This window comes from Exiguobacterium sp. KKT215, from assembly GCF_055635335.1.
Window position 1 is genome coordinate 42,501 of the sequence record NZ_CM145756.1, and the last position, 45,000, is coordinate 87,500.

Below are 45,000 nucleotides of genomic sequence, written 5' to 3' on the forward strand. Positions count from 1 at the left end.
AGAATGAACCGGCGAGTTACGATGGCGGGCGAGGTTAAGCCGATGAGGCGGAGCCGCAGCGAAAGCGAGTCTGAATAGGGCGCATCAGTCCGTCGTCGTAGACCCGAAACCAGGTGATCTACCCATGTCCAGGATGAAGGTCAGGTAACACTGACTGGAGGTCCGAACCCACGCACGTTGAAAAGTGCGGGGATGAGGTGTGGGTAGCGGTGAAATGCCAATCGAACCTGGAGATAGCTGGTTCTCCCCGAAATAGCTTTAGGGCTAGCCTCGAGGTGTAGAGTTCCGGAGGTAGAGCACTGATTGGACTAGGGGCCCCCACAGGGTTACCGAATTCAGTCAAACTCCGAATGCCGGCAACTTGTACTCGGGAGTCAGACTGCGAGTGATAAGATCCGTAGTCGAAAGGGAAACAGCCCAGACCATCAGCTAAGGTCCCAAAGTGTATGTTAAGTGGAAAAGGATGTGGCGTTGCACAGACAACTAGGATGTTGGCTTAGAAGCAGCCACCATTCAAAGAGTGCGTAATAGCTCACTAGTCGAGTGACGCCGCGCCGAAAATGTAACGGGGCTAAACATACCACCGAAGCTATGGATCCCGTAAGGGATGGTAGGGGAGCGTTCCAAGCAGCAGTGAAGCGGTATCGTGAGGAGCCGTGGAGCGCTTGGAAGTGAGAATGCCGGTGTGAGTAGCGAAAAGAGGGGTGAGAATCCCCTCCGTCGAAAGCCCAAGGTTTCCTGAGGAAGGCTCGTCCGCTCAGGGTTAGTCTGGACCTAAGCCGAGGCCGAAAGGCGTAGGCGATGGACAACAGGTTGATATTCCTGTACCGCCGTACCACCGTTTGAACGATGGGGGGACGCAGAAGGATAAGGTAACCGTGCGACTGGAAGTGCACGGACAAGCAGCGAGGCCGTCGGGTTGGCAAATCCGCCCGGCACACAAGGTTGAGCTGTGACGTGGAGCCCGTAGGGCGAAGTACCGGATTTCACGCTGCCAAGAAAAGCCTCTAGTAAGGAGGTCGGCGCCAGTACCGTAAACCGACACAGGTAGGCGAGATGAGAATTCTAAGACGCGCGGGATAACTCTCGTTAAGGAACTCGGCAAAATGGTCCCGTAACTTCGGGAGAAGGGACGCTTATGGCAACATAAGCCGCAGTGAATAGGCCCAAACGACTGTTTAGCAAAAACACAGGTCTCTGCTAAATCGCAAGATGAAGTATAGGGGCTGACGCCTGCCCGGTGCTGGAAGGTTAAGGGGATGTGTCATCGCAAGAGAAGCACTGAACCGAAGCCCCAGTAAACGGCGGCCGTAACTATAACGGTCCTAAGGTAGCGAAATTCCTTGTCGGGTAAGTTCCGACCCGCACGAAAGGCGTAACGATTTGGGCACTGTCTCAACGAGAGACCCGGTGAAATCATAGTACCTGTGAAGATGCAGGTTACCCGCGACAGGACGGAAAGACCCCATGGAGCTTTACTACAGCCTGATATTGAGGCTTTGTACGCGATGTACAGGATAGGTGGGAGTTTGTGAAGCCGGAGCGCCAGCTTCGGTGGAGACACCCTTGGGATACCACCCTTTGCGTATAGAGTCTCTAACTCGCAGCCGTGATCCGGCTGGAGGACCGTGTCAGGTGGGTAGTTTGACTGGGGCGGTCGCCTCCTAAACAGTAACGGAGGCGCCCAAAGGTTCCCTCAGAATGGTTGGAAATCATTCGAAGAGTGCAAAGGCAGAAGGGAGCTTGACTGCGAGACCTACAAGTCGAGCAGGGACGAAAGTCGGGCTTAGTGATCCGGTGGTTCCGCATGGAAGGGCCATCGCTCAACGGATAAAAGCTACCCTGGGGATAACAGGCTGATCTCCCCCAAGAGTCCACATCGACGGGGAGGTTTGGCACCTCGATGTCGGCTCATCGCATCCTGGGGCTGGAGTAGGTCCCAAGGGTTGGGCTGTTCGCCCATTAAAGCGGTACGCGAGCTGGGTTCAGAACGTCGTGAGACAGTTCGGTCCCTATCCGTCGTGGGCGCAGGAAATTTGAGGAGAGCTGTCCTTAGTACGAGAGGACCGGGATGGACGCACCGCTGGTGTACCAGTTGTTCCGCCAGGAGCATCGCTGGGTAGCTACGTGCGGACGGGATAAGTGCTGAAAGCATCTAAGCATGAAGCCCCCTCCGAGATGAGATTTCCCTTTGAGCAATCAAGAAAGACCCCTCAGAGACGATGAGGTAGATAGGTCATGGGTGGAAGCACGGCGACGTGTGGAGCTGAATGATACTAATCGGTCGAGGCTTTGATCTAGTCTAATGGTTTGTGTGAATTGATGAGTCTTCAGTTTTCAGGGAACAACCCTGAAATGGATTGACACGCTCTTGGGGCGATGTTAATATTCTTTTGTCTGGTGGCGATAGCGAAGCGGCCACACCCGTTCCCATGCCGAACACGGAAGTTAAGCGCTTCAGCGCCGAAAGTAGTTGGGGGTCTCCCCCTGTGAGGATAGGACGTTGCCAGGCCAACGCGAAAGACGATCAAGCATCCGCTTGATCGTCTCTTTTTGTATATAAGTCGCATCTATTTCGGATAGGAAGGTTGCCTATATGACTCGAAAACCTAAACATAATCCTTTCACATTTATGGAAACATTGGAGCAACATGTACGCGAAGATCGTGTCTCGTTTCATGTACCTGGTCATCATAATGGATCAGTAAGAGATGAGAAACTTCCGACTGTATTCCAAAAAATAATGCCGTACGATTTAACAGAACTCGGACACTTGGATGATTTACATCATGCTGAAGGTATTATTCTAGAAGGAGAGAGGGCACTAGGATCTCTTTATCAAAGTAAAAGTAAATGGTTAGTGAATGGGTCAACGGCGGGAAACTGGAGTCTGTTGGCAGCAACTGTGAAACGGGGAGAACGAGTATATGTACAACGTAATTCCCACAAATCCGTGTGGAACGCCATTGAGTGGCTCGGTTTAGAACCCATTTTACTCACTCCTGAATTAGATAGAGGGAGCAGTTTACCGACTGTCGTCACATTAGAAACAATTCAAGATGCTGTCACGCAGTACCCAGGTGGGAAGGCCCTCCTACTGACGTCTCCTACTTATTACGGAGATATGGCAAACATCCCGGAGATCAGTGCTTATTTGCGTCCGTTGCATATTCCACTCTTAGTTGATGAAGCACATGGCGCTCATTTGATTCATCCTACATTTCCAAAGCGATCCGCTATTTTCGAAGGAGCTAGCGCCGTTGTCCAGTCTGCTCATAAAACCCTTCCAGCACTCACGATGGGTGCTTGGGTCCACTATAAGGAAGAGATTAATGAGAAACGTTTATTTCATGCACTCTCTTCTTTTCAAACGTCTAGTCCGTCTTATTTGATTATGGCTTCACTCGATTACGCTAGAGAGTATCTCGAAAATTTGAGTGAACGAGATTGGACACATATTCAAAAAAGTCATTTCGCATTCATCATGGAAATGAGACGAGCTGGCTTTTCAATCAAAGTGGGCGATGATTTTACCAAAATGACCGTACTGACATATCCGAAAAATGGTCTCATCTTTAGTCAACATTTGGCGTCAATCGGTATTGATGCGGAACTAGCTGCAGAAGATCATGTGTTATTCTGCCTGCCGTTAAGGGAATTAAAAAGCCAAGAGATTCAACATTGGGTAAAACTGATTAAAAATGCATCACAACATGTCCCGCTCATTGTCGAAGATGAAACAATTTATCCTTACCCGATGACAGAACGTGTTTCGGTGTTGCATGCTATTTCAGATGATGCAGATATCATTCGCAAATCGTTTGAACAAGCAATCGGAGCCGTCGCTGCAGAAACCGTTATCCCTTATCCACCAGGAATTCCGTGGATACTAAGAGGAGAAGTCATCACACACGAGAAAATTAGGGTATTGAATGAATGGATTTCACTAGGACGGAACCTTCAAGCAAGTAGGCATGTTATGATGAAACAAATTGATGTTATCGTAGAGGAGTTTTAATCGTGAAAGGTATGTTTATTACTGTAGAAGGTCCCGACGGTTCGGGGAAAACCACGCAGTTGCAATTGTTAGTTCGTTCATTGACTGAAAAAGGATACGAAGTAGTCGTCACTCGAGAACCAGGAGGGACCAAAGTCGGAAACAGTATTCGAGAGGTCTTATTATCACCAGAACATGATGAAATGACCCCACGCGTCGAGATGATGCTGTATGCCGCGTCCCGTGCCCAAAACATCGATCAAGTGATTCGACCTGCTCTTAAACGAGGGGCGATTGTTGTGTGTGATCGATTTGTCGATGCCTCGATTGCCTATCAAGGATATGGACTCCAATATGATTTGAATCAAATTCTATCACTGAACGAGTGGGCAACGGCCGGGATTAAACCCGATTTGACTTTCCTCTTTGATTTGACCCCTGATCAAGCGAGTCGTCGCATGAAAGATCGAGGTCAATTAGACCGTATCGAGAGCCGAGATGAGTCTTTCCATCAACGCGTATACGATGGGTTCAAAAAAATATTAGAACAACATCCGGATCGGATGGTTCGTATCGATGCGAACGCTACAATTGAAATGATTCAAGATGAAGTGTTAGACATTACGTTAGAACGATTAAATGAAAGAGGAGTGACGCAATGATGAAGATGGTAATCGCGATTGTACATGATAAGGACAGTGCTCGGTTGTCAGATGCTTTAATCGAAGAGGACTTCCGCGCAACAAAATTAGCCACAACGGGAGGCTTTTTGAAAGAAGGTAACACAACGTTCATGATTGGTGTACCAAAAGAACGGTTAGATGATTTGCTCGCGCTAATCAAATCGAATTGCTCGAGCCGAGATCAAATGATCACGCCGATTTCACCGATGGGCGGTCACGCTGATTCATATATTCCGTATCCGGTAGAAGTACAAGTTGGCGGAGCGACGGTGTTCGTCTTGCCGATTGAAGGATTCCATCAGTTTTAATGGGAACGGTCACGAATATGAGCTTTCAAGATTTAGCGAAATCTCAAACGGTTATCGCCAAAGTGATTGAAAATTCGATTGTCGCTCAAAAGGTGGGTCACGCCTATATTTTCTCGGGAGATTATGAACCTTATTTAATTGAGACAGCGCAACTGTTTGCAAGATCCCTTTTTTGCGAGTCGCCTGACGGGGTAGAGCCGTGTGGCAGTTGTCGAAACTGTAGACGGATGGATTCGGGCAACCTCGTCGACTATATGGAAGTGGAACCTGATGGGGCCAGTATCAAAAAAGAACAAGTTCAACAATTGTTGAGCGACTTGTCGCTACGTGGAGCAGAAGGGGACCGTCAAATATATGTCATTCATCAAGCGCATAAAATGACACCTCAGGCGGCCAACAGTCTCTTAAAATTTTTCGAAGAACCGGGCATTGGGAAACTGGCCATCTTGGTCACGACCCAGCCGCAACTCTTATTACCAACCATTCGCTCGCGGGCTCAGCATTTAGTGTTTCGACCGATTGATCGAGAACGGCTTGTGGAAACGTTGGTCGCAGACGTGCAATGTACGAGCGATTTAGCACGTCTTGCTTTAGAGACATATCCGAAATTCGAAGACGCCCGTGAGGCGCTTCACAACGACTGGTTTGTACAGGCGTATGGGCTAGTGGTACAATTAGTTGAAGTGTTGACAAAACGCCCGCAAGAATTGCTTTTATTCGCCCAAGAAAAATGGCTCGGTCATTTTAAAGGGCGGAATGAATTGCGAGTCGGTCTCGAGCTGTTCGGAAATTGGTTGGAGCAAGCGCTCCACTTCAAAGTGCGAACAGACTATGTTCCGGAGTTGTTTACGAAAGAACAAGCGCTATATACCGCGCTTGTAAAAGATCGTCCGGTTCATAAAATCGTCCATGCTATTGAATCTGTCCATGAGGCGATTCGACGGCTTGAGGCAAACGTCAATCCTCAATTAACGTTCGAACGGTTAACGTTCGATTTGCAGAAAGGATAGGAGAGCGTGCTTGAAGTAGTCGGAGTCCGTTTTAAAGAAGCGGGAAAAATCTATTACTTTTCACCAGGCGAAGCAACGCTTGAACGTGGAGACCATGTCATCGTAGAGACGGTACGAGGCATCGAATACGGTGAAGTCGTCCAAGTTGGTAAGCAACTGGGTGAAGACGAAGTAGTATTGCCGTTAAAGACAATCCTTCGTGTCGCCGATCAAAAAGATGCCGAAATCGTTCAAGACAATCGATTGGCAGCATTTGACGCTCACGCCGTCTGTGAAGAAAAAATTCGTGAACATCGACTTGAAATGAAGTTAGTAGATGTTGAGTATACATTTGATCGTAATAAAGTCATCTTTTATTTCACGGCAGAGGGGCGCGTTGATTTTCGGGAACTCGTCAAAGATTTAGCAAGTGTGTTTCGCACCCGGATCGAACTCCGTCAAATTGGAGTTCGGGACGAAGCGAAACTGCTGAGCGGAATCGGGCCTTGTGGTCGTGTGTTGTGTTGCTCCTCGTTTTTAGGGGAATTTGAGCCGGTATCGATTAAGATGGCCAAGGATCAGAACTTATCCTTGAATCCGAATAAAATCTCCGGTGTGTGTGGTCGTCTCATGTGCTGTCTGAAATACGAGAATGATACGTATGAAGAATTGAAGCGGGATTTACCCGACGTCGGAAAACGAATCAAAATTCCAGAAGGTGACGGACGTGTCATCGGTCTCAATATCTTGGATCAATTGATTCAAGTCGAGTTGAATGATCGGACCCGTGTTGTGACGTATACAATCGACGAGCTCGTCGAGGTCGGTGCAGTCAAACGAAAACCGTCGAAACAGTGATGGGGTGCTGAGCAGTGGAAAGAATGGATAAAAAGGAAGTCATGATGCGGGTCGATGCGATCGAGCAACAAATGCAATTGTTGACGGAGCATTTAGGGGTGCTCAAAGAGCAACTCGCCTATTTGCTCGAAGAAAACCAACACATGTATCTCGAAAACCATCATTTGCGTGAAAAAGTGGAGCAACTTGCAGAAGTCGAGACGCCTGACGGGGATCCCCAAATTGCGTTGTCCGGAAAAGGACAGAACAATCTGGCGGCGTTATACCAAGAAGGATTTCACATTTGTAATTTGCACTATGGACAAGTCAGAAAAGACGGAGACTGTCTCTTCTGCATGTCGATGCTAAATAAACATTAATAAGGGGCGATAGACGGGGGTATTCCCGTCCGTCGCCTTTGTACGTTATGTAGGAGGGAAATGGCGTGACTGTTAAACAAGGTGAACGTCTTGATGATTTGTTAGGGCGTCCCGGCAAGATCATTCAAAGTGATGACGTTTTTTCATTTTCATTGGATGCCGTATTACTCGCCGAATTTGTATGGGTGCCGATTCAAAAAGGGAAGCTCGTCGATTTGTGCGCCGGCACGGGGGCGATTCCGCTCTTTTTATCATATCGAACGAAAGGGACGGTCACGGGTGTTGAAATCCAGCCTCGCCTCGTCGACATGGCCAATCGTAGCATTGCCATCAATGAGTTGGACGAGAGGCTCCACATCGTTGAAGGGGACGTGAAAACCGCTGCAAGTCGATTAGGACATGCCCGTTACGATGTTGTCACGTGCAATCCCCCTTATTTTTTGGCGAACGAGACATCGTTACGCAATCAAAATGAACATCATACGATTGCACGCCATGAAGTCCTTTGCACACTAGAAGACTGTATTCGTTCAGCCAGTCAACTCGTCAAACCGGGTGGCAAAGTAGCCTTCGTCCATCGTCCGGAACGATTACTCGACATTCTGACGCTCATGCGGGCGTATCGGATTGAACCAAAGCGAATGCAACTCGTTTATCCGAAGCAAGGTCGAGACGCGAACACATTGTTAATAGAGGGGTCGAAAGATGGAAAAGCAGGGCTCACAATCTTACCTCCGTTTATCGTTTATGAGGAAGATGACACGTATACGAGCGACATGCGGGCAATCCTCGATGCGTAAGCACTTTGCCTATATTCTCGAGTGCAACGATGGCACGTACTATACCGGATATACGACGGATGTGGATAAGCGGATGGAAGTGCATAACAGCGGCAAAGGTGCGAAATATACACGAGCTCGTCTCCCGGTGACGTTGCGATATGTCAGGTCGTTTGCGACCAAACGCGAAGCCATGCAGTACGAATGGTCCATCAAACAACTCACGCGGGCTCAAAAACAGCAATTGATGGAGGGAACGAGTAATGAACTCACAGAAAAGTTACCAGACTGATGGGCCCACGCTCTATGTTGTGCCGACGCCGATTGGAAATTTAGAAGACATGACGTATCGGGCGGTTCGAATTTTAGGAGAAGTCGATTTGATTGCGGCTGAAGACACGCGCCAAACGATGAAACTCTGTCGCCATTTCGGCATTGAGACGAAACTGGTCAGCTACCATGAGCATAATAAGCACGTGAGTGGCCCTCGCTTAATCGAAGATATCGAGGCGGGCAAGTCGGTCGCCGTGGTCTCAGACGCTGGCATGCCGGGTATCTCAGACCCTGGGAGTGACCTCGTGAGGTTAGCCATTCAAGCGAGGCTCCCCGTCGTCGTACTCCCTGGAGCGAACGCAGCATTGACGGCTCTTGTCGCCTCTGGTCTTGCGACCGAGCGGTTTTTGTATTATGGATTCTTGCCCCGTAAAAAGAAAGAGCGCCTCGATGTGTTGTCATCCTTACAATATGAACCGGGCACTATCATTTTTTATGAAGCGCCACATCGGTTAAAAGAGATGCTGACCGGGATTCAAGACGTGTTCGGCAACCGGCAACTCGTTCTCGGACGAGAGTTGACGAAAACGTTTGAAGAGTTTTTACGAGGGACGGTAGAAGAAGCGTTGGTCTGGTGCGAAGGCGAAGTACGCGGCGAATTCGTCGTCATGGTGGAAGGATCGACGGAAGCGGCACCGACACACGATTGGTGGGAGGCACTATCGCCCCTCGAGCACGTCGACCGTTACATTGAAGATGGCTTAAAACCGAACGCTGCCATTAAACAAGCCGCTAAAGAGCGGGGTCTGTCACGGAGTGAAGTGTATGACGCGTATCATCAAGTCGACAAAAAAGAGTAAGCAAGGAATCCCTTGCTTACTCTTCGCTGTAGTAGTTTTCGAGCATGTTTTTCAACTCGACGAGAACGCGTTGTGCGCCTTCTGGTGAAAGGATCAATTTACCGTCAGCCAACTTGAAGTTGTCATCCGATACTTCGCCCGTCACTTGGCAAGTCATGTTCGGTTTGTATTTTTTCAACACGATTTGATCGTTGTCGACGTAGATTTCAAGTGCATCTTTCTCAGCGATCCCGAGTGTGCGGCGCAATTCGATTGGAATGACGACACGACCGAGTTCATCAACTTTCCGTACGATACCTGTAGATTTCATTTTGTGTTTCCTCCTCCAATGGTGTCGAAATCTCTTGGTGACATGAGTCGTCAAAATTCGACAATGTTACTACAGCAAAAAGCATACTAAACTTTCCAATTGTAGTCAACTGCTTACTATTGGAAATCTACATTTTCGAAAAATGACGATGTGGGAGCGATATATACCTAAAATTCCCCGAAAGTTAGGACCTGAAACAAAGAAAGGGTTTTTTTGGAACATATTTTATGAGATAACAACAAAAAAATTCCAAACAATTGGTTTGGAAATTCTTTTGTCGAACCGTGTATAATGGAAATTGCAAATGTCGAAAGGATGGAGAACATACAATGGCGAAGCCTACTTTTTATATTACGACTCCGATTTACTATCCGAGTGCCAAACTACACATCGGTCACGCTTATACGACGGTGGCCGGCGATGCGATCGCGCGCTATAAGCGTTTGAAAGGTTTTGACGTTCGTTATTTGACTGGGACGGATGAACACGGTCAAAAAATTCAAGAAAAAGCGAAAGAAGCCGGTGTGACACCGCAAGCGTTCGTGGATGAAGTTGTCAAAGACATCAAAGTGTTATGGGACCGTCTCGAAATCTCATATGATGACTACATCCGTACAACAGACGCACGCCACAAAGCTGTCGTCGAGCATGTGTTCGAGACGCTTCTTAAAAATGATGATATTTATCTCGGAGAGTATGAAGGTTGGTACTCGATTCCTGATGAGACGTATTATACGGAGTCTCAGCTCATCGACGGGAAGAGCCCGGACAGCGGCCACCCAGTCGAACTCGTACGCGAAGAGTGTTACTTCTTCCGTCTCAGCAAGTATGCGGATCGTTTGATCGAGTACTTCGAGTCGCACCCTGACTTCATCTTGCCAGAATCGCGCAAAACGGAGATGATCAACAACTTCTTGAAGCCGGGTCTTCAAGACTTGGCTGTCTCACGGACGACGTTTGACTGGGGTGTACAAGTCCCATCGAACCCGAAGCATGTCGTATACGTATGGGTCGATGCCCTTACGAACTATATCTCTGCCCTCGGCTACGGGTCGGACAACGACGAGTTGTTCAACCGCTATTGGCCAGCCGATGTCCATTTGGTCGGAAAAGAGATCGTCCGGTTCCATACAATCATTTGGCCAGCGTTGCTCATGGCGCTTGATCTCCCGTTACCGAAACAAGTTTTCGCACATGGTTGGTTGCTCATGAAAGACGGTAAAATGTCGAAATCAAAAGGCAACGTCGTCGACCCAATTCCACTCATCGACCGTTACGGACTCGACTCGCTCCGCTACTATCTTCTTCGTGAAGTTCCATTCGGGGCAGACGGTACGTTCACACCGGAAGCGTTCGTCGATCGCTTGAACTTTGACCTGGCGAACGACCTCGGGAACCTGCTCAACCGGACCGTGGCCATGATTAAGAAGTATTTTGATGGGAACATTCCGGCGTACGCGGGCAATGTGACGGAATTCGATGCCTCATTGCTTCAAGTCGTCAACGAGACGACAGCGAAGACGGAAGCGGCTATGGAACACATGGAGTTTTCGGTGGCGCTCACAAGCATCTGGCAACTCGTTAGCCGTGCCAATAAATACATTGATGAGACACAACCGTGGGTCCTTGCGAAGGATGAAACGAAACGAGACGAACTGGCGTCGGTGATGACTCACCTCGCCGGCGTGCTCCGTCACGTCGCGGTCATGATTCAACCGTTCATGACACGGGCGCCGAAAGAGATGTTCCGTCAGCTCGGTCTCGAAGGAAAAGATATGTCATGGGAAGCGCTCGATACGTTCGCAGCCTTCGATGGAGCCGTCGTCACAGACGGGACACCGATTTTCCCGCGTCGTGACGTCAAAGAAGAAGTCGATGCGATTCAAGAAATGATGCGTCAAGCGTCGCAAGCTCGTGTCGAAGAAGCCGAAGCGGAAGCGGGCGACGTCGAAGATGAGGACGTGCGTCCGGAAATCACGATTGACGTCTTTGACCAAGTCGAGTTCCGCGTCGGCCAAATCGTCGAAGCCGATAAAATCAAGAAGGCGAAGAAGTTGTTGAAACTTCAAGTCGATCTTGGCGGGGAGACGCGTCAAATCGTCTCGGGTATCGCGGAATGGTATACGCCGGAAGACTTGGTTGGCAAGAAAGTCATCGTTGTCGCCAACTTGAAGCCGGTCAAACTGCGTGGCGAATTGTCACAAGGGATGATTTTAGCGGCTGATAAAGACGGCAAGCTTGAACTTGCGACCGTATCTGAGAATATGCCGAACGGGGCCATCGTCAAATAATCGTTTGGGGGAGACTTCGGTCTCCCTCTTTGTCTATACAAGGAGGAACCATCATGTTGATTGATACACACACACATATCAATGCCGAACAGTTCAATGAAGACGTCGAAGCGACGATTGAACGGGCTCGTGCTGCGGGCGTTTCCCCGATGCTCGTCGTCGGGTTCGACAATCCGACCATCACGCGTGCCATCGAGCTCGCGGAAACGTATGAAGACATTTACGCGATCGTCGGCTGGCACCCAGTCGACGCCGTCGATTGCACGGAGGCCGATTTGGCAAGAATCGAGACACTGATGGATCATCCGAAAGTAATGGCGCTCGGGGAGATCGGGCTCGACTATCATTGGGACAAATCACCTAAAGATGTCCAACAGCACGTGTTCCGGCAACAAATCGCCATCGCGAAACGGACGAATATGCCGATCGTGATTCACAATCGGGAAGCGACCGCCGACGTGCTCGATATTTTAGAGGAAGAACACGCCGAAGAGGTCGGGGGTGTGTTCCATAGTTACAGCATGTCCGTCGAACTGTTGGAGCGCTGTCTGCGTTTGAACTTCTATATTTCTCTTGGGGGACCGGTGACGTTCAAGAATGCGAAAGTACCAAAAGCGGTGGCACAACAAGTCCCGCTCGATCGACTCCTCGTAGAGACAGACTGTCCGTATTTAACGCCGACGCCGTTCCGTGGCAAGCGGAACGAACCGGCTTACGTCACGTATGTCGCCGAAGAGATTGCATCGCTACGTGACATGTCTTACGACGCACTTGCTGAGGCGACGACCGCTAATGCGAAGCGCCTGTTCCGTCTCCCATGATGTTCAGACGGATCATGTTAAGCGTCGGCGTCGTGGCCACCGCTGTGTTCGCCTATATGGCGATGCAACCAGAACCTATCACCATCATCGATGACGGAGTGACGATGGTGCATGAGAGTCGGGGCGAATCGGTGTTAGATGTGCTTGAAGAGACGGGGATTGTCGTTGACGAGTCAGACGTCGTGACGCCGGCTTTGAGTGCGGATATCCCGCTCGACCGAGTTATTCAGATTGAGCGGGCCCGTACCGTCTCGCTACAAATTGGTTACGGACAAATCGAAACGATTGAGACGCGTGAACGGACTGTCGAAGACGTGTTGCTTCGTTATGGAGTGAGTGTCCGTGACGGGGACGATGTGTACCCGGGCGTCCGTACCCCTATTACATCGGGTATGACCATCCGGTATCAGCCTGTCGTCGCACTCGATGTCATTGTCGGCGATGAGGCGAAGACGGTTCATACGATGGCTCAAACTGTCGAGCAGGCGCTACAGGAGGCGAATGTGACGGTTTCTGACAAGGATACTGTCGAACCGGCTCTGGCGACACCAGTGCGAGACGGGATGACAATCACGGTCAATGTGAGTCGAGACGTCGTGCAGTATGAAAATCGACTCATCCCATTTGAAATCGTCAGAGAAGAGGACGACACGCTTGCGCTCGGAGAAACCGAGGTTGTTCAAGTCGGTGTCCCTGGACTCGAACGGACGCGGTATGCACTGACAGTGGAAAATGGTACAATTACAAATCGGACCGAAACAAGCGTGGAAACGCTGCGAACCGTACGCCCTCAAATCATAAAACTTGGAACGAAGGTCGTAGTTGAACCAGAAACGAACCAAGAGACCGAGCAAGAACAAGAGGAGACGGCAACGACCGAACCGTCGAGCCCGTTTCGAGAGGAAGCAGAGATTAAAATCGAAGAGACGCCTCGAGCCGAGGATGTCTTAGATTTCACCTCTGCGAAACAGCTTCTCGTCGAGGCGACGGCGTATACGAACAATGCAGAAGATACAATCACGTTTGACGGCAGGGTACTGACGCGCAGCGGTTATGATGTGACGGACACGATTCTGTATGAAGGCATGCGAATCATCGCGGTCGATCCAGCCATCATCCCACTCGGCACACGCGTTTACGTCGAAGGGTTTGGCATGGCGATTGCCTTGGACACAGGCAGTGCCATCAAAGGCAATAAAATCGATGTGATGATGGACTCAAAAGAAGAGGCGGTGACGTTTGGGCGTCAGCCACTCACGATTTGGGTCATCCCGAAGCAAGAAGAGAAAGAAGGAACCGATGATGCGTGAAAAGATACAAGAAGTGATCGTCGTCGAAGGTCGAGACGACACGACGCGGCTACAGGAAGTATATGACGTCGATACGATTGAAACGAACGGATCGGCCGTTTCGAAGCAAACCATCGAGCGAATCAAACGTGCCCAGGAGAAACGAGGCGTAATAATTTTGACGGACCCGGATTATCCGGGTGATCGCATCCGTGCCATCGTCGAGGAGCAAGTCAAAGGGTGCAAGCATGCCTATCTCCCTCGAGCCGAAGCGAAAGACAAGCGCGGTAAAATCGGGGTCGAGCATGCTTCTCCAGCGACGATTCGCCGTGTGCTCGAAGCGTTGTATGAACAGCGGGTTGAGACGGACATGCCGCTCGTCACCCGTCAGATGGTGCTCGAGGCCGATTTGATTGGCGGACCAGACGCGGCGCGGCGGCGCAAACGACTCGGGGTGTTACTTCGCATTGGTGAACCGAACGCGAAACAGTTTGTGAAACGTGTGGAAGCGTTACGGGTCACGATTGAAGAATGGGAACGAGCACTGGCTCAGTTAGAGGAGGAAAATCATTGAAAGACATCGCCACAATTCAACGCACGAAATCAATTCTAGAACGTCACGGCTTCTCGTTTAAAAAGTCGCTTGGACAGAACTTTTTAATCGATTTAAATATTTTGAATAAAATCGTAGACGCCGCGGAGCTAAGTGAAGCGAGCGGGGTGCTCGAAATCGGTCCCGGTATCGGGTCATTGACGGAACAGTCTGCCAAGCGGGCTAAAAAGGTCGTCGCCCTCGAAATCGACCAACGTCTGCTTCCGATTTTGGAAGACACGATGTCTCCTTATCCACACGTGCATGTCATCCACGGCGATGCGCTCGAGCTCGATATTCAAGCCATCGTCGAGCGTGAGTTTTTCAGTCAAGGTATCGAAGACATCTCGGTCGTGGCGAACTTGCCGTATTACGTGACGACGCCAATCATCATGCGTTTACTGGAAAGCCAAATCAAGTTCCGCTCACTCGTCATGATGATTCAAAAAGAAGTTGCCGAGCGGATCGGAGCGAAGCCTGGGACGAAAGCATACGGCTCTCTTTCGATTGCAATTCAGTATTACGCAGAGGCGAACGTGAGCTTTATCGTCCCGAAAAGTGTGTTCATGCCGGCGCCGAACGTCGATTCAGCGGTCATCACGTTGAAGATGCGCCCCAAACCGGCGGTCGACGTGAAGGATGAAGCCTTCTTCTTTGAGATTGCCCGTGCCAGTTTCGCGCAACGTCGGAAAACGATTTTGAATAACTTGACGAATCACCTGGGCAAAGATAAAAAAATGGAAATCGAACGTCTCTTAGGTGAGGCTGAAATCGATCCAAAACGGCGAGGCGAAACGCTTTCGCTTGAAGAGTTTGCCCGGTTAGCGGACACAATTTTACCACTTAAAAACAGTTGACGACCGGATAGCGAATCGATATAATATTAATCTTTATTTTCATTTCTGAATGTGTTATACTTGTAACAGTGAGGTGAAGCGTATGCCAAAGACGTTGCAAGAAATCAGACAGAAACTCGAATCGCATGTTGGAGAACGATTGACGTTGAAAGCAAACGGCGGTCGTAAGAAAGTCGTTACTCGGTTTGGAACGCTCGTTGAGACGTATCCCGCGGTGTTCGTCGTCAAATTGGATGAAGACCATCATAACGTGGAACGTGTCTCATATAGCTACGCTGATGTCCTAACGGATACAGTTAAAATTGAATTCAGCAATTGAACGATAAATGAGAGGCGGATGCATTGGCAGCTGCTTCTTTTTTTGTGCGCTCGTTTACGGTACAATGGCGAACAGGAGATACATGGGAAGGGTGAACGATATGCGCACGATCAGTGTGAAAGCGCCGGCAAAAATCAATTTGACGCTTGACGTCCTTGGGAAGCGGGCAGATGGCTATCATGAAGTAGAAATGGTAATGACGACAGTAGATTTATCGGATCGACTGGAATTGACCGTCCTTGATACAGACGAGATTCGGATTCAATCTGAACATGCCTATGTGCCGAATGACCACCGGAACTTGGCGTATCGTGCAGCCGAGTTGTTGCGGAAGCGATTTGGCATCAAGCAAGGTGTCGAAATCGTATTGGATAAGCAGATTCCGGTCGCGGCAGGGCTTGCTGGCGGATCGAGTGACGCTGCCGCGACGCTTCGAGGTATGAACGACCTGTTCGATCTCGGCCTGTCGTTAGAAGAGTTGGCCGAACTTGGGGCCGCCGTCGGATCGGACGTATCGTTTTGTGTCATGGGGGGAACAGCCATCGCGCGCGGACGCGGTGAACAGTTAGAGACAATCCCGTCACCGCCACCGTGTTACGTCGTCTTGGCGAAACCGAAAATCGGGGTATCGACGGCCGACGTCTATCGCGCGGTAGAGATGGAGAAGATTGTGCATCCAAACACCGAGGCTATGGTCACGGCGATTCGTGATCGTGATTTTGACGGCATCTGTTCAAACTTAGGCAATGCCCTCGAGGCGGTCACGCTCGAACTTCATCCGGAAGTTCGCCAAATCAAAGAAACGATGCTCCACTGCGGAGCGGATGGGGTGCTCATGAGTGGAAGTGGTCCGACCGTATTCGCACTAATTGAGCATGAACAAAAAGCACATCGTGTCTATAACGGGCTGAAAGGATTTTGTCCTGAAGTGTTCGTCGTTCGGATTCTCGGCAAAAAACATTGAACAAAGACGAATGAGAATGATATATTCTGTTTAGAACATTCGTCTATTATTGAAGAAGTGAAGGGGAATCCGTATGAAAATTCGTAGAAGTGGTCGTCTCGTTGATATGACCCGTTATTTGCTGGACCATCCGCACCAGCTCGTCTCGTTATCGATGTTTTCGAGCCGTTATAAAGCAGCCAAGTCATCCATCAGTGAAGATTTGGTCATTGTCAGTGAAATGTTGGCCCACGATGGCACGGGTAAACTGGTCACGGTGCCAGGAGCGGCCGGTGGCGTCATGTTCATCCCAGGGTGGAGCAAAGACAAGTCGCTCTCGATGATCGACGGGCTATGTGAACAGTTGTCGAAGCCAGAACGGTTGCTCCCAGGAGGTTATCTCTATTTGACAGACGTCCTCGGTAACCCGCGTCAAGTGAAGCCGATGGGCCAAGTCTTCGCCTCGGTGTTCGCTGATCGGAAAGTCGATGTCGTCATGACGATTGCGACGAAAGGGATTCCGCTCGCCTACGCTGTAGCCGAGCAACTCGGGGTACCGTTTGTCATCGTTCGGTCCGATAGTCGTGTCACCGAAGGTTCGACCGTGAGTATCAACTACGTCTCCGGTTCGTCGAAGGCGATTCGCACGATGGCGCTCGCGCGTCGCAGTTTGCCACGTGGCGCGAACGTGCTGTTGATTGACGATTTCATGAAAGCTGGCGGAACGATTCGCGGAATGATGAGTCTCTTGAACGAGTTCGAAGCGAACCTTGCCGGTGTCGGCGTACTTATGGAAGCAGAAGGCGCCGAGAAGAAAATGGTGAGCGAATACGTCAGTTTAATGAAATTGACGAACGTCGACTCGGATGAAGGTCTCGTCACGATTTCGCGTGGAAACGTCGAACAGTTCTTAAAGTGATTGGCAAAAAATTGATTTCGTTTTATGATGAAAGGGTATAAGATTCGTACGAAGTCAATCGGTTCGCTTGGAATCATCTCAGCCTTTTAGAAAGTACACCACGGTCCAGACAACGATGAAAAGGGGATGCGAAACATGCAGATCACAGACGTAAAAATTCGCAAAGTCGCGACGGAAGGTAGAATGAAGGCACTGGCCTCCATTACACTCGACCACGAATTTGTGGTACACGACCTTCGAATCATTGAAGGGAGTACCGGTCTGTTCGTAGCGATGCCGAGCAAGCGGACGCCAGAAGGAATTTTCCGTGACATTGCTCACCCGATTAATGGAGATATGCGTCAGAAAGTCGAGGCTGCCGTTTTAGAGGCGTACGGTCAAGAGGACGTCGCCATCGCCGAGACGCAAGCCCAATATAATGCCATGAACGAGTAATATTTGACAGCGGATGGGGATCCTTCCGCTGCCTTTTTACGTTTCATTGGTTACGAATAGGTACAACGGTTGAAACCGCGTCATGGTTTCGATATAGTAGATACGGTGTAAATAAGGTTTGAATGTATAAAAAACCGAACATTTGAGTACATTACAGTCGATATGAGATAGGAGCGAATCAAGAATGGATCGTTTTGCAGTCATTTTGGCAGCAGGTAAAGGGACGCGCATGAAGTCGAAGCTTTATAAAGTACTTCATCCGGTCCTTGGAAAACCGATGGTCGAACACGTCGTCGATCAACTCGACAAAATCGGGGTCAGTCGTCAAATCGTCATCGTCGGCCATGGGGCTGAAGCGGTACAAGAGACGTTGGGCTCACGCGTGGAGTATGCGGTCCAAGAACAACAGCTCGGTACGGGCCATGCGGTACAGATGGCAGAAGCTGAACTCGCAGGCAAACCTGGCGCGACGCTCGTCGTTTGCGGCGATACACCGCTATTGACAGCGGAAACGCTCGAGGCGTTGTTGGCCCATCACGAGGCGCAACAGGCAAAAGTGACCGTGTTGACTGCGATTGCTGATGATGCGACTGGATATGGCCGCGTCATCCGCGGGGAAGACGGAAATGTCACACAAGTCGTCGAGCATAAAGATGCGTCTGACACTGAACTAGAGATTCGTGAAATCAACACCGGAACGTACGTGTTCGATAACGAGCTCTTGTTTGATGCATTGAAGCAAGTCGGGAACAACAACGCTCAAGGCGAGTACTACTTGCCGGACGTCATCTCGATTGCGAAAGAAGCAGGCGAAGTCGTGGCAGCACACACGGCGCCGACATTCGATGAAACGATCGGCGTCAACGATCGTGTCGCTCTCTCACAAGCTGAAGCGGTCATGCGCAAGCGGACGAACGAACGCCTCATGCGTGAAGGTGTCACATTCATGGATGCAGCTTCGACATACATCTCACCAGATGCCGTCATCGGTTCGGATACGATCATCTATCCAGGGACGGTTATTCTCGGGAAAACGATTATCGGTTCAGAGTGCGTGATTGGTCCAAATTCAGATATCCGCAATAGCGTCATCGAAGACGGTGCGACGGTTCGTCAATCGGTCGTAAGTGACAGCCGTGTCGGAACTGAAGCACAGGTCGGGCCGTTCGCCCACCTTCGTCAACAAGCAGTCCTCGGCGCGAATACGCGCGTCGGTAACTTCGTGGAAATCAAAAAATCAACGTTCGGAGACGGTGCGAAAGCATCACATCTCAGCTATATCGGAGATGCTTCGATCGGGGAACGCGTCAACCTCGGCTGTGGCTCGATCACGGTCAACTATGACGGCAAGAACAAGTTCGAAACGGTCGTCGAAGCCGATGCATTCGTCGGCTGCAATGTGAACTTGATCGCTCCGGTGAAAGTCGGAAAAGGCTCAATCGTAGCAGCCGGTTCGACGATCACGGATGACGTTCCTGAAGAGGCGCTTGCGATTGCACGCGAACGCCAAACGAATAAAGAAGGTTACACGAAACGATAAGTTGCTGCCTATTATTATGGAAAACGATGGAGGAGAATCCTAAACATGTCTACTGTATATGAACGTGAAATTCGCCTATTTAGCTTAAACTCAAACCGCCCACTCGCCGAAGAGATTGCCAAGGAAATTGGCATCCCGCTCAGCGATTGCCAAGTGAAGCGGTTTAGCGACGGAGAACTTTACATCAACATCGAGGAGAGCGTGCGAGGCGATGATGTGTACATCATTCAATCGACGAGCTCACCGGTGAACGAGACGCTCATGGAGTTACTCGTCATGATCGATGCGTTGAAACGGGCATCGGTTCGGACGATTAACGTGGTTATGCCGTACTATGGCTACGCCCGCCAAGACCGCAAGGCGCGCTCGCGTGAGCCGATTACAGCGAAACTTGTCGCTGATTTATTGACGGTTGCAGGTGCCACACGTTTAATCACGATGGACTTGCATGCTGCTCAAATCCAAGGTTTCTTCAATATCCCAGTAGACCAATTATTAGGTGTTCCACTCATCTCGACGTATTTTGAGACAGAAGAATTCAAAGCGAAAGACATTGTTGTCGTCTCACCGGACCACGGTGGCGTCACACGTGCCCGTAAGCTTGCAGAGCGCTTGAAGGCTCCAATCGCCATCATCGACAAGCGTCGCCCTGAAGCGAACGTGGCCGAAGTCATGAACATCGTTGGCAGCGTCGAAGGCAAGACGGCCATCTTGATTGATGACATCATTGATACAGCTGGAACGATCACGCTTGCGGCTGACGCGATTGTTCAGGCGGGAGCAAAAGAAGTATACGCTTCATGTACGCACCCGGTGTTATCTGGACCGGCGATGGAACGGATCGACAACTCGTCAATCAAAGAACTTGTTGTCTTGAACACGATCGACTTAGAAGGTCGCGAATGTTCAAGCAAAATCAAGCAGATGTCGGTTGCCCGTTTGCTTGGAGAAGCGATCATGCGTGTCCACGAGCACAAATCGGTGAGCACACTGTTCGATTAAAAAAACGAGGCCCGAAGGCGTTCGCCTTTGGGCTTTTTTGTTCAGGAGGAATAAGATGAAATGTATCGTCGGCCTCGGGAATCCAGGCAAAAAGTATGAGATGACCCGTCACAACGTCGGATTTTTGGCGATTGATCGCCTTGCCGACAAGCATGGGATCAAACTCGATGAAGCCAAGTTTAAAGCATTGATTGGAACGGGAAGAATCAAGGGAGAACGTGTCGTCCTCGTCAAACCGCTCACGTATATGAATTTATCAGGCGAGTCGGTCCGTCCGATTTTAGATTATTATAAGATTGAGATTGACGACTTGCTCGTCATTTATGATGACTTGGACATGGTGCCAGGAAAGCTGCGGTTCCGTCCGAAAGGCAGTGCCGGCGGACATAACGGCATCAAGTCGTTGATTCAGCATTTAGGCACACAAGACTTTAAACGTCTGAAACTGGGGATTGGCCGTCCGCCGCATCCGATTAAAGTGGTCGATTGGGTGCTTATGAACTACCGTAAAGAAGACATGCCAGAATTAAATGATACGCTCGATCAAGCTGTGTCCGCCGCAACCGATTTTGTGGATACTGAATGGATTGCGCTCATGAATCGATATAACTAAAGGGTCAACGTACCCTTTTTTGTCGTATGAGGTGGAGGAAAACAAATGAATGCTCTAGAGAAATTCATGGTGACGTTACCTGAGACGAACGTGATTCGGGAGCGGTTGCCAAAAGTCGATCGACAACTCGTCACCGGATTGACGACAAGTGCCAAGGCGCTTGTATTGGCGGGTTTGGCGAAAAATTCGCCAAGACGTCTCGTCGTCGTCACGCATAACATGTATCAAGCACAAAAAATGTACGATCAACTCGAGTCGCTCATCGGTCCGAGCAAAACGTTGCTTTATCCGATTGATGAGACGCTCGCTGGCGAACTATCCCTCACATCGAGCCCAGAATTGCTTGCCGCTCGGATTGAGGCTCGGACACGTCTCCTTGACGAAACGGGAGGCGTCCTTGTCGTGCCGCTCGGTGGCTTACGCCGTTATATCCCGAACCCGTCAGACTGGCAAACGAGTCATCATCACATCAAACCTGGACAAGAGCTCGATTTAAAGCCGTTCGCCGAGACGCTCATCACGCTCGGTTATGAACGGACGGCCACCGTGACCGCACCGGGTGAATTCTCCGTCCGCGGTAGTATTTTAGACGTCTATCCGCTCACGGCAGCGCGCCCGTATCGCATCGATTTGTTCGACACCGAAGTCGATTCCATCTTTACGTTTGATGCCGAGACGCAGCGTTCGCTAGGTGTCGTCGGCGAAGCGGTCATTCCACCCGCCACTGAGTTCATCGCCTCACGCGACCAGTTGCAGCAGGCCGGACAAGCACTCGAACGTCAATATGAGCGGACGCTTTCGCTCATTGAGACCGAGACGATTCGGCAAGCGCTTGAGGACGGAATCGCCCGGGACATCGAACAGTTCGGTCGAGGCGAGGTTCCTGAAAAAGTTGGGAAGTACACACCGCTCCTGTATAGCTCGACGCTCCTCGATTATGTTGGGGCGGAAGCGGTGTTGATGTTAGATGAAGTGGCACGGATTGAAGATGCTGCCGACGTGCAAGACCGCGAAGAAGCGGAATGGTTCTCGTCGCTCATCGAACGAGGGGAGTCGGTCAGCAACTACACGCTCGCCGTCCCGATGCATAAAGTATTCCGTACGTTGAAGCAAGTCGCGTTCTCCTTGTTGCCGTCACGACGGTCCGGAATTCCGGAGACGAACACGGTCCACCTCAGCTGTCGCCCGCTCCCGGCGTTTCATGGCCAGATGCACTTATTGAAACAAGAAGTCGAACGGTGGCAACAAGGTGACCATCGCATCGTCTTCTTGGCAGGCGATCAAACACGGGCCGATAAAGTAGTGGAGTTGCTTGACGATTATGGAATCTCATCCACGTTCACAAATGTGGACGGTGAGCTGTTGCCGCGTCACGTCCATGTTATGATCGGCCAAATCGAAGGCGGCTTTGAACTCTCGACGAGCCGTCTCGTCGTCGTTTCCGAAGAGGAACTGTTCAAGCGCGTCACGAAGCGGAAACGTCAGACGAAGAATTTGACGAACGCCGAACGGATTAAAAGTTACCAAGAATTGAAGCCGAACGACCATGTCGTCCACATCCATCACGGAATCGGGAAGTACCTAGGCATCAAGACGATTGAAGTCGGCTGCATTCATCAAGACTACTTACATCTCGTCTATGCCGGCGACGATGCGCTGTACGTCCCCGTCGATCAAATCGATCTCGTTCAAAAGTATGTCGGGGCCGAAGGTAAAGAGCCGAAGATTTACAAACTCGGCGGAACCGAGTGGAAGAAGGTCAAATCGAAAGTCGCCAAATCGGTGGAAGACATCGCCGATGAACTGATCAAGCTGTACGCGGCGCGTGAAGCGTCCGTCGGCTATGCGTTCCCAGGTGATGACGAAGAGATGAGCCAGTTCGAAAGCTCGTTCCCGTACGCAGAGACAGAAGACCAAGTCCGCTCCATCGCTGAAATCAAAGCGGATATGGAACGGTCACGGCCGATGGATCGTCTCCTTTGTGGCGATGTCGGTTACGGCAAGACAGAAGTGGCGATTCGAGCCGCGTTCAAAGCCGTGCTCGCTGGGAAGCAAGTCGCGTTCCTCGTGCCGACGACCGTGCTGGCGCAACAGCATTACGAGACGATGCTTGAACGGTTCAGTGAATTTCCAATTAACGTCTCCGTCATGAGCCGCTTCCGCTCGAAAAGTGAGATGGCGGCGACGAAGAAAGGCTTAAAAGAAGGGACGATTGACGTCGTCGTCGGGACACACCGCGTCTTGTCGAAAGATGTGACGTTCGCCGACCTCGGTCTCGTCATCATTGATGAAGAGCAGCGGTTCGGGGTCAAGCACAAGGAACGGCTCAAGCAGTTGAAGACGAATATCGACGTCTTGACGCTGACGGCGACACCGATTCCGCGGACACTCCATATGTCGATGATCGGCATCCGAGACTTGTCGGTACTCGAGACGCCGCCAGAGAACCGCTACCCGGTGCAGACGTACGTCATGGAATACGATGGTATTGTCTTGCGGGAAGCACTTGAGCGCGAACTCGCGCGAGGCGGACAGGCATTCTTCCTCTACAACCGCGTCGAAGGCATCGAGCGGAAGGCAGAAGAGATTCGCGCTTTGTTACCGGAGGCACGCATTGCGACGGCACACGGTCGGATGACCGAGACAGAACTCGAGAGCCAGCTCATCAGTTTCCTAGAAGGGGAAGCGGATGTGCTCGTCTCGACGACGATCATCGAGACCGGCATCGATATCCCGAACGTGAACACACTCATCGTTCACGATGCGGACAAGATGGGGCTGTCACAGCTGTATCAGTTGCGCGGACGTGTCGGTCGTTCCAACCGGATCGCCTACGCCTACTTCACGTATCGGAAAGACAAGCGTTTGACCGAGGTCGCGGAGAGCCGGCTACAGGCCATTAAAGAGTTCACGGAGCTCGGGAGCGGGTTCAAGATTGCGATGCGCGACTTATCGATTCGCGGCGCCGGAAATCTGCTCGGGGCCCAACAGTCCGGGTTCATTGATTCGGTCGGATTCGACTTATACTCACAAATGTTGTCTGAAGCCATCGAGGAACGGAAAGACCGGATGCGCGGACAGGCGAAACAAGTCGTCTTCAAACCGGAAATCGCGTTCCAAGCGGATGCGTACATTCCGGACGACTATTTATCGGACAGCGAATTGAAAATCGAGATGTACAAACGCTTTAAGTATGTCGATACACCAGAAGCGTTGTTCGCCCTCCAGGACGAGTTGATTGAACGGTTCGGCGAATTCCCGGAACCGGTCGCGCTCCTCATCCAACTGACGCGTCTGCGCATCTATGGCGAGATGGCGAAAGTGGCGCGCATCAAACAGTCTCCGGGCCGCATCGAGATGGTATTGTCGCTCGAATCGACGACGGCGCTCGACGTGCCGTCATTCATGGAATGGACGATGCCGCTCGGTCGGAAACTCGGTGTCGGACAAGATAACGGTGCCCTCAAATTGTCGCTCAGTGGCCGCATGCCGGTCGTCGAACTGTTGAACGATGCCGATACGGTGCTTGAGGAGCTCGTGAAGAGGTTGGCGCATGCGGTCGCCAAGTAAGTTTGCGACCGGCGTCGTCTTATTTGCGCTCGCGGGCTATCTTTCAAAGTTCATCAGTTTCGCTTACCGAGTGCCTTACCAAAATATCGCCGGAGACTTCGGGTTGTATGCCTATCAGACGGTGTATCCATTTGCCGCGATCGTCGCTTCGCTCGGCATGTATGCGATGCCGGTCGTGATTGCCAAAATCGGTGTCGGGGCACATGGACCGAGGCGAAAGCTCGAAGTGTTATGGGGCAGTTTTTACGCCTTGCTCGGTTTAGCCGTCATCCTTGTCGTCACGATGTGGATGCTAGCACCTGTCATCGCCCGTCTCCTCGGGGACATGGAACTCGCACCGACGCTGCGGATCATCAGCCTGAGTTATTTACTCATGCCAGCTTTGGCGGTGCTCCGCGGTTCGTTTCAGTCCGTCGATGACTTGCGGCCGAGTGCGATTTCTCAAGTGCTCGAGAACCTCGTTCGCGTCACGGTATTGCTCATCGCCTTGTTGATTGGTGTGCGCTTCGGCCAAGACGCCTATACACTCAGTCGATACGCGTATGGGGCGACGCTCGTCGGAGGTGTCATCGCCATCGTCATCTTGTCATTATGGGCGAAGCAGTTACGGCTCGTACCGGTACAACCCACGACGTTGCGGTCTGTCCTTCGAATCTTACTGACGACGGGGTTTGCCGTCGGTTTCGCCTCGCTCGGGATTTTATGGATGCAACTCGTCGACTCGTTCACGATTGTCAATCTGATGGGCGGGGATTATGCGGCGAAAGTCGGCAAAGGGGTATTTGACCGAGGTTATCCGCTCGTTCAATTCGCGATTCTTTTCACGACGGCGCTCGGAATGGCAAACGTCCCGAACTTGGTGCGGCATTATCGTGCCGGTCGTATCGAAGCGACCTCTTCCGGACTCAGTTCGATGATTCGCGTGACGACAACGGTCGCCGCTGCGGCCACAATCGGCTTGATGGGTGTCATGTTCCCGTTGAATGTCGCGCTATTTGAGAACGCGGCCGGGACGACAGCGCTCGTCTTGCTCTCGACGAGTACGTTCGCCGCGTCGCTTGCCGTGGCGAGCATGACATGTCTACAGGCGATTGATCGGGAACGCACAGCTGCTGTCGGTATGATTCTCGCCATCGGCGTGAAGCTCGGCAGCAACTTGTGGCTCGTCCCTTCCTATGGCATCGCCGGGGCTGCCCTTGGGACCTCGATTGCCTTTTTAGCGATGGCCGCGTTCAATTTCAATCGGCTCGATCAAATCATCCCGCTCGGCATGCTCCGGTTTCGACATTATGGACGTCTCGTCAAAACGGTGGCGCCGATGGGCGTCATCTTGCTCGGCTTGAACGTCGTGGCGCTGGATGGCCTGACGCATCGTCTCGATGCCCTCATCTGGCTCGTCTTCATGCTCGTGCTCGGGGCCGGCATTTATGTCTGGCGGTTATGGAAAGAACAAATTTTGACGATAGAAGAATGGGAAATGATTCCGTTCGGAGGTCGTCTCATCAATCTGCTAGAAAAAAAGGAGAACTGATATGAGTTACGGAATTACGGTCGTCGGCCTCGGGTCTGGCGAACTTGATCAACTACCGCTCGGTGTCTATCGTCATTTGAAGCAGCAACCGCTCGTTTGGTTGCGCACGAAAGAACACCCTGTCGTCAGCGAACTTGAGGCGGAAGGCGTGACGTTCGAATCGTTTGATGCGATTTACGAAGCGAGTGACACGTTCGAGGACGTCTACCGACAAATCGTTGAGACGTTGCTTGAAAAGAGTGAAGAGCTAGCCATCACCTATGCGGTACCGGGACATCCGTTCGTGGCGGAGCGGACGGTCGAACTGCTCGTCGAACAAGGCGCGGACGTCACGTTCCTCGGCGGTCAGAGCTTTTTGGACGCCATGTTCCAAGCCCTCCGCATCGATCCAATCAACGGCTTCCAATTACTCGATGCGACGGCGCTCGATGTCGAACGGATTCAAGTGACCCAACACATATTGATTGGTCAAGTGTATGACGGGTTCGTGGCCGGAGACGTGAAAGTCCAATTGATGGAACGATATCCGGATGAACATATCGTCAAACTCGTGACAGCCGCTGGGACAAAACATGAGCGGGTCAGTGAAATCCCACTCTATGAGATGGACCGCGTGGCAGAAGTCGACAACTTGACGACGCTCTATGTGCCGCCGTTGACGGACGAGACGCATTTGGCGCGCGAATTTTCGACGTTGAAGCACATCATTGCGACGCTCCGCGGTCCGGACGGCTGCCCGTGGGACCGGAAACAGACGCATGAGTCGCTCCGCAAATATTTGCTCGAAGAAGCGTACGAATTGATTGAAGCAATCGATACAGAAGACGATGATGCGATTGTCGAAGAGCTCGGTGATGTGTTGCTTCAAGTCATGCTCCACGCCCAAATCGGAGCGGACGAAGGCTATTTTGATATTCGAGACGTCATTGGCACCGTCAGTGAGAAGATGGTCCGCCGTCATCCTCATGTGTTTGGGGATGTGACGGTCGATGATGCCGATGAAGTGGTGACGAATTGGAATGCGATTAAACAAGTGGAAAAAGGGGAAAAGAGAAAATCGCAGCTAGATGGAGTTCTCATGACGCAACCTGGTTTGATGCGGGCCGAGCAATTGCAGAAGAAAGCTGCGCAAGTCGGTTTCGAATGGGACGATGTTCAAGGTGCGTTCGAGAAATTGGAAGAAGAACTCCACGAGTGGAGAAGTCAGCCTGAAGATGAACGAGAACTTGGGGATGTCCTCTTCTCAATCGTCAACGTGGCGCGCTATTTCAAGTTGAACGCCGAGCAGGCGCTCGAACGAACCAATCAAAAATTTAAGAGACGATTCGAATACATTGAAGCGAACGGCTCCCTCGAAGAGATGACGCTCGAAGAGATGGATCGGCTCTGGGATGAAGCGAAGGAGAAGGGATTATGAGACTAGACAAGTTTTTGAAAGTATCCCGCTTGATTAAGCGGCGTACGTTGGCGAAAGAAGTCGCCGACCAAGGCCGGATTCAATTGAACGGACAAGTAGCGAAAGCGAGCACCGATGTCAAAGTCGGTGACGAGTTACAAATTCGATTCGGGAACAAGCTCGTCACAGTCGTCATTGACTCGATTGCCGAGCATGCCCGCAAAGAGGATGCGAAAGAAATGTACCGCTTGCTCAAAGAAGAAAAGGTGAACAGTGGTACGGAAGCGTAAAAAAAAGGTATACTGAACGTAACAGGACAGGAGGAAGGTGATTCGATGAATGGACGTAACCCGATGGAACGCAAACAGCGGATTCGGGCTCTTGATGAACGGAGAGAACAGCTGGAAAAAGAACAGAACCGGCGACGTATCCATCTTCGACGCCGCCTGGCTGCGGCCTCACTTCTCTTTTTGTTAATGGTTGTCTTCATCGGTCAGAGTTACTTCTCGAAAGTCGGATATGTGTCCGAGCAAGAACGGAAACAAAATGAAGCGCAAGTCGAACTTCGGGAAACGAAGGACGAACAATCAGAACTGAAAGAGCAGGTCGAGCGTTTACAAGACGAAGAATACATCGCCAATCTAGCGCGCAACGAGCTGTTGTTCTCGAAAGATGGCGAGATTATTTTTTACTTCTCACCAGAGGAATAAGTGGGTTCGTTGACCGTTGACGAATCGACTCGTATAATTGTAGGGAATCAATCAAAAAAAGGAGTACATTATTTTATGTCAATTGAAGTAGGAAGCAAGGTACAAGGTAAGGTTACAGGGATTACGCATTTCGGAGCGTTCGTAGAACTTCCAAATGGCAAAACGGGTTTGGTGCACATCAGTGAAGTGGCAGATTCTTACGTCAAAGACATCAATGAAGTGCTAACGGTCGGTCAAGAAGTGACGGTCAAAATCTTGAACGTCGAAACAGATGGCAAAATCGGGTTGTCTATCAAAAAGGCCGTCGATCGCCCTGTCAGTGAACGTCCAGAGCGTCCAGCCGGCGAGCGTTTCTCTCGTGGCCCACGCCCAGGCGGCCCGGGTCAAGGCGGCCCACGCCCAGGTGGTCCAGGACAAGGTGGCCCACGCGGTGGCGGCGGTCCACGCGGTGGCGGTCCACGTGGTGGTGGCGGCGGACGTCGTGAAGTACGCCGTGAGCCAGAAACGTTCGATACGTTGATGAGCAAGTTCTTGAAAGACAGCGACGAGCGCTTGACGACGTTAAAACGTCAAACCGACTCAAAACGCGGTGGACGTGGAGCCAAGCGCGGGTAACCCTTCGTAAACCATCAGCTTCTACTCGTAACGATAGACGGTCTTCCTCAAGAAGACGACGAACCACAGACTTTTATAGTCTGTGGTTTTTTTTTGATTCTTTTTTGTTATGAAAAATAACTAAAAAGGGTTGCATTTTTTCGAGGAAGCGAGCACAATAGGGAACATGAAAAAATAGTTATGTTTTATAAGTGAAAGGTGAGAATGAAAATGAATGGATGGAAACTGTGGTTGGCGGAATGGAGAAGCATCGGGAAGAATCCTCGGGTCTGGGTCCCGATTCTCGCGGTCGCACTCGTGCCGCTCATGTATGCCGGGATGTTCTTATGGGCGTTTTGGGATCCGTATGGACAGATGAAAGACTTGCCGGTGGCGATCGTGAACGAAGACCAGGGAGCGACGTTTGACGGGGAGCAACTTGCCGTCGGGGACGAACTCGTTGAGAAGTTAAAGACGTCTGAGGCGTTCGAATTTATCGAGACGACGAAACAAGAAGCCGAGTCAGGGTTGAACGATCATGACTATTACATGGCGATTGAGATTCCGGCAAACTTCTCAGAAAAAGCGACGACGGCGCTCAGCGAACAACCTGAGAAGCTCGAACTCAAATATATTGCCAATGAATCGTATAACTTTTTAGCGGCTCAAATCGGCGGTTCCGCGATGGAGCAAGTGAAAGGTGAACTGTCGACCGAAGTCGCGAAACAGTACGTCAGTGCGATGCGTGACGGGATTCAAGATGCCGCTGCTGGACTCGATGAAGCGGCGGCTGGGGCGGGAAAACTAGCAGATGGATCGCAGACGGCCGAACAGGGGGCGACCCAATTGGCCGACGGGACCGCATTGCTCGCTTCAAAACAACAAGAATTGGCTGACGGGGCGAGTCGGCTGAATGAAGGTGTGGCCCAACTCGAGACAGGGACGACGGAGTTGGCGAAGGGAAGCCAGCAAGTTTATGCAGGTAGCGCCGCCTTATCAGACGGGGCACGTCAAGTGAATGACGGGGCGTCTGCCCTTCAAGACGGAACGAGCCAACTTGTCGAAGGGACAGACACGTTCGCCTCGAAGTTGGAGGAATTGCACAGCGGGACGGCTTCTCTCAATCAAGGCGTTCAACAACTCGCGGCCGGGATTCAGCGTTCGAAGGACGGCAGTGAGCAATTGAGTGCCGGTTCAAATGAATTGGCGGCCGCGATGACGGCGGCGAAAGAAGGGAATGCCGCCTTGATGGCAGGAGAGACGGAACTCGTGGCCGGAATCGGTCAGATGAAGACAGAAGTGTTGGCCAGTCAAGATCAGTTGATGACCCAGCTGTCAGCACTCGCCGAGGCAGGGCAACCTGCTTCACCAGAGATGCTACAGGCGATTGTGGCCCAATTGGCGGAAGGTCAAACAGCGACAGCCGCTGGATTCGATGCACTGTCCGCGGGAGCGACGCGTGTGAAAGAAGGACAGGCCGCGCTCGGTGACGGATTGACGCAAGCAGAGGCTGGTGCCAATGAACTCGCTTCGGGACTGGTGACGTTACGTGACGGACAAGCCGAACTCGCAAGCGGGGCACAGGCGTTGGCGGATGGGTCGACCCAAGTGGAACAAGGGGCGCAAACGGCAGCCGTGAGTTCGAAAGAGTTGGCTTCGGCAAGCAATCGCTTAAACGCCGGCGTCGGAGCGTTGAAAGACGGGACCGCCGAACTCGCGTCCGGCAGTACGCAGTTGACCGAGGCGACGGGCGCCTTGTCAGAGGGGAGTTCGAAACTCGCAGACGGGGCGAAGAGCGCCGGCGCGGGCACGAATACACTCGCGAACGGGGCTGTACGTTTGGCAGAGGGCGGTAAAGACCTCCAGTCAGGTAGCGACCAGCTCGCAGACGGAGTGTCCGAACTTGCGGCTGGTAACAGCAAGTTACGGGACGCGCTCGCCGATGGGGCCGAAGCGGCCGCGATCGACATCCGAGACGATAACGTCGACATGATGGCCGGACCGGTCACGGTCGTCAACGAATCGATTCACAAGGTCCCGAACTACGGAACGGGTTTTGCACCGTACTTCATGTCACTCGGACTATTCGTCGGGGCGCTCTTGCTCTCGATCGTCTATCCGCTGTACGATCCGGCTGGAAAACCGAAACGCAGCCTGTCATGGCTCGTCTCAAAATCAGGTGTGTTGCTCGTTATCGGATTTATTCAAGCGCTCGTCTTGGATGTGGCGATGGTCATGTTGCTCGGACTTGAAGTCGAGGCGCCGCTCCAGTTCTTCGGATTCAGTTGGCTCGTCAGCATCACGTTCCTCTTAATCGTGCAGCTACTCGTCACGACGCTCGGAAATCCGGGCCGTTTCGTAGCCATCGTCTTATTGATCCTTCAATTGACGACGTCGGCTGGAACGTTCCCGCTCGAACTGATTCCGAGCGCCCTCCAACCGTTTAACGCCTGGTTGCCGATGACATACACCGTATCGGGCTATAAAGAAATCTTGTCAGCGGACGGCTGGAGCTACCTGCAACAAGCAATCATCTATTTGGCGTTCGTCTCAACCGCTTGCTTCTTCCTGCTATGGGGATATTTCCGCATCGCTTGGAAGAAAAAATATCGGCTGACGACGTCAGAAGCGTGATGCACAACGAACTGAAAATCGTGTATAGTGGATAAGACGACACTATACACGATTTTTTTGTGAAAAAACTTTTAAAAAAGAATTGACACTGGCGTGGGTACTGGTTATTATAGAAAATGTGCTTAGGACACAACAATAACATGGCGGTGTAGCTCAGCTGGCTAGAGCGTACGGTTCATACCCGTGAGGTCGTGGGTTCGACTCCCTCCGCCGCTACCATTTTATTTAGGCCCGTTGGTCAAGCGGTTAAGACACCGCCCTTTCACGGCGGTAACACGGGTTCGAATCCCGTACGGGTCACTTACCTAAGCGAAAAGAAGCCATCTCACTCGAGATGGCTTCTTTTGTTATATCAAGGAGGCGGACGGATGACGAGAGTATTGGTTGCCGTGTCCGGTGGAATCGATTCGGTCGTCTTGTTGGATCGGGTCATTCGGAACGGTATGGAAGTGGGCGTGGCCCATGTCCATCATGGACTGCGTCCCGAGTCGGATGAAGAGTATGAATTTGTGCGACGTTTGGCCGACAAGTACGACGTGCCATTTCATGGCAAACGGCTCGCTTTCCCGAACGGCGGTTCGCAGGCGAGTTACCGGACGGCACGATATGCGTTCTTTGAACAGGTTATGCAGAAGTTCGACTATACACAACTGATGACGGCCCATCACGCGGATGACCAACTCGAGACCGTCCTCATTCAACTGCAGCGTAACGTCGTCGAAGTGACGGGGATTCCTGAGCGTCGTCCGTTCGCAGGAGGAGAACTCGTTCGTCCGCTCTTATCGGAACCGAAGCGGGAACTGATTGCCTATGCCAAACGATACGGACTTGAATGGAGAGAGGATGCGAGCAACGCCACGACCGAATATTTGCGCAATCAAGTGCGGCATCAGATCGTGCCCCAGCTCCTCGCGTCGCAACCGGATCTTGTTCAAGTTGTGAGCGAAACAGCTCGGCATCAACGCGAATTGTGGCGGACCCGCTACCGACAGATGGAGAATTGGATCCAGGACAACGTGCGACTCGAGATGAAAGCGTTTCACGTGAAATCGGATAACTTGATGTGTCTAAATCCTGTCGAACGATACACCGTCGGGCGCCTGCTATCAATGCGCTACGGGGTAGAGGTGGGGACCGCGATCGACCGTCTGTTAACGAGTGCCCAAGGTTCTGGCCACTTCGACTTAGAGGGGTCATGGGGCCTGCGGAAACAAGACGGGCTCTTATCGTTACAGGCAACTGGTCAATCGCTCCTAGCCCCACACAAACAAGTGGTAACGACCTTCCCAGCGCATGTAGTGTTCGGGACTTCATTATTCTCACTAGACGTTGAGGATGATACGGACGGCATCCCGCTCGAGGCGATCGAGTTGCCGTTGATCATCCGCTCTGTCGAGGCTGGGGACGCGATGAAACTGTCCATCGGGACGAAAAAAGTCGCCCGCATCTTCATTGACGCGAAGATTCCGCGAGAAAAACGGCCTTTTGTCCCATTGGTAGTTGACGCAACGGGACGGATTATCGCTATAGTAGGGGTAAGAGTTTCCGATTTTCCGGATAAGTCGGGTGCGATGTGCCCACGATTAATGGTAAAATGATGATTGTGTCGGATAAGAAAGAGGAGGATTTTAAGATGTCATTAATGAACGATATGGAGAAAGTACTGATTTCAAACGAAGAGATTCAAGGTAAAGTGAAAGAACTCGCTACAACACTTAGCGAAGAATATAAAGAAGAGTTTCCACTCCTCGTCTGCGTGTTAAAAGGTGCGATGCCATTCATGTCAGACCTCGTCAAAGAAATGGACATCCATTTAGAAATGGATTTCATGGACGTGTCGACGTACCATGGCGGAACGTCATCGACGGGTGAAGTTAAAATTGAGAAAGATTTAAATACATCTGTAGAAGGACGCGACATCTTGATTGTAGAAGATATCATTGATAGTGGACTCACGCTCGGCTATCTCGTCGACCTGCTCAAGTACCGCAAAGCCAAATCGGTTAAAATCGTGACGCTTCTCGATAAACCGACGGGCCGCAAGAACGGATTGTCGGCAGATTATAGCGGTTTCGTTATTCCGCACGAGTTTGTTGTCGGCTATGGTCTCGATTACGAAGAGAAATATCGTAACCTTCCGTACGTCGGTGTGCTCAAGCCGAGCATTTACGGGGGCTAACGTTTTTCTTTTGAAAATGCGTCGTGTTAAGATAAAAGAAATACCCAAAGTATACACATATACTGAATGGGCGAGAACATCGTTTCTCGGAATAGGAGGCAGAGAATGAATCGTGCAGTGAAAAACACCTTAGTTTTCGGTGTGATTTTCCTAGCCTTGATCTTGTTCCTTCAATATTTACAAAACCCGAATAGCCAGAGCGAGACGCTTACGTATTCGAAGTTCTTGGAATATGTGGAAGAAGGTCGGATTGAAACGGCAACCGTACAAGAAATTCCGGGAGCCATCTCAATTACAGGAGATCTAACAGGAGACGAAGATCAGCGTTTTGAAACGAATATCCCGGCCAACGAGGCCGAATACGCCGAAGTGCTCTCGTCACTTCGCGCGGATACCGACATCCAAATCGAAGAAGCAGAGTCGAGTGGTAGCTGGTTCAGCATCGTATTCGCGATCTTACCGTTCATCATCATCTTCATCTTATTCTTCTTCTTGCTCAACCAAGCCCAAGGTGGCGGTGGTGGTGGTCGTGTGATGAACTTCGGGAAATCGAAGGCGAAATTATACGATCAAGAGAAGCGCCGTGTGACGTTTGAAGACGTTGCCGGAGCGGATGAAGAGAAGCAAGAGCTCATCGAAGTCGTTGAATTCTTGAAAGACCCACGTAAGTTCTCGAAACTCGGGGCACGGATTCCGAAAGGTGTCTTGCTTGTCGGTCCTCCGGGAACAGGTAAAACATTGCTCGCTCGTGCAGCTGCAGGAGAAGCCGGTGTACCGTTCTTCTCAATCTCAGGTTCTGACTTCGTCGAAATGTTCGTCGGTGTCGGGGCGTCACGTGTACGTGACTTGTTCGAGAATGCGAAAAAGAACGCACCGTGTATCATCTTTATCGATGAAATCGATGCGGTCGGACGTCAACGTGGCGCTGGCCTCGGTGGTGGACATGACGAGCGTGAACAAACGCTTAACCAACTTCTTGTCGAGATGGATGGATTCAGTGACAACGAAGGGATCATCATGATTGCCGCGACGAACCGTCCGGATATTCTTGACCCGGCCCTTCTTCGCCCAGGTCGATTTGACCGTCAAATCACGGTTGATCGTCCGGATGTTAAAGGCCGTGAAGCAGTCCTCAAAGTTCACGCCCGCAACAAGCCACTTGATTCGACAGTCGACTTGAAGTCGATTGCGCAGCGGACACCTGGATTCTCAGGTGCTGACCTTGAAAACTTATTGAACGAAGCGGCGCTCGTCGCAGCCCGGTCTGACCGTTCAGCGGTATCAGTCGTGGATGTCGAGGAAGCGATTGACCGCGTCATCGCCGGTCCTTCTAAGAAGAGCCGTGTCATCTCGGAGAAAGAACGACAAATCGTCGCCTATCATGAAGCGGGTCATACGATTATCGGGATTGAACTTGAGAATGCAGATGAAGTGCATAAAGTGACGATTGTTCCTCGCGGTAACGCAGGCGGCTATGTCGTCATGCTTCCAAAAGAAGATCGCTACTTCATGACGAAACCTGAGCTTGAAGATAAAATCGTCGGTCTCCTCGGGGGCCGTGTGGCGGAAGACGTCATCTTCGGTGAAGTGTCAACAGGAGCAAGCAATGATTTCCAACGTGCGACTGGTATCGCCCGGAAGATGGTCATGGATTACGGGATGAGCGACAAGCTCGGGCCGCTCCAACTTGGGTCGAACCATGGTGGACAAGTCTTCCTCGGCCGTGACTTCCAAACGGAACAGAATTACTCGGATGCGATTGCACAAGACATCGACCTCGAGATTCGTGATATCATCAACCGTTGTTACGCGAAAGCGAAACAAATCTTGACGGATCGTAGAGACGATCTCGAACTCGTCGCGAAGACGTTGCTCGAAGTCGAGACGCTCGATTCGAAACAGATTCGTCACTTGATTAAGACGCGCGAATATCTTCCGCACGAACCGGAAGAGCCGTCTGAACCATCGAAAGATGATGCAAACGACGAAGCGAAGAAAGATGAGGCGGCCGTCAAGCACGGACAAGTCATCGATCAGCCTGGAGTCGTTCAAGAAGCGAAGCCGGATGTTGTCCCTGAAGGCGATAAGCCGGAAGCGACACCGACGGAACGCCCGAACAACGAATCACGGTAAGTGTAAGAGACGAATGCCCTAAACAAGGCATTCGTCTTTTTTCGTGTTATAATTCGAGCGAACTGTAATTGACAACAAAGTGAGGAACGCTATCATGATTTTAGTGATTGATGTTGGGAATACAAATATTGTCCTTGGGATGTATGACGGCGAGACACTCGTCCATCATTGGCGCATCTCGACAGACCGCACGAAAACGACCGATGAATACGGCATGCTCGTGAAATCACTGTTCGATCATTCGAACGTCTCATTCGATCAGATTGACGGTGTGATTCTGTCTTCGGTCGTTCCGCCGGTCATCTTTCCGCTCGAGCAGATGTCGCAGCGCTACTTTAACGTCCGACCGATTGTCGTCGGACCCGGCGTAAAAACCGGTCTCGACATTCATGTTGATAATCCGCGTGAAGTCGGAGCGGACCGCATCGTCAACGCGGTTGCTGGAATTGCCAAGTATGATGGACCGCTCATCATCGTCGATTTCGGAACGGCGACGACGTACTGCTATATTGATGAGAACCGCCGTTATCACGGAGGCATCATTTCACCGGGGATCATGATTTCGGTCGAGGCGCTCTATCAACGGGCGGCCAAGCTGCCGCGCATCGAGCTCGCGACACCGCCTACGGTCGTTGGGAAAAATACAATTCAAGCGATGCAGTCCGGGACGTATTACGGCTATGTCGCACAAGTCGATGGCATTGTCGGTCGTATGAAGCGTGAAGTCGGAGAAGCGACCGTGATTGCCACGGGCGGTCTCGCGCGTTTGATTAGCGAGCATGCAGAGACGATTGATGTCGTCGATTCATTTTTGACGCTCGATGGGCTTCGTCTCATCTATGAGCGCAACCAGAAATAAACTTAAAGGAGTTACTCGATATGATTCAACCAGAACAACAAGCATTACTTGACCAAATGAAAGCCGATTACCTCGTCCGTGCCCTCGGGTTCAACGGGGAAGTCCGCGCGTTTGCCGTCCGGACGACAAAAACAATCTTTGAAACGCAACTCCGTCACCAGACGACACCGGTCGCTTCAGCAGCGCTCGGTCGCACGATGACGATCGGGACGATGATCGGTGCGATGCAAAAAGGCGCCGCTCGCGTGACGCTCAAAGTCGAAGGCGATGGACCGATTGGGAAAATCATCGTCGATGCCGATACGGCGGGTGACGTGCGCGGTTACGTGTCACATCCTCGTGTCGAAGGCGGCACGTTTGTGAATGATCACGGTTTGACAAAGTTGAAAGTCGGTGAAGCCGTCGGACGCGGGACGATCTCGGTCATTAAAGACCTCGGTTTGAAAGACTTTGTCGGCGGCTCGTCTGAGATTCAAACGGGTGAGATTAGCGAAGACTTCACGTACTACTTTGCGACGTCAGAACAAGTACCGTCAGTCGTCGGTGCGGGTGTGCTCGTCCTTCCAGAAGATGAATCGATTCTTGCGGCCGGTGGCATTATCGTTCAATTGATGCCGGATGCGTCAGAAGAGACGATTCAAGCGCTTGAACAGGCGCTCAAGACGTTCCCGCCAGTGTCGGTCCTCATCGGTGAAGAGAAAACACCGGAAGAAATGCTCCATATGCTCCTTGGCGACAGCCTCGACGTGTTGGATCAAAAACCGGTTCAATTTAATTGCACATGTGGCCGCGACCGTATGGAAAGCGCGATTATCGGGCTCGGTGCCGAAGAGATTCGTCACATGATTGAAGAGGATGGCGGCGCTGAAGCGGTTTGTCACTTCTGCGGCGAGAAATACCACTTCTCGGCGGAACAATTAGAAACGATGAAACAACAAGCACGTTGACCGCTTTACTCCAAATTGCATATTTTGAATCTGATAGGGTATGATTACAATATCGGAATAGTCGGAATTATGGAGGAGGAAATGAAATGCGTATCGTAGATTCAGTAACAGACTTGATTGGAAAGACACCGATTGTGAAGTTGAATGGATTGACTGGCGCTGAAGATGCCACGGTTTACTTGAAATTGGAGTATATGAACCCGGGCTCTAGCGTAAAAGACCGGATTGCGCTCGCTATGATTGAAGCGGCTGAACGAGAAGGGGTCTTGAAACCAGGAGATACGATTATCGAACCGACCAGTGGGAACACGGGAATCGGTCTCGCCATGGTCAGTGCGGCCAAAGGCTATAAAGCGATTTTGGTCATGCCGGAAACGATGAGCATGGAACGTCGCAATTTGCTTCGTGGCTACGGTGCCGAACTCATTTTGACGCCGGGTCCTGAAGGGATGGGCGGAGCGATTCGCCGTGCGACGGAAGAGGCTGAACAAAACGGTTATTTCCTCCCGCAGCAGTTTAACAATGAAGCTAACCCGAACGTGCACGAGATGACGACAGGACCTGAAATCGTCGACGCGTTCGATGCGTCAGGCCTTCAAGTCGATGCGTTCATCGCCGGCGTCGGGACAGGTGGAACAATCACGGGAGCGGGTAAAGTGTTGAAAGCCCACTATCCGAACGTTCAAATCCTAGCGGTCGAACCGGTCGATTCACCGGTCTTGTCGGGTGGTAAACCAGGCCCGCATAAAATCCAAGGGATCGGGGCCGGGTTCATCCCGTCGATTCTAGATACGGAGATTTATGAAGGTGTCCTTCAAATCACGACCGATCAGGCGTTCGAATACGCACGTCTTGCGGCCAAAACGAACGGCGTGCTCGGAGGCATCTCATCTGGGGCGGCGATCGCAGCGGCTGTCGATACGGCGAAACGTCTCGGCAAAGGGAAAAACGTGCTGGCAATCATCCCGTCAAACGGAGAACGCTACCTCAGCACACCGCTCTATCAATTCGATGAAGAATCAGATAGCGTACGCTCGTAAACAAACGGCAGTTACCGGGAGACAACTTCTTTCGGTAACTGCCTTTTCTTGTGTACAATTAAAGGCATGAATCAGTGGAACGGGGGAATGTGGCGTGAGACAAACAGCGTTCAAAACCATGAGTATGACAAAAGAGAAGATGTACGACACATATATGACATTGACGGAAGGGAAGAAGCATTATGCGTGGTTAGAGAGCGGACGCGTCGGCCGCTATACAATGGCCGGGATTGAACCGTTCGCTACGCTTCACGTGAAAGATGGGGTCGGAACGTTCGAGACATCAGAGGCGACGGAAACACTTTACGGTGACCCGCTCGACATCGTCGAAACAATCCGGACCCGGTACGCCACCGAGCGGCCAGCTGGCGCTCCCCCGTTTTTTGGCGGGATGATCGGCTATGTAAGCTATGACGTAGCCCGAACGCTCGAACGTTTACCGCGGCAAGCGGCAGACGATTTGGCGACACCGGACGTCTCGTTCTTGCTGTTCGATGAAGTAGCGGTCTTCGATGAAGAAGAATCACTTTTATATATGCTCGTTACGACGGACGATCAGTTAGAAGTGAAACTCGATCGCTTTGTCGCCCTCTGGCACACCGAGACGCACTATTCGTTCCCACAGGTCGCGAGCGGAACGCTCGAACGTTCACGTTCATTGTCACAAGAGAATTTCGTGACGGCGGTGCAAAAGATTCAAGACTACATCGTCGAGGGCGATGTGTTCCAAGTGAACTTGAGCGTCCGGCAGTCGGAACCGCTACTCGCACACCCGCGTCACATCTACGACACGCTCCGGAAAGTGAACCCTTCACCGTATATGGGTTATTTCGTTGACGATTCGCTCACGATGGTGTCGGCTTCGCCGGAACTGTTGCTCGAGAAACATGGCGCCGCCATCTCGACCCGCCCGATTGCTGGGACGAGACCACGAGGACGAGATGAGGCGGAAGATCTGGAACTGGCTCGGACGCTGCTCGATAATGAGAAAGAGCGGGCCGAACACGTCATGCTCGTCGACCTTGAACGAAACGACTTGGGCAAAGTCGCGGCTTACGGGACAGTGCATGTCGATGAGCTGATGGTCATCGAGAAGTACTCGCACGTCCAACATATCGTCTCGAACGTGCGCGGTTTGATGCGGGACGGCATATCGGGAGCCGAAGCACTCGGCGCGATGTTCCCGGGCGGCACCATCACCGGGGCACCGAAAATCCGGACGATGGAAATCATCGAGGAACTCGAACCGGTCCGACGCGGGATTTATACCGGCTCATACGGCTGGCTTAGTTGGGATGATGACCTCGTGTTCAACATCACGATTCGGACGATGGTCGTCAAGGACGGAATCGCCCATGTTCAGGCTGGTGCCGGGATTGTGATTGATTCGAATCCTGAAGCGGAGTACGCCGAATCACTTTCCAAGGCGAAAGCGCTATGGACGGCGAAAGAAAGGACGGAGACGACGGTATGATTTTACTCATCGATAACTATGACTCGTTCACATACAATTTAGTTCAATACTTTGGGGAGCTCGGTGAACAACTCGTCGTCCGTCGTAACGATGACATTACGATCGAGGAGATTGAAGCGCTCGCCCCAAGTTATCTCGTCATTTCGCCTGGTCCGTGTACACCTAACGAGGCAGGCGTCAGTATCGACGCGATTCAGGCGTTTGCCGGTCGCATCCCAATTCTTGGCGTCTGTCTCGGACATCAAGCGATTGCTCAAGCGTTCGGCGGAAAAGTCGTCCATGCCGAGCGGCTCATGCATGGCAAGACGTCAGCGATTCAACATGACGGAAACACGCTGTTTAACGGCATCCCGCAACAGACAATCGTGACACGCTACCATTCGCTCGCGGTCGAACGAGATGCGTTACCGTCGTGCTTGAAAGTCACGGCCGAGACGAGCCTGGGAGAGATTATGGCACTCCGGCATGAAACGTTACCGATTGAAGGGGTGCAGTTTCATCCGGAAGCGATTTTGACAGAACACGGCAAAGACATGATTCGTAATTTCGTCGAGGTGTATCGTCATGTGGCTTTGGCATAACGGCGAACTGCGGGGCAGCTCTGAAGTAACGATTCCGGTGGAAGATCACGGATTTTTATATGGGATGGGCCTGTTCGAGACGTTTCGAACGTTCAATGGCATCCCGTTCTTGTTTGATCTTCACTGGGAACGTCTCGAAAAGAGCTTAGCGGAACTGTGGATTGATTTACCGTATACGAAACAAGAGATGGAGCAGGCGATTCAAGACGTCGTTCGTCAAAACGGGACCCCGAACCTGTATGTGCGCTTGAACGTGTCCGCGGGGGTGGCCCCACTTGGACTCTACGACGGACGCTACACTCGTCCGAACGTGACACTGCTCGTCAAGCCGTTACCGGAATCGTTCCAGCCCACGGAAAAACGGCTGGAAGCCATCCCGTTTCCGAGAAGTCGGCCCGAAGCAGCATTCCGCTTAAAATCCCATCATTATATGAACAATATATTAGGGAAGCGCATGCTCGTTGATCGGGAGGCGGAAGGACTGTTCGCCGATGACTCAGGACATGTCGTAGAAGGGCTTGTCTCGAATATCTTCTGGGTCGAAGCTGACCAACTTTGGACGACGCCGCTCGCGACGGGACCTCTGGCTGGGGTCACGCGACGTTGGGTGATGGATACGTTTGATGTGAAGGAACGTGATGTGACGTTTGCTGAACTTACACAGGCAGACGAGATTTGGTTGACCAATTCGGTTCAACAGATTGCTCCGGTCACAGACTATGCCGGGAACAGTTATCCAGGAAAAGACGGGGCAAAATTTAAAGCATGTTGGTCTGTCTTGTTGCATGCGATTGAGAGGGAAGAAACGCGATGACAAAAATCATGGGAATTTTAAATGTGACACCGGATTCGTTTTCGGACGGAGGACGGTATACGGCGCTCGAACAGGCGGTCGCTCACGCCAAGCAACTCGTTCAAGACGGAGCGGACGCGATTGATATCGGCGGGGAATCGACACGGCCGGGAGCCCGGTTCGTCTCGGCGGAAGAAGAAATCGAGCGAGTCGTTCCTGTCATTCGTCAACTGAAGCAAGAGCTCGACGTGCTCATCTCGATCGATACGTACAAACCGGTGGTGGCAAAGGCAGCATTAGAAGCCGGGGCCGATATCATCAATGACGTCTGGGGCTCGAAGTGGGGCGATCAATCGATGGCACAAGTGGCACGGGCGTTTAACGTTCCCATCATCTTGATGCACAATCGCGACAATCGAAATTATGGCCATTTCATTGAGGAGGTCGTCGGTGACTTGTATGAATCGATTGAAATCGCTCAAGCGGCAGGTGTGCCGGATGAGATGATTTGGTTAGACCCGGGAATCGGCTTTGCGAAAGACTATGCGCAAAACATGGAGTTGATGAATCGACTCGATGTGATCACGAACCTCGGTTATCCGGTGTTACTCGGAACGTCGCGGAAATCATTTATCGGGCAAGCGCTTGATTTACCGACCGAAGAACGACTGGAAGGGACACTGGCGACGACGTGTCTAGGCATCATGAAAGGCTGTGCGTGGATTCGGGTCCATGACGTACGAGAGAATAAACGAGCGTCACTCATGATGGACGCGATGCTGGGAGGCGGACAAATTGGATAAGATGTTTGTGAATGGGATGCGTTTTTACGGCTATCACGGTGTGTTTGCAGAAGAGAATCGACTCGGTCAACGGTTTAACATCGATTTGATGTGTGAGTTGGATTTGGCGCCGGCTGGACAATCGGATGATTTATCAGACGGGGTCAGCTACGCCGGTCTCTATCAATTGACGGAAGACATCGTCGCCGGGGAGCCAGTCAATCTACTTGAGGCGCTAGGCGAGCGCATTACGACGGCTGTTTTGGCCCACAGCGACAAGATTCAAAGCGTCACCGTCAAAGTGATCAAGCCGGACCCGCCCATCCCGGGTCATTATGACTCAGTCGCAATTGAGATGACACGGAGACGGAACGTATGATGTACGTAGCGCTGGGCTCGAACATTGGGGAGCGTGCCAACTATCTGGCAGAAGCGATTCAAGCGATGGCGGTAAACGGTCTTCAGGTGACGAAAGAGTCATCCGTATATGAGACGGCACCGGTCGGATACACAGATCAGCCATCCTTCTATAATATGGTCGTCGAAGTCGAGCCGTCGCTTTCTGCGGAAGCAGCCTTGCTTCAACTCCAACAGATTGAACGGGACCTAGGGAGAGAACGACTATTCAAGAATGGACCGCGTACAATCGACCTTGACATCTTGGTCTATAACAGCGAAGATATACAATCGAAGCAGTTAAATGTTCCGCATCCACGGATGCATGAACGCGCTTTTGTCCTTGCCCCGTTCGCGGAGATTGCTCCGGCGGTTGAGGTAAAGGGAATGACGGTGCGGGCGTTGCTAGAAGCCCTTCCTGCGTCGGAACGACAAGATGTCGTCCGTCTCGGGCCGTTACAATCATTAGTCAGCTCGGTTTAACGTTAGCAAAGGAAGTGGAGAAGTGTCAGGGTTCAAAATTGGTAACATCGATATAAAGAACCGCGCCGTCCTTGCCCCGATGGCCGGAGTGACAAACCCTGCGTTTCGTTTGATCGCTAAAGAATTTGGCGCGGGACTCGTCTGTGCTGAAATGGTCAGCGATAAAGGGATTTTATTGGAGAACGCAAGAACGCTCCGGATGCTGTACGTCGATGAACGGGAAAAGCCGCTCAGCCTTCAAATTTTCGGCGGTTCGAAAGATACACTCGTCAGAGCGGCCCAGTACGTAGATCAAAACACGAATGCGGACATCATCGATATCAATATGGGTTGCCCGGTCCCAAAAGTCACGAAGTGTGAGGCGGGTGCCAAATGGTTGCTTGACCCGGACAAAGTTTACGAGATGGTGAACGCCGTCTCGAATGCGGTGGATAAGCCGGTCACGGTCAAAATGCGCCTCGGTTGGGACGAAGACCATATTTATATTCTCGACAATGTTCGGGCGGCTCAATCCGGAGGAGCGGCGGCGATTGCGATTCATGGTCGTACGCGGTCTCAACAATATGAAGGAACCGCAAACTGGGATTGGATTGGCGAAGCCAAGAAGATTGCGACGGTTCCGATTATCGGTAACGGCGATATCTCGACACCTCAAGAAGCAAAACATGCGATTGATCACTATGGTGTCGATGCCGTCATGATCGGGCGGGCAGCGCTTGGTAACCCATGGATGCTGTATCAAACGGTGCAGTATTTGGAGACGGGTGATCTTCCGCCAGAACCAGCGGCGCGTGAAAAAATCGACATCTGTATGTTGCACCTCGATCGCTTGATTGCCATCAAAGGAGAAGGGACGGCCGTTCGCGAGATGCGTCAACATGCGGCGTGGTACTTGAAAGGGTTGAAAGGCAGCGGCCCGGTTCGGAAGCAAATCAACGAAACGGAATCGCGAGATGCTTTTGGCATCGTGTTGTATCATTTTGTGGAACAGCTCGAGCGACAAATGCAAGAAGTGTGAACTAGTGAAAAAAATTGATTTGTGGTAAGCTTGTTTGGCGAAAAAGTGAACCACACAAGCAAACGGTTTAGGCTGTGCTGTTGGCCGTGAGGCTGACAGTTTTTTATTAGACATCCCCAATACGTATAGAGGAGTGAATGGAGTAGTGAGTCACGAGTTGGAAATGAATGACCAAATGCAGGTTCGGTTTGAAAAAATGACCGAGATGCGTGAACAAGGGCTTGACCCGTTCGGACGTCGGTTCGAACGTTCTGCCCACGCCGGTGAATTACATGAACAATATGAGGCAATTGAAAAAGAAGCCTTGGCCGAACAAGACGTCGAAGTGACGCTTGCCGGACGAATCATGACGAAACGTGGAAAAGGGAAAGTCTTCTTTGCCCACATCCAAGACGTCACAGGACAAATCCAAATCTACGTGCGTAAAAATGACGTAGGTGACGAACCGTTCGATTTATTCAAATCATCTGACCTTGGTGACATCGTCGGGGTGAAAGGGAAGCTGTTCAAGACGAACGTCGGCGAATTGTCGATTCATGTTGAAGAGTTCGAACTCTTAACAAAAGCACTTCGTCCGCTTCCTGATAAATATCATGGCTTAAAAGATGTTGAGCAACGCTACCGTCAACGTTATTTGGATTTAATTACGAATAACGATTCGCGTCAAACGTTTATTCTGCGTAGCCGGATCATCTCGGAAATTCGGAATTTCTTGAACCATCGCGGTTACTTGGAAGTCGAAACGCCGATGTTGCATACAATCGCAGGTGGAGCGGCGGCCCGTCCGTTCTTGACGCACCATAATGCACTTGATATGGAATTATATATGCGGATCGCCATCGA

Annotated in this window: 43 protein-coding genes, 2 tRNA genes and 2 rRNA genes (2 of these 47 running past the window's edge); 46 read left to right on the top strand and 1 reads right to left on the bottom strand. The window is 51.3% G+C overall.

Features of this window, described 5'->3' with window-relative positions; genetic code table 11:
* The 11 genes from ACZ2GZ_RS00235 to rsmI all read left to right on the top strand — a co-directional run.
* Positions 1-2,300 (top strand): 23S ribosomal RNA (locus tag ACZ2GZ_RS00235) (it extends 614 nt beyond the left edge of the window).
* Positions 2,301-2,396: 96 nt separating this feature from the next.
* A 5S ribosomal RNA gene (gene rrf / locus ACZ2GZ_RS00240) occupies positions 2,397-2,512 on the top strand.
* 84 nt (positions 2,513-2,596) lie between these two features.
* Positions 2,597-4,018 (top strand): aminotransferase class I/II-fold pyridoxal phosphate-dependent enzyme, encoded by a 1,422-nt coding sequence (locus tag ACZ2GZ_RS00245; RefSeq protein WP_251135331.1) that lies wholly within the window; start codon positions 2,597-2,599, stop codon positions 4,016-4,018.
* 2 nt (positions 4,019-4,020) lie between these two features.
* Positions 4,021-4,659 carry a dTMP kinase gene (gene tmk / locus ACZ2GZ_RS00250; RefSeq protein ID WP_029594396.1) on the top strand — a complete coding sequence of 213 codons (639 nt, stop codon included), beginning with the start codon at positions 4,021-4,023 and terminating at the stop codon, positions 4,657-4,659.
* Positions 4,659-4,988 carry a cyclic-di-AMP receptor gene (locus ACZ2GZ_RS00255; protein ID WP_029594397.1) on the top strand — a complete coding sequence of 110 codons (330 nt, stop codon included), beginning with the start codon at positions 4,659-4,661 and terminating at the stop codon, positions 4,986-4,988. The genes tmk and ACZ2GZ_RS00255 overlap by 1 nt, the downstream gene beginning before the upstream one ends.
* Before the next feature lie 17 nt (positions 4,989-5,005).
* Positions 5,006-5,998: a DNA polymerase III subunit delta' gene (locus tag ACZ2GZ_RS00260; RefSeq protein ID WP_470295392.1), complete on the top strand. Its 993-nt coding sequence runs from the start codon at positions 5,006-5,008 to the stop codon at positions 5,996-5,998.
* Positions 5,999-6,004: 6 nt separating this feature from the next.
* A complete protein-coding gene (locus ACZ2GZ_RS00265; protein ID WP_021065761.1) occupies positions 6,005-6,835 on the top strand; it encodes a PSP1 domain-containing protein in 831 nt (276 codons plus the stop codon).
* A gap of 23 nt (positions 6,836-6,858) precedes the next feature.
* Entirely contained in the window at positions 6,859-7,194 is a 336-nt protein-coding gene (gene yabA, locus ACZ2GZ_RS00270) for a DNA replication initiation control protein YabA (RefSeq protein WP_021065760.1), read from the top strand.
* Positions 7,195-7,259: 65 nt separating this feature from the next.
* A complete protein-coding gene (locus ACZ2GZ_RS00275) occupies positions 7,260-7,994 on the top strand; it encodes a tRNA1(Val) (adenine(37)-N6)-methyltransferase (protein WP_021065759.1) in 735 nt (244 codons plus the stop codon).
* Positions 7,987-8,265 carry a GIY-YIG nuclease family protein gene (locus ACZ2GZ_RS00280; RefSeq protein ID WP_470295393.1) on the top strand — a complete coding sequence of 93 codons (279 nt, stop codon included), beginning with the start codon at positions 7,987-7,989 and terminating at the stop codon, positions 8,263-8,265. The genes ACZ2GZ_RS00275 and ACZ2GZ_RS00280 overlap by 8 nt, the downstream gene beginning before the upstream one ends.
* Positions 8,237-9,106 (top strand): 16S rRNA (cytidine(1402)-2'-O)-methyltransferase, encoded by an 870-nt coding sequence (gene rsmI, locus ACZ2GZ_RS00285; protein WP_021065757.1) that lies wholly within the window; start codon positions 8,237-8,239, stop codon positions 9,104-9,106. Before ACZ2GZ_RS00280 ends, rsmI begins: the two co-directional genes overlap by 29 nt.
* A 16-nt stretch (positions 9,107-9,122) precedes the next feature.
* Here the strand turns inward: rsmI and ACZ2GZ_RS00290 are convergent, their stop codons facing one another.
* Positions 9,123-9,416 carry an AbrB/MazE/SpoVT family DNA-binding domain-containing protein gene (locus ACZ2GZ_RS00290; protein ID WP_012727742.1) on the bottom strand — a complete coding sequence of 98 codons (294 nt, stop codon included), beginning with the start codon at positions 9,414-9,416 and terminating at the stop codon, positions 9,123-9,125.
* Between the two features lie 329 nt (positions 9,417-9,745).
* Here ACZ2GZ_RS00290 and metG point away from each other — a divergent pair, with 329 nt between their 5' ends.
* The 35 genes from metG to lysS all read left to right on the top strand — a co-directional run.
* Positions 9,746-11,707, top strand: coding sequence for a methionine--tRNA ligase (metG, locus tag ACZ2GZ_RS00295; protein ID WP_470295394.1), 1,962 nt, complete (start codon positions 9,746-9,748; stop codon positions 11,705-11,707).
* Between the two features lie 53 nt (positions 11,708-11,760).
* Positions 11,761-12,528: a TatD family hydrolase gene (locus tag ACZ2GZ_RS00300; protein ID WP_021065755.1), complete on the top strand. Its 768-nt coding sequence runs from the start codon at positions 11,761-11,763 to the stop codon at positions 12,526-12,528.
* Positions 12,529-12,542: 14 nt separating this feature from the next.
* The gene (locus ACZ2GZ_RS00305; protein WP_353048058.1) at positions 12,543-13,838 is read left to right on the top strand and encodes a ubiquitin-like domain-containing protein; all 1,296 of its coding nucleotides are present in this window, start codon (positions 12,543-12,545) and stop codon (positions 13,836-13,838) included.
* Entirely contained in the window at positions 13,831-14,391 is a 561-nt protein-coding gene (rnmV, locus tag ACZ2GZ_RS00310) for a ribonuclease M5 (protein ID WP_058765147.1), read from the top strand. Before ACZ2GZ_RS00305 ends, rnmV begins: the two co-directional genes overlap by 8 nt.
* Positions 14,388-15,266, top strand: coding sequence for a 16S rRNA (adenine(1518)-N(6)/adenine(1519)-N(6))-dimethyltransferase RsmA (gene rsmA, locus ACZ2GZ_RS00315; RefSeq protein ID WP_214756923.1), 879 nt, complete (start codon positions 14,388-14,390; stop codon positions 15,264-15,266). The genes rnmV and rsmA overlap by 4 nt, the downstream gene beginning before the upstream one ends.
* A gap of 82 nt (positions 15,267-15,348) precedes the next feature.
* Positions 15,349-15,585: a Veg family protein gene (locus tag ACZ2GZ_RS00320; protein WP_021065751.1), complete on the top strand. Its 237-nt coding sequence runs from the start codon at positions 15,349-15,351 to the stop codon at positions 15,583-15,585.
* Positions 15,586-15,685: 100 nt separating this feature from the next.
* Positions 15,686-16,549 carry a 4-(cytidine 5'-diphospho)-2-C-methyl-D-erythritol kinase gene (ispE, locus tag ACZ2GZ_RS00325; protein ID WP_034796941.1) on the top strand — a complete coding sequence of 288 codons (864 nt, stop codon included), beginning with the start codon at positions 15,686-15,688 and terminating at the stop codon, positions 16,547-16,549.
* A gap of 73 nt (positions 16,550-16,622) precedes the next feature.
* Complete coding sequence (gene purR, locus ACZ2GZ_RS00330) at positions 16,623-17,447, top strand: pur operon repressor (RefSeq protein ID WP_021065749.1); 825 nt, start codon at positions 16,623-16,625, stop codon at positions 17,445-17,447.
* Positions 17,448-17,582: 135 nt separating this feature from the next.
* Positions 17,583-17,882 carry a septation regulator SpoVG gene (gene spoVG, locus ACZ2GZ_RS00335; protein WP_021065748.1) on the top strand — a complete coding sequence of 100 codons (300 nt, stop codon included), beginning with the start codon at positions 17,583-17,585 and terminating at the stop codon, positions 17,880-17,882.
* A 184-nt stretch (positions 17,883-18,066) separates the two neighbouring features.
* Complete coding sequence (glmU, locus tag ACZ2GZ_RS00340; RefSeq protein ID WP_470295395.1) at positions 18,067-19,422, top strand: bifunctional UDP-N-acetylglucosamine diphosphorylase/glucosamine-1-phosphate N-acetyltransferase GlmU; 1,356 nt, start codon at positions 18,067-18,069, stop codon at positions 19,420-19,422.
* A gap of 45 nt (positions 19,423-19,467) precedes the next feature.
* Positions 19,468-20,424, top strand: a complete 957-nt coding sequence (locus tag ACZ2GZ_RS00345) for a ribose-phosphate diphosphokinase (RefSeq protein ID WP_029594403.1) — start codon at positions 19,468-19,470, stop codon at positions 20,422-20,424.
* A 55-nt stretch (positions 20,425-20,479) separates the two neighbouring features.
* Positions 20,480-21,037, top strand: coding sequence for an aminoacyl-tRNA hydrolase (gene pth, locus ACZ2GZ_RS00350; RefSeq protein ID WP_029594404.1), 558 nt, complete (start codon positions 20,480-20,482; stop codon positions 21,035-21,037).
* A gap of 45 nt (positions 21,038-21,082) precedes the next feature.
* A complete protein-coding gene (gene mfd / locus ACZ2GZ_RS00355) occupies positions 21,083-24,607 on the top strand; it encodes a transcription-repair coupling factor (RefSeq protein WP_470295396.1) in 3,525 nt (1,174 codons plus the stop codon).
* A complete protein-coding gene (locus ACZ2GZ_RS00360) occupies positions 24,591-26,138 on the top strand; it encodes a polysaccharide biosynthesis protein (RefSeq protein WP_214716297.1) in 1,548 nt (515 codons plus the stop codon). The genes mfd and ACZ2GZ_RS00360 overlap by 17 nt, the downstream gene beginning before the upstream one ends.
* Position 26,139: 1 nt before the next feature.
* The gene (gene yabN / locus ACZ2GZ_RS00365; RefSeq protein ID WP_470295397.1) at positions 26,140-27,555 is read left to right on the top strand and encodes a bifunctional methyltransferase/pyrophosphohydrolase YabN; all 1,416 of its coding nucleotides are present in this window, start codon (positions 26,140-26,142) and stop codon (positions 27,553-27,555) included.
* Positions 27,552-27,824 (top strand): RNA-binding S4 domain-containing protein, encoded by a 273-nt coding sequence (locus ACZ2GZ_RS00370; protein ID WP_021065741.1) that lies wholly within the window; start codon positions 27,552-27,554, stop codon positions 27,822-27,824. Before yabN ends, ACZ2GZ_RS00370 begins: the two co-directional genes overlap by 4 nt.
* 45 nt (positions 27,825-27,869) lie before the next feature.
* The gene (locus ACZ2GZ_RS00375; protein ID WP_021065740.1) at positions 27,870-28,244 is read left to right on the top strand and encodes an FtsB family cell division protein; all 375 of its coding nucleotides are present in this window, start codon (positions 27,870-27,872) and stop codon (positions 28,242-28,244) included.
* A gap of 75 nt (positions 28,245-28,319) precedes the next feature.
* On the top strand, positions 28,320-28,859 hold the full coding sequence (locus tag ACZ2GZ_RS00380) for a S1 domain-containing RNA-binding protein (protein ID WP_021065739.1): 540 nt from the start codon (positions 28,320-28,322) through the stop codon (positions 28,857-28,859).
* Positions 28,860-29,069: 210 nt separating this feature from the next.
* Entirely contained in the window at positions 29,070-31,472 is a 2,403-nt protein-coding gene (locus ACZ2GZ_RS00385) for a YhgE/Pip domain-containing protein (protein ID WP_058765139.1), read from the top strand.
* Between the two features lie 142 nt (positions 31,473-31,614).
* Positions 31,615-31,691 (top strand) — tRNA-Met (locus ACZ2GZ_RS00390).
* Between the two features lie 9 nt (positions 31,692-31,700).
* A tRNA-Glu gene (locus tag ACZ2GZ_RS00395) sits at positions 31,701-31,772 on the top strand.
* A 68-nt stretch (positions 31,773-31,840) separates the two neighbouring features.
* The gene (tilS, locus tag ACZ2GZ_RS00400; protein WP_058765137.1) at positions 31,841-33,070 is read left to right on the top strand and encodes a tRNA lysidine(34) synthetase TilS; all 1,230 of its coding nucleotides are present in this window, start codon (positions 31,841-31,843) and stop codon (positions 33,068-33,070) included.
* A 35-nt stretch (positions 33,071-33,105) separates the two neighbouring features.
* Positions 33,106-33,651, top strand: coding sequence for a hypoxanthine phosphoribosyltransferase (gene hpt, locus ACZ2GZ_RS00405; RefSeq protein WP_470295398.1), 546 nt, complete (start codon positions 33,106-33,108; stop codon positions 33,649-33,651).
* A gap of 105 nt (positions 33,652-33,756) precedes the next feature.
* Positions 33,757-35,784 (top strand): ATP-dependent zinc metalloprotease FtsH, encoded by a 2,028-nt coding sequence (ftsH, locus tag ACZ2GZ_RS00410; RefSeq protein ID WP_058765135.1) that lies wholly within the window; start codon positions 33,757-33,759, stop codon positions 35,782-35,784.
* 94 nt (positions 35,785-35,878) lie between these two features.
* Complete coding sequence (locus ACZ2GZ_RS00415) at positions 35,879-36,643, top strand: type III pantothenate kinase (protein ID WP_021068190.1); 765 nt, start codon at positions 35,879-35,881, stop codon at positions 36,641-36,643.
* Positions 36,644-36,663: 20 nt separating this feature from the next.
* Positions 36,664-37,590 carry an Hsp33 family molecular chaperone HslO gene (hslO, locus tag ACZ2GZ_RS00420; RefSeq protein ID WP_470295399.1) on the top strand — a complete coding sequence of 309 codons (927 nt, stop codon included), beginning with the start codon at positions 36,664-36,666 and terminating at the stop codon, positions 37,588-37,590.
* 86 nt (positions 37,591-37,676) lie between these two features.
* Complete coding sequence (cysK, locus tag ACZ2GZ_RS00425; protein ID WP_021068192.1) at positions 37,677-38,630, top strand: cysteine synthase A; 954 nt, start codon at positions 37,677-37,679, stop codon at positions 38,628-38,630.
* 94 nt (positions 38,631-38,724) lie between these two features.
* Complete coding sequence (locus tag ACZ2GZ_RS00430; RefSeq protein WP_470295400.1) at positions 38,725-40,104, top strand: anthranilate synthase component I family protein; 1,380 nt, start codon at positions 38,725-38,727, stop codon at positions 40,102-40,104.
* Complete coding sequence (gene pabA / locus ACZ2GZ_RS00435) at positions 40,101-40,685, top strand: aminodeoxychorismate/anthranilate synthase component II (protein ID WP_470295401.1); 585 nt, start codon at positions 40,101-40,103, stop codon at positions 40,683-40,685. Before ACZ2GZ_RS00430 ends, pabA begins: the two co-directional genes overlap by 4 nt.
* Positions 40,669-41,499, top strand: coding sequence for an aminotransferase class IV (locus ACZ2GZ_RS00440; protein ID WP_058765122.1), 831 nt, complete (start codon positions 40,669-40,671; stop codon positions 41,497-41,499). The genes pabA and ACZ2GZ_RS00440 overlap by 17 nt, the downstream gene beginning before the upstream one ends.
* Positions 41,496-42,281, top strand: coding sequence for a dihydropteroate synthase (gene folP, locus ACZ2GZ_RS00445; protein ID WP_021068196.1), 786 nt, complete (start codon positions 41,496-41,498; stop codon positions 42,279-42,281). The genes ACZ2GZ_RS00440 and folP overlap by 4 nt, the downstream gene beginning before the upstream one ends.
* Complete coding sequence (folB, locus tag ACZ2GZ_RS00450) at positions 42,274-42,639, top strand: dihydroneopterin aldolase (protein ID WP_470295402.1); 366 nt, start codon at positions 42,274-42,276, stop codon at positions 42,637-42,639. The genes folP and folB overlap by 8 nt, the downstream gene beginning before the upstream one ends.
* Complete coding sequence (gene folK / locus ACZ2GZ_RS00455; RefSeq protein ID WP_470295403.1) at positions 42,636-43,139, top strand: 2-amino-4-hydroxy-6-hydroxymethyldihydropteridine diphosphokinase; 504 nt, start codon at positions 42,636-42,638, stop codon at positions 43,137-43,139. The genes folB and folK overlap by 4 nt, the downstream gene beginning before the upstream one ends.
* Before the next feature lie 79 nt (positions 43,140-43,218).
* Complete coding sequence (gene dusB, locus ACZ2GZ_RS00460) at positions 43,219-44,157, top strand: tRNA dihydrouridine synthase DusB (RefSeq protein ID WP_470295596.1); 939 nt, start codon at positions 43,219-43,221, stop codon at positions 44,155-44,157.
* A 145-nt stretch (positions 44,158-44,302) separates the two neighbouring features.
* Positions 44,303-45,000, top strand: the start of a protein-coding gene (gene lysS / locus ACZ2GZ_RS00465) for a lysine--tRNA ligase (protein ID WP_021068200.1). Its footprint extends 793 nt past the window's final position; only the first 698 of its 1,491 coding nucleotides appear in the window; it begins with the start codon at positions 44,303-44,305; its stop codon lies off the right edge, out of view.

Bases quoted from the DNA above. Each gene is read 5' to 3' on its own strand.
- ACZ2GZ_RS00380 (WP_021065739.1), top strand. From the start codon at position 28,320: ATGTCAATTGAAGTAGGAAGCAAGGTACAAGGTAAGGTTACAGGGATT.
- metG (WP_470295394.1), top strand. From the start codon at position 9,746: ATGGCGAAGCCTACTTTTTATATTACGACTCCGATTTACTATCCGAGT.
- ACZ2GZ_RS00255 (WP_029594397.1), top strand. From the start codon at position 4,659: ATGAAGATGGTAATCGCGATTGTACATGATAAGGACAGTGCTCGGTTG.
- folP (WP_021068196.1), top strand. From the start codon at position 41,496: ATGACAAAAATCATGGGAATTTTAAATGTGACACCGGATTCGTTTTCG.
- ACZ2GZ_RS00320 (WP_021065751.1), top strand. From the start codon at position 15,349: ATGCCAAAGACGTTGCAAGAAATCAGACAGAAACTCGAATCGCATGTT.
- ACZ2GZ_RS00375 (WP_021065740.1), top strand. From the start codon at position 27,870: ATGAATGGACGTAACCCGATGGAACGCAAACAGCGGATTCGGGCTCTT.
- yabN (WP_470295397.1), top strand. From the start codon at position 26,140: ATGAGTTACGGAATTACGGTCGTCGGCCTCGGGTCTGGCGAACTTGAT.
- spoVG (WP_021065748.1), top strand. From the start codon at position 17,583: ATGCAGATCACAGACGTAAAAATTCGCAAAGTCGCGACGGAAGGTAGA.
- ispE (WP_034796941.1), top strand. From the start codon at position 15,686: ATGCGCACGATCAGTGTGAAAGCGCCGGCAAAAATCAATTTGACGCTT.
- rnmV (WP_058765147.1), top strand. From the start codon at position 13,831: ATGCGTGAAAAGATACAAGAAGTGATCGTCGTCGAAGGTCGAGACGAC.
- ACZ2GZ_RS00415 (WP_021068190.1), top strand. From the start codon at position 35,879: ATGATTTTAGTGATTGATGTTGGGAATACAAATATTGTCCTTGGGATG.
- ACZ2GZ_RS00290 (WP_012727742.1), bottom strand. From the start codon at position 9,416: ATGAAATCTACAGGTATCGTACGGAAAGTTGATGAACTCGGTCGTGTC.
- ACZ2GZ_RS00360 (WP_214716297.1), top strand. From the start codon at position 24,591: ATGCGGTCGCCAAGTAAGTTTGCGACCGGCGTCGTCTTATTTGCGCTC.
- ACZ2GZ_RS00440 (WP_058765122.1), top strand. From the start codon at position 40,669: ATGTGGCTTTGGCATAACGGCGAACTGCGGGGCAGCTCTGAAGTAACG.
- pabA (WP_470295401.1), top strand. From the start codon at position 40,101: ATGATTTTACTCATCGATAACTATGACTCGTTCACATACAATTTAGTT.
- mfd (WP_470295396.1), top strand. From the start codon at position 21,083: ATGAATGCTCTAGAGAAATTCATGGTGACGTTACCTGAGACGAACGTG.
- ACZ2GZ_RS00300 (WP_021065755.1), top strand. From the start codon at position 11,761: ATGTTGATTGATACACACACACATATCAATGCCGAACAGTTCAATGAA.
- cysK (WP_021068192.1), top strand. From the start codon at position 37,677: ATGCGTATCGTAGATTCAGTAACAGACTTGATTGGAAAGACACCGATT.
- ftsH (WP_058765135.1), top strand. From the start codon at position 33,757: ATGAATCGTGCAGTGAAAAACACCTTAGTTTTCGGTGTGATTTTCCTA.
- folK (WP_470295403.1), top strand. From the start codon at position 42,636: ATGATGTACGTAGCGCTGGGCTCGAACATTGGGGAGCGTGCCAACTAT.
- ACZ2GZ_RS00305 (WP_353048058.1), top strand. From the start codon at position 12,543: ATGTTAAGCGTCGGCGTCGTGGCCACCGCTGTGTTCGCCTATATGGCG.
- yabA (WP_021065760.1), top strand. From the start codon at position 6,859: ATGGATAAAAAGGAAGTCATGATGCGGGTCGATGCGATCGAGCAACAA.
- tilS (WP_058765137.1), top strand. From the start codon at position 31,841: ATGACGAGAGTATTGGTTGCCGTGTCCGGTGGAATCGATTCGGTCGTC.
- ACZ2GZ_RS00260 (WP_470295392.1), top strand. From the start codon at position 5,006: ATGAGCTTTCAAGATTTAGCGAAATCTCAAACGGTTATCGCCAAAGTG.
- ACZ2GZ_RS00370 (WP_021065741.1), top strand. From the start codon at position 27,552: ATGAGACTAGACAAGTTTTTGAAAGTATCCCGCTTGATTAAGCGGCGT.
- rsmI (WP_021065757.1), top strand. From the start codon at position 8,237: ATGAACTCACAGAAAAGTTACCAGACTGATGGGCCCACGCTCTATGTT.
- glmU (WP_470295395.1), top strand. From the start codon at position 18,067: ATGGATCGTTTTGCAGTCATTTTGGCAGCAGGTAAAGGGACGCGCATG.
- ACZ2GZ_RS00345 (WP_029594403.1), top strand. From the start codon at position 19,468: ATGTCTACTGTATATGAACGTGAAATTCGCCTATTTAGCTTAAACTCA.
- purR (WP_021065749.1), top strand. From the start codon at position 16,623: ATGAAAATTCGTAGAAGTGGTCGTCTCGTTGATATGACCCGTTATTTG.
- ACZ2GZ_RS00385 (WP_058765139.1), top strand. From the start codon at position 29,070: ATGAATGGATGGAAACTGTGGTTGGCGGAATGGAGAAGCATCGGGAAG.
- hpt (WP_470295398.1), top strand. From the start codon at position 33,106: ATGTCATTAATGAACGATATGGAGAAAGTACTGATTTCAAACGAAGAG.
- ACZ2GZ_RS00280 (WP_470295393.1), top strand. From the start codon at position 7,987: ATGCGTAAGCACTTTGCCTATATTCTCGAGTGCAACGATGGCACGTAC.
- hslO (WP_470295399.1), top strand. From the start codon at position 36,664: ATGATTCAACCAGAACAACAAGCATTACTTGACCAAATGAAAGCCGAT.
- dusB (WP_470295596.1), top strand. From the start codon at position 43,219: ATGGCCGGAGTGACAAACCCTGCGTTTCGTTTGATCGCTAAAGAATTT.
- pth (WP_029594404.1), top strand. From the start codon at position 20,480: ATGAAATGTATCGTCGGCCTCGGGAATCCAGGCAAAAAGTATGAGATG.
- ACZ2GZ_RS00245 (WP_251135331.1), top strand. From the start codon at position 2,597: ATGACTCGAAAACCTAAACATAATCCTTTCACATTTATGGAAACATTG.